This window comes from Salipiger sp. PrR007, from assembly GCF_010499845.1.
In the GTDB taxonomy this organism is placed as follows: domain Bacteria; phylum Pseudomonadota; class Alphaproteobacteria; order Rhodobacterales; family Rhodobacteraceae; genus Salipiger; species Salipiger pacificus_A.
In genome coordinates, this window is record NZ_JAAGOZ010000028.1 from 223,494 (window position 1) to 277,940 (window position 54,447).

Here is a 54,447-nt window from a genome sequence, read left to right on the forward strand (position 1 = left end):
CGACGCCGCCACCGATCAGCTCGTCCTTGTCGAGCAGCATCACGTCGTCGCTCTCGTCGGCAACCGGCACGAGGTAGCTCTTGTCCGCGAGCACCGCGTCCGCCTCGCCGTTGCGCACGGCGGCGACGGTCTCGTCGGGGGTGGCATATTCGACCAGCGTCGCGCCCATCTCGGCGACAAAGGCCGCCTGGATGGTGCCGGTCTGTGCGGCGATCACCGCGCCCGAGAGGTCGATGCCGTCGTTGCCCGACAGCACCAGGTACGCCGAGGGATCGGGCTGGGTGTAGTTCTGGGTGAAGCCGATGACTTCCTCACGGTCGGGGGTGATCGACATGCCGGCCATGATGGTGTCGTAGTTGCCCGACACGAGGTTGGGGATGATCGAGTCCCAGTCGTTGGTCACCCACTCGCAGGTCACCTCGGCGCGGGTGCAGAGCTCGTCGCCCAGTTCGCGCTCGAAACCGTCCACTTCACCGCTGTCGTTGATGAAGTTGTACGGAGGGTAGGCGCCCTCGGTGCCCATGCGCACGACGTCCTGGGCCAGCGCCATCGAGGCGGTCATGGCCAGCGCGGCGGTGCCGAGAAGGATGGATTTCATTGGAGTTGCTCCCTGGTTATATACATGTTCGGGGTGGTCTCTGCCGCCCGTCAGACGTGGCTGGTCGACCGCAGGAAGCCCTGCAGCCGTTCCGATTTCGGCGCGCCGAACAGCTCGGCCGGGGCGCCCTCTTCCTCGATGAGCCCCTTGTGCAGGAACACCACGTGATCGCTCACGTCATGGGCCATCTTCATGTCATGTGTCACGATGATCATGGTCCGCCCTTCGGCGGCGAGATCCTTGATCACCTTCACAACTTCCTGTTCCAGCTCGGGATCGAGCGCCGACGTCGGCTCGTCGAAAAGCAGCGCCTCGGGCTCCATGCAGAGCCCGCGCGCGATCGCCGCGCGCTGCTGCTGGCCGCCCGAAAGCTGCGCAGGCCAGGCGTCGGCCTTGTCGCCGATACCGACCTTGTCGAGATAGCGCCTTGCGGCGGCCTCGACCTCGTCGCGCGGGCGGCCAAGTACGGTGAGCGGCGCTTCCATGACGTTCTGCAGGATCGTCATATGGGCCCAGAGGTTGAACTGCTGGAACACCATCGACAAGTTCGTGCGAATGCGCAGCACCTGCTTTGGGTCGGCCGGACGACGGTGATGCCCGCTGCCGTGCCAGCGCACCGGCTCTCCCTTGAACATGATCTCGCCCTGCTGGCTGTCCTCGAGCAGGTTGCAGCAGCGCAGGAGCGTCGACTTGCCGGAGCCCGACGAGCCGATCAGGGAGACCACGTCACCACGCTTTGCGGTGATGCTGACCCCTTTGAGCACTTCAAGCTCGCCGTAGGCCTTGTGCAGATCGCGGATCTCGATGACTGGAGCTTGGGCTGGATCGGTCAAGCCAAACCTTCTTGGGCTGTTGCTGATATTGGCGGCGAGAATGGGCGCAAAATGGCCTGATTGTCCATGCGCAAAACGGCGGCTGTCTTGTGCTTTGCGCGGCGTAAATTGGCATATACCCGGATTTCAGCCGCTGCCGGTGGGCATCAGCCCGCGGCTTCCACCCGTTGCCGGGCCAACGCCGAATCCCTGTCGTTGATGCCGAGAAGGTTCGCGACCAGCCGCAGCACCGCGTCTTCCTCATCGTCGCGGCTGCCGTCGGCGAGCGCCACTTGCCACAGCGCCTCGATCACAGCGATGCGGTCCTCATAGGCCACGGCATCCTTTATGGCCCGGGTGAAGCGCACGGTGTCCGGGGCCTCGGCCTCCAGCGCTTCGGCGTCGCGGCGCAGCCGCGTGGCCTCGAAGGGCGAGAGCCCATATCGCGTGGCGGCGATCCGGTCGATCCGGTCCTGCTCGGATTGGTCGTAGGTCTCGTCGGCGCGCGCGACGCGCACCAGCAAAGCGCAGAGCGCCAGCCGCGCATCGGCGTCGGGCAGGCGGTCGGGGCCGGGATCGACCAGCCGTTTGAGGAAATCAGCGAACATGCGCAAGATATAGCCGCCTTGCGCCGCCGCGCCAACGCCCCGCGCGCGATCGTGTAAAGACGCGCGCCGACGGGCTTTCTTCGTGGCGAAAATGTCCCGGGGAGTGCGCGCAGCGGATGGGGACGGCGCCCCGGATGCCCTAACCCGTCCGGCTCGCGGAAAGATCGCAGGGCGCGACGAAGAGCAGGTGTTCGGCCAACCACAGTGCGGTCTGCCGGGTGCTCGGGGCAGGATCGCTGCCAGCCATCACGTCGCAGAGGCAATGCGCCAGCGCCAGCCGATCGCGGTAGCCCACGGCGCGGGCGAGCATGGCGGCAAAACAGGCGGTATCGGGGGCGGCGGCGGCGACAGCTTGGCACGTCAGCCGCATCTCGGCAGCCTCGCGCTGGGTCAGCTCATGGCGCCGCGCCAGCACCGCATCGACCAGCGCCACGCCGATCAATGGCGGCGCGCCCTGCGCCTCGGCGGCGGCGCGCAGCAGCAGCGCCCCGAGCGCCAGCGGCACGTCGCAGGGCTCCAGAGGCGTGGCCTCGGGGGCCGCCATCCAGAATTTCAGCCCGCGCGCCACGGCTGTCTCGGCTGGCGTGCGGGTGGGCGCTGCAGGAAGGAGGGGGCCATCTGTCTCCCGTTGGCATGTGTCAACGGCATTACTCTGCGTCAGCTTGCGGGGCTGGGCAATGGCAGAAAACGGTCAGCCGAGGGCGCCGGCAGCGCGCAGCCGATCGGTAAGTTCGGCACCGGCCTCGGCAAGACCCCAGGGCGGGTTCACGATGAACATGCCAGAGCCGATCATCCGGTGCCCCTCGCGCGCCGGCGGGAAGCGGATCTCGTGGCAGAGCGCGCCGGGGAAATCTTCGGAGAGCTGGGCGAGCATCGCCACATGCGCGGCGGAGCTGAGGATCGGGTACCAGAGCGCCAGCACGCCGACATTCCACTTCTTCGCGATCTGCCGGAACAGCTTGGGCAGCTCGACATAGTCCTGCTTGAGTTCGTAGGGCGGGTCGACGAGCATCACGCCGCGCCGCGGATCGGGCGGGCAGAGGCTCTGCGCAAGATCGAAACCGTCCTGCCGGTGGATCGCGATATTGGGTGCGCGCAGCGCCCGGGTCAGCGCCGCGTGCTCCTGCGGATGGAGCTCGGCGAGGTGGAGCTTGTCCTGCGATCGCAAGAGTTTGGCTGCGATCATCGGCGAGCCGGGATAGGCGCTCGGGCCGTGCTCGCGGCGCACCTCGGCGAGCGCCTGCAGATAGGGGTGCCCTTGGCGGAAGATGCCCTGATACGCCTCGATCCCCTGCGCCGCCTCGCCGGTCTTCACCGCCTCCGCCGAGGTCAGGTCGTAGAGACCGCGCCCGGCGTGGGTCTCGATGTAGCTGAGCGGCTTGTCCTTTTTCGTCATGTAGGAGAGCAACTCGGCCAACAGCGCATGCTTCTGCAGGTCGGCGAGGTTTCCGGCGTGGAAGGCGTGTTGGTAGGAAAGCATCGCAGTCTCGGCAGATGGGCAGATCAACGGGTGGGGCGGGGCAGGGGCCTCACACGCGGCCTGCACCTGCCGCCGCAGATAACGCCTGCCGGGCTCGAAGTCGAGCGCGGCTAGGATCGTTCGCCACCTGCGCGATTGCCCCGGTACGTGGCGCCTCTCTGGCGCGAGTGCACGGAGTTTGGCGCGACGGGAAGTTGAGGCTTGCCGAACGCCGATCCATGCGCGACCATCGTCCCTATTGTTTGAAGTGATATTCCATCTTGTTCGTGCAGGCCCAGCCAATGCGGGGGGTGCCCCCTTGTCCGAGCCCGGCTCTGTGCAGAGGAGTGACATAGTGACCATTGATGATTTGATGGCGGCCGCACGGGGCCGGCCAAGCGGATTTGATTACATGCGCCTGACCCTCTCCGTGCTGGTCCTGCTGATCCACAGCGTGCAGATCGCCTACGGGCAGAGGGTCTACATGGACGCCGTCTGGGCGCATTTCCCGATCGACGGCCTCGCGATGACCGTGCTGCCGATGTTCTTCACCCTGTCAGGTTTCCTGGTGGCGGGCAGCCTCTACCGCTGTCGCACGCTGCTGAGCTTCATGGGGCTGCGCTTCATCCGCATCTATCCGGCGCTGGCCGTCGAGGTGACGATCTCGGCGGTGCTGGTCGGCGGGCTGGTCACCAACCTGAGCTGGCCAGAGTATTTCACCAGCGACCAGTTCTTTCGCTACCTGTTGAACGTCACCGGCCATGTGAGCAATGCCTCGCTCTACCTGCCGGGCGTCTTCGAGACCAACCCCGAGCCGGGCATGGCCAATGGCCAGCTCTGGACCGTGCCCTACGAGCTGATTTGCTACATCGGGCTGGGCGTGCTTGCGCTGGCCGGAGCGCGCAAGGACCGGCGGGTGCTGCTGGCGGGTCTGACGATCTTCATCGCCTTCTCGGTCCTCAAGATGGGGCTGCGGACCGGCTGGCAGTTCGATCCCTGGGTGGGTCCGGTGACCGGCCGGGCGCTGGTGATTGCCTTCCTGCTCGGCATCTGCCTGCACGCCTACCGCGACCGGGTGCAGATCCACGGCTACCTCGTGACGATCGCCGCATTGGTGGGGGTCATCGGCTTCAGCGTGAGCGGGCTGGGGCAATACATCGGCCTTGTGGCCATGGCCTATGTCACGGTGGGGCTTGGGGTCATGGACCCGCCGCGGCTCGGGGTGCTGAAGAGCGCCGATCTGAGCTACGGCATCTTTCTCTATCATTTCATCATCCAGCAGCTGATCGCGCATCTGCTGCCCGGGATGCGCGAATGGTACTGGATCGCCGCCCTTTCCCTGCCGCTCACCATACTGGTCGCGCATCTGTCCTGGGTGGGAATCGAGCGGCCCGCCCTGAAGCTGCGCCAGCATGTCTTCGCGCGGGAGTGCAGGATCATGCGCAGCCTGCCGGGCATGTCGGCGTGGCACGCCTCGGCGGAGCGCTGAGCGCCGGGCGACCGCTCCCGGCAAACGAAAACGCCCCCGAGGGAGTCCTCGGGGGCGTTTCTCATGTCAGCTGAAGCGCGGGTTCAAACCAGCCGCGAGACCTCTTTCGCCGCGCGGACGAAATCCTTGAAGAGGGGATGCGGATCGAAGGGCTTCGACTTCAGCTCGGGGTGGAACTGCACGCCGATGAACCACGGGTGATCCGGCCATTCGACGATCTCGGGCAGGCGACCGTCGGGCGACATGCCCGAGAAGCACAGACCGCCCTTTTCCAGCGCCTCGCGGTACTTGATGTCGACCTCGTAGCGGTGGCGGTGGCGCTCGTCGATGGCGGTGGTGCCGTAGACCTCGGCGACCTTGGACCCTTCGGTCAGCACCGCGTCATAGGCACCGAGGCGCATGGTGCCGCCCTTGTCGTCGGCCACCGAGCGGTTGACCTTCTGGTTGCCCTGAACCCACTCCTTGAGGTGGTAGACCACCGGCTCGAAGCGCTTCTCGCCGGCCTCGTGGTCGAACTCCTCCGAGCCGGCCTTGGCCACGCCCGCGACATTGCGCGCCGCCTCGATGACCGCCATCTGCATGCCGAGGCAAATGCCGAGGTAGGGCACCTTGTGCTCGCGCGCGAACTGGGCCGCCTTGATCTTGCCTTCGGTGCCGCGCTCGCCGAAGCCGCCGGGCACGAGGATGGCGTCGTAGCCTTCGAGATAGGGGGCGGCATCCTCGCGCTCGAAGAGCTCGGCGTCGACCCAGCTTACGTTGACCTTGACCCGGTTCGCCATGCCGCCGTGGGTCAGCGCCTCGGCGATCGACTTATAGGCGTCCTCGAGCTGTGTGTACTTGCCGACGATGGCGACGTTCACCTCGCCCTCGGGGTTGTGGATGCGCTCGGAAACGTCTTCCCACTTCTCGAGGTTGGGGCGGGGGGCCGGGGTGATGCCGAAAGCATCGAGCACGGCCTGGTCGAGGCCTTCGCGGTGGTAGGCCAGCGGCGCGTCGTAGATCGACGGCAGATCCTGCGCCGCGATCACGCTGTCGGAGCGCACGTTGCAGAAGAGCGCGAGCTTCTCGCGTTCCTTCTGCGGGATCGGACCCTCGGAGCGGCAGACGAGAATGTCAGGGGCGAGACCGATCGAGCGCAGCTCCTTCACCGAGTGCTGCGTCGGCTTGGTCTTCAGCTCGCCCGAGGCCTTGATGTAGGGCAGCAGCGTCAGGTGCATGAAGACGCACTGGCCGCGCGGCTTGTCCTGGCTGAACTGGCGGATGGCCTCGAAGAAGGGCAGGCCCTCGATGTCGCCGACCGTGCCGCCGATCTCGCAGAGCATGAAGTCCACCTCGTCCTCGCCGATCGAGATGAAGTCCTTGATCTCGTTGGTGACGTGCGGAATGACCTGGATGGTCTTGCCGAGATAGTCGCCGCGGCGCTCCTTCTCGAGCACGTTGGTGTAGATGCGGCCCGACGAGATGGAATCGGTCTTGCGCGCCGGAACGCCGGTGAAGCGTTCGTAGTGGCCGAGATCGAGATCGGTCTCGGCGCCGTCATCGGTGACGAAGACCTCGCCGTGCTCGAAGGGGCTCATGGTCCCCGGATCGACGTTCAGATACGGATCGAGCTTGCGCAGACGAACCGAGAAGCCCCGCGCCTGAAGCAGCGAGCCGAGTGCCGCCGAGGCAAGACCCTTGCCCAGAGAAGAAACGACACCGCCGGTGATGAAGATGAAACGTGCCATTGGCAGCGCGACCCCGTGATTTGCGTCAAAAAAGGAGGACACCCACGGCCCATCGAGCCGCAGCATCACGGGAGTCCACGTATAAAGGATTCGGGCCGCACTGTCTAGCCAACCGCAAGATGCTGTTGCGGCTGACAGGCGGCCCTCAAGCTGTTGTTAGTCGGGCAGTTCTTAGTCGGCGCTCGGAACCATCGGCGCATCCGCGCCTGCGTCATTTCCGCCCGACGGAGGGGGCAGGAGGCCATCGGTGTCCAGCGGAGCCGGTGCCGAGGTGTTCGTGTCGGTTGCCGGAGCGGAGCCCGAGAGACGGTCCATGACCGACACGCCGCTGGCATCGCTCGCTGCGAGCACCGTCAGGGTGATCGAGGTGATGATGAAGGCGATGGCCAGGCCCCAGGTGATCTTGCCGAGCGCGGTGGCAGCCGCGCGCTGGCTCATGGCCCCGCCGCCGCCGCCCATGCCGAGACCGCCACCTTCGGAGCGCTGGAGCAGCACGACGCCGATCAGCGCGAGCGCGAGGAGGAGGTGCACGATAAGGATCACGTTTTCCATGGGGCGTCTCAGGCATTCCGGCTGTGTTGAACGGGCGCTATGTAGGCCAAGGAGGATGCACACGCAACCCGGCTCTTGGCTATGGGGGCAAAGGGCCGCGGCGCTGGGGCAGCCGCGCCGCGCCTGCTGCATGGCACCGGGGTCGTCGCAACCGCGAAAATGCCCGCGGTCATCGCCTTCGCGGCGGCGCGAGCCCGGCCGGGGGACGCTTCGAACGCGGAGCTGAGAATGCCTTGTGGGGTCGAGAGGGCGCGGATACGCTGCGCGTCATGGCTGGTGATCGTCCCCTTCTCGGTGTGCTCTTGATGCTTGGCTTTTGTGTCGTGGCGCCGATGGGCGACGCGACGGCCAAGCTGCTTGGCGACAAGGTCTCGATCGGCCAGCTGCTGCTGCTGCGCTTCGCCATTCAGGCGGCGGTGCTGATTCCTTTGATGATCGCGACGCGGGGCGTCTGTCGTCTGCGCGGCCGGGTGTTGGGGCTGACGGTGCTGCGCACGGTGATGCACATGCTTGGCATCGCGATGATGTTCGCCGCGCTGCGCTACCTGCCACTGGCTGACGCCATTGCGATTGCTTTCGTCATGCCCTTCTTCACGCTGCTGCTGGGGCATTACGTGCTTGGCGAAGAGGTCGGCTGGCGTCGCATGGCCGCGTGCGGGGTGGGCTTCATCGGAACGCTGCTCGTGGTTCAGCCCGCCTTTGCCGAAGTCGGCTGGCCGGCGCTGCTGCCGCTCGGTGTCGCGCTGAATTTCGCGCTTTTCATGCTGGTCACCCGGCAGATCGCCCGCGACGTCGATGCCATCTCGCTGCAGGCCGTCTCCGGCGTGATCGCGGTGGGGATCATGGCGCCGGTGCTGCTGCTTGTGCCGGGCGGCACGGTGCCCGGGCTCGCGCTGAGCCAGCCAAGCGCACCGGTCTGGGGGCTGATCGTCGCGATCGGGCTTCTGGGGACGCTCGCGCATCTGCTGATGACGTGGTCGCTGCGCTTTGCGCCGGGGGCCACGCTGGCGCCGATGCAGTACCTCGAGATTCCCGTCGCCACGATCATCGGCTTCGCGGTCTTCGCGGACCTGCCGAACGGGCTCGCGACGGTGGGCATCTGCGTCACCGTCGCCTCGGGGCTCTATATCCTCATGCGCGAGCGGGCCATCGCGAGGGCGCTTCGAGAAGCGCCCGTTCCAGCGCAGCCAGCGCCGTCACCGGCAGAATGACCAGCATCTTCGGCGCATCGAGGTGCAGCGTGACGCGCGGTGCATCGGTCTCGTTCGACGTGCCGGTGAGCAGGTCGGGGGTGAAGCGCAGCCCGTCGATCGGCCAGCGCAGGCCCTGGCTCGTTCCGCCGACCTCGGCCATCGGGTAGAGCGAGAAGCGGCTGCCGACCGGCAGATCGAGCGCTAGCTCGGGCGGGCAGAGAGCGACGACGTCCTCGCGCCCGACCAGCAGGCAGGGGCGGTCGGGGCGCCGCGCCAGCACCGTCATCGCCGCCAGCTGGTGGTCGAGCCGCGCGCCGAGAAACCCCGCCGCGTAGATCAGAGGTGCCTCGATACTGCGCAGGCACTTGTCGAAATCGGTGCTGTCCTGCTCGGCGATGCGGTGGATGCGCGCGGCGGGGATCCGGGCGCGGTGCTCTGAGGTCAGCGAGTCGAGATCGCCGATCACCGCGTCGGGGGTCACGTCTGCCGACAGCAGCGCCGCGGCCCCGCCATCCGCGGCGACCCGCGTTTTCGTCCGCGCCAGTAACGGCAGGAGCATGTCGGCCGGGCAGTCGCCTCCTCCGACCAGCAGGACGGGAGAGTGTGATCGGATCGGGTCGAAGTTCATGGCTTTTTAGTGGCTTTCCTCGAAAACGACCACAATTTGGTCATGAAATGATACTGTGAAAACCTCAGATTCGGTCAGCTTTGGTCTCCTAGTCGGTGGTAAACAATCTGTTGCAGATCGAGTGAAAAGTGAGCGGAACATGGTGAGTTCGAGCAAGATTCTGACGGTGTCCTACGGCACGTTCTCCTGCACGGCGGAAGGCTTCGAGGATCCCCTTGGCGTGGTCAAGGACACGACGCAATTCTTCCGGGGGGTGGTGCGCGAGGACCGCTTCTTTGGGGCGGAACCGCCGCAGTTCGATCCCGAGCTTGCCGCTCAGCTCCTTCAGGCGCAGCTGGATGCCGAGGCACAGGGCGGAAGGCTCGTGCTGCGCGGCCCGCTCGCCGATGTGGCCGCCCCGGTTTCGCAGTCCCCGGCACCCGCCTCCGCGCCCGATGTTTCCCGGCCCGCTCCAACCCGGCCCGCCGCCGAGGTGATCGGCCCGGACGCGGACCGTGGCATGGAAGCGGCGCTGGCCGAAACCGCGGCCCGCGCCGCCGCAGAGGCGCAAGCCGAAGCCGCAGAAACGCAAGCCACCGGATCCGAGATCGCCGACCCCGAGGCAGAGGTCGCCCTTTCGCGCAGGGATTCGCTTGCCGCCGAGGCCGCTTTCTTCGCCGCGGAGGCCGGGCAGGCCGCGGGCGACGAGTATGACTACGAGGACAGCACCTTCGAGGTCTCCGCCGCACCGGCGCCACGTGCCGCCCCGCACGAGGCGGCGCAGGACGAGGCCGCAGACAGCGTCGCCGCCAAGCTCCGCCGCATCCGCGCGGTGGTCTCGGGCGGGGCCGCCACCTCTGCCCTCGCCGCACAGGACGAGGCCGATCAGGACGACTCGGCGCAGCAGGATGGCGCAGATACGGTGGCCGCCGTCTCTGCCATGCTCGGCAGTCTCGCGTCCGAAGAGTCTGCCTCTGCCGCGCCTGACGCAGGGGTCGCGGAGGACGGTCTCGCCGCCCACCTGATCGACGAGGCCACGAGCCCCGGAGAAAACGACGTTATCGCCGAGCCCGCGCCGGCACCGCTGGCGCTGACCCCCGAGTTTGCCGCCAAGCCAGAGGCCCCGGTCGAGCGCCCTTCCGAGTCCCAGCCGGCCGAGCAGCGCCGCGGCCCGCGCCGCGTGCGCGTGGTGAAGGTGACCCGCGCCGCCTTTGACGCCGCTGTCGCCTCGGGGCAGCTCGAGCAGATGGACGAACCCAAGCCCTCGAGCAGCCTCAGCGCCGAGGACGAGGCGGAGCTGGCGCGCGAGTTGGAGGCTGTGAAGGCCGAGCTCGCCGCCGGGCTCGAGAGCGAATGGGACGAGGTCGAGGACCTCGAGACGCTCGCCGCTGCGCCGAGCGCCGAAATTCCGCTGGAGGCCAAGCAGGTGCTCGCCGATCTCGAGTCAGAGGCGGCCGAAAATGACGCGGAGGACTCCGCCTGGGGCGACGAAGACCGGGATGACGAAGAGCGGCAAGACGAAGTCCGGGATGACGAGAACTGGGACGACGAGGCCCTCGACGACACCGACTGGGACTTCGAGGCGGCCGAACCTGACGACCACGTCAAGGATACGGCCGGTGCCGACGTCGCAGAAGACGATGACGAGGATGAGGACGACCACGGCGCCGAGGACGCCGCGGCCTTTGCCGCCGCCTTCGACGAGGCCCCCGATGCGCAAGACGCAGGCCAGCAAGAGGACGCGCTCGAAGATGCCTTCGCGCGCATGGCCCATGAGGACGTGCGCAAGGCAGTGAAACTCTCGAGCCCGGCGCGGGTCATGCTCACCGAGCAGAGCGTCGAGGACAATGACACCTCGCGCATCCTCGACGAGACCAACACCCAGATGGAAGAGCCCGAGGGCAACCGTCGCCGCAGCGCCATCGCGCATCTGCGTGCCGCCGTGGCCGCGACACGCGCGGACCGGCTGCTGGGCCGCAAGAAGGATGCCGAGGCGCAGGCCCAGCCCTACCGCGAAGATCTCGCCGACGTGGTGCGCCCGCGTCGCCCTGCGGCCCCGAGCCGCGCCGAACGCCCCGATGCGCCGTCGGTCGAGACCGCCATCGAATCGCGCCCTGCGCCGCTCAAGCTGGTGGCCGAGCAGCGGGTGAATGTCGCCGCCGAGGCAGCCGCCACCCCATTGCGTCCGCGCCGCGTGACCTTGGCGGACATCGACACCGCAGATGCCAGCGGGGGCGATTTCGCCGATTATGCAGACAGCGTCGGCGCCCACGATCTGCCGGAGTTGCTCGAGGCGGCCGCGGCCTACCTGTCCTATGTCGAGGGCCACGCGCAGTTCTCGCGCCCGCAGCTGATGACCAAGGTACGGCAGGTCGAGGGGCAGGACTCGAGCCGCGAGGACCGGCTGCGCAGCTTCGGCCAGCTGCTGCGCGACGGTAAGATCGAGAAGACCGGCGGCGGGCGGTTCACCGTCTCCGAGCGGATCAGCTTCAAGCCCTCGACCCGCGCCGTCGGCTGAGCCGAAGTTCATCACGATCAAGAAAGGGCGGGGCGCGGCTTCCGCCCTTTTTCGTTGCCCTGAAGGGGGACTTGGTGCCGCTAGGGCAGCGCGGGCTCCGCGCCGCGCGGCCCTTGGGGGCCAAGCTTTCCCAGGATGTTTCTGCCCAGAAGACAAGACTTTTTCGGGTGCCGCGTGGCGTGCGGGCGGGCCGTGCCGCATCACGTAAGAGTTCTTTTTGCCTTCGTCTTGTCGTTGCGGTGGGGCGTGTCTACATCACGCGCATGCAAATCCCGATCCCCTTCGTGAAATCAAAGCCCCTCGTCTCGGTCGTCCGCCTGCAGGGCGCCATCGGCCCGCAGGGGCGCGGCGCGCTGAACGACGCGGCACTGGCGCCGGTGCTCGAACGGGCCTTTCGCCGCGGCAAGCCCAAGGCGGTGGCGCTCGAGATCAACTCGCCCGGCGGCTCGCCGGTGCAGAGCTCGCTGATCGGCGCGCGCATCCGCCGCCTGTCGGAAGAGACCAAGGTCCCGGTCTTCGCCTTCGTCGAGGATGTGGCGGCCTCGGGCGGCTACTGGATCGCCTCGGCAGCGGATGAGATCTTCGCTGACGAAAGCTCGATCCTCGGCTCGATCGGGGTGATCTCGGCAAGCTTCGGCGCGCAGGTCTTCCTCCACCGGCAGGGCATCGAGCGGCGGGTGCACACCGCCGGCAAATCCAAGAGCATGCTCGACCCGTTCCGCCCCGAGACCGAGGAAGATGTGGCACGGCTGAACCGCATTCTCGGACAGCTGCACGAAACCTTCATCGCGCAGGTCAAGGCGCGGCGCGGGGGCAAGCTGAAGAACGATCCCGAACTCTTCACGGGGGAGATCTGGATCGGCCGCTCGGCGGTCGAGGTCGGGCTCGCCGATGGCGTGGCGCATCTCGTGCCCGGGATGAAGGCACGCTACGGCGACAAGGTGAAATTCCGCCGCTACGGCATGAAAAAGCGGCTGATCCCGCGGCTCGGCCTGAGCCTCGCGGAAGAGACGCTGGGGCTGATCGAGGAACGCGCGGGCTACGCGCGTTTCGGGCTCTGACATGCTGGCAAAGGTCGTCGCCCTCTTTCTGGTGGTCATCGCGGTGCTGGGGATCTTCGGCAAGCTGCGCATGCCCGGGATCGGGCGGCTGAGCCGCCGCGAGGCGGGAAGGAAATGTCCGCGCTGCGGCCGGTACCGGATCGGCAAGGGGCCGTGCCCCTGCGGCGAACGAAAGGTCTGAAATGGTATTTCTCTACGCGGCCCTCGGCCTTGTGATCCTGCTTCTCGCGGGGGATGCGCTGGTCAAGGGGGCGGTGAACCTGTCCTTGCGCATGGGCATCCCGGCGCTGATCGTCAGTCTCACGATCGTTGCCTTCGGCACCTCGGCGCCCGAGCTGCTGATCTCGATCCAGGCCGCGCTGGACGGGGTGCCGGGGATCGCGCTGGGCAACGTCGTGGGCTCGAACACCGCCAACGTGCTGCTGGTGCTGGGCATCCCGGCGCTGATCACGGTGATCCATTCTTCGACACATGACACCCGCAAGAGCTATGCCATCATGCTCGGTGCCACGGGTCTTTTCATCGCGCTCGCCTTCCGCGGGGTCTTTGACTGGATCGCCGGGCTGATCATGCTGGCGGTGATGGCGGCGATCCTCTGGGATTCGGTGCGCGACGCGCTTTGCCATCGCAAGAATGGCAAGGAGGCGTCCTGCGAGCCGGACGAACTCGAAGAACCCGAAGGGGCGGACCCGGACATGCCGGGCTGGAAGATCGCGCTCTACCTGGTGCTGGGCCTTGTTGGCCTGCCGGTGGGGGCGAACCTGCTGATCGACAGCGCCACCGAGATCGCCGCCATGTTCGGCGTGCCCGACACGGTGATCGGCCTGACATTGGTGGCGCTCGGCACGTCGCTGCCCGAGCTTGCCACCACGGTCATGGCGGCGATCCGCAAGCAGGCGGATGTCGCGCTTGGAAACGTGATCGGCTCGAACGTCTTCAACCTGTTGGCGATCATCGGGGTGGCCTCGCTGATCAAGCCGATGCCGGTGGACCCGCAATTCCTCAGCTTCGATCTGTGGGTGATGCTCGGGGCCTCGCTGATCCTGGTGCCCTTCGTCTTCCTTGGCCGGGACATCGGCCGGGTCTGGGGGGTTATCCTCTCGGCGCTCTACGTCGGCTATGTGACGGTGGTTCTGATTTAAACGGTTTCGGGGGAGAAACGCATGGGACTCGAGAAACGTGCGCTGGTCACCGGCGCGGGCAAGCGGCTGGGCCGCGCAATGGCGCTTTACCTCGGTGAGCGTGGCTTCGACGTGGCGGTGCATTACGGCGGCTCTGCCGAGGCGGCTGACGAGGTGGCGCAGGCGCTCCGCGCCATGGGCCGCACCGCGGTCACCCTGCAGGCGGACCTGCTTGATGAGGCGCAGAGCGAGACGCTGGTGGCGCGCGCCGCCGAGGCGCTTGGCGGGCCGCTCGGGCTGCTGATCAACAACGCCTCGATCTTCGAGCACGACGACATGCAGACCGCGACCCGCGCCAGCTGGGACCGGGCGATGGAATCCAACCTGCGGGCGCCCTTCGTGCTGCTGCAGGGGTTTGCCGCCCAGGCACCGGAGGCCGAGACCGACGAGCGTGGCGAGCCGCGCGCGCGGGCGCTCTGCGTCAACATGCTCGACCAGCGGCTGCGCAAGCTGACGCCGGAGTTCCTCAGCTACACGCTGGCCAAGTCGGCGCTCTGGACGTTGACCCAGACCGGCGCGCGGGCGCTGGCGCCGAAGGTGCGGATCAACGCCATCGGGCCCGGGCCGACCCTGCAGGGCGCTGACCAGAGCGCCGAAGGATTCGCCCGGCAGCGCGCGGCGACGGTGCTGCAGCGTGGCTCCAACCCAGAGGACATCTGCGGTGCGCTGGGGTACTTCCTCGACGCTCCGGGGGTTACCGGGCAGTTCCTCTGCACCGATGGCGGGCAGCATCTCGCCTGGGAAACGCCGGACACCTGCGACCGGGAATAAGGTCGCGGTTTGACCAGCTTGGGGAGTCCTTGCGGCACCCTCCCATGGAGTCGCTGCGGCAAGTTGTGCACGTGTCACACTTGCTTCACGAAACCGTTGGGAAAGCGTCAAGCTTTCAAGGGTTTGAAGGTGGATATCGAAATCTTTTGCGCGATATCAGTGGGTTATAATTCCGCCTAATTATTGGGCAATTTAACGAAACCGTCCAAATACAAGGGAAAATCAGCGAAGCCGGGATTTGACCCTCAGGGTTATCCACAGGAATGGTGGATGCATTCCTCCTTGATCTCGGGGGTCCGGCATTGCAGCGAGGCGCAGAATCAAGGCATGCCGTGAACAGACCGGAAACGACGTGATGGACGACGAAGCAGACATCCAGAAAACGGCCCCGAAGCGCGGCTACGAGGTGATCCAGGGCTACCTGCGGACGCTGGATTCGAGCCCCGGTGTCTACCGCATGCTCGATGACCAGAGCCGCGTGCTCTATGTCGGCAAGGCGCGCAATCTCAAGGCGCGGGTGTCGAGCTATTCGCGGCCCTCGGCGCAGCATTCGCGGCGGATCACCCGGATGATCTCGGACACCGCTTCGATGATGTTCCTGACGACGCGCACCGAGACCGAGGCGCTGCTGCTCGAACAGAACTTGATCAAGCAGCTCAAGCCGAAGTTCAACGTGCTGCTGCGCGACGACAAGAGCTTCCCGAACATCCTTGTCACCACCGGGCACGATTACCCGCAGATCAAGAAGCACCGCGGCGCGAAGACCGAGAAGGGCGCCTACTACGGTCCCTTCGCCAGCGCCGGGGCGGTGAACCGCACGCTGACCCAGCTGCAGCGGGTGTTCCTGCTGCGCAACTGCACCGACTCGATGTTCGAGAGCCGCACGCGGCCCTGCCTGCTGTTTCAGATCCGTCGCTGCTCGGGGCCCTGCACCGGCGAGATCAGCCGCGACGACTACGCCGAATCCGTCGCCGATGCGCAGCGCTTCCTCTCGGGCAAATCGACCGAGATGCAGGCGCGGCTGGCGGACCAGATGATGGCGGCCTCCGAGGCGATGGAGTTCGAGCGCGCCGCGGCCCTGCGCGACCGCATCCGCGCGCTGACGCAGGTGCAGTCGGTGCAGGGGATCAACCCGCAGGGGGTGGAGGAGGCCGATGTCGTGGCGCTGCATCTCGAGCACGGGCAGGCCTGCGTGCAGGTCTTCTTCATCCGCTCGGGTCAGAACTGGGGCAACCGCGACTTCTACCCGCGCGTCGGCGAGGACGTGGAGGAGGCCGAGGTGCTCGAGGCCTTCCTCGGCCAGTTCTACGACAGCAAGGAGCCGCCGCGCCTGCTGCTGCTCAGCCACGAGATCGAAAACGCCGACCTGATGTCCGAGGCGCTCTCAGGCAAGCTGGGGCGCAAGGTCGAGATCGCCGTGCCGAAGCGCGGCGAGAAGGCCGAGCTGATCGAGGGCGCGGCGCGTAACGCCCGCGAGAGCCTCGCCCGGCGCATGGCCGAGACCGCGACGCAGGCCAAGCTGCTGCGCGGCGTGGCCGAGGCCTTCGGGCTCGACGGGCCACCGCAGCGCATCGAGGTTTACGACAACTCGCACATCATGGGCACCAATGCCGTCGGCGGGATGATCGTTGCCGGGCCCGACGGCTACATGAAAAACCAATACCGCAAGTACAACATCCGCGGCGAGGACCTCGTACCGGGCGACGACTTCGGCATGATGAAGGAGGTGCTGACGCGCCGCTTCACCCGGCTGCTGAAAGAGGACCCGGACCGCTCGAAGGGGCTCTGGCCCGACTTGCTGCTGATCGACGGCGGCGCAGGGCAGGTCTCGGCGGTTTGGGAGATCATGCAGGAATACGGCGTCGAGGACATCCCCATGGTGGGTGTCGCCAAGGGTGTCGACCGCGACCATGGCAAGGAAGAGTTCCACCGCATCGGCACGCGGCCCTTCGCGCTGCAGCGGAACGATCCGGTGCTCTACTTCATCCAGCGCCTGCGCGACGAGGCGCACCGCTGGGCCATCGGCACCCACCGCGCCAAGCGCGCCAAGGCGCAGATGGCCAACCCGCTCGACGAAGTGCCCGGCGTCGGCGCCTCCCGCAAGCGCGCACTCCTGCAGCACTTCGGCTCGGCCAAGGCAGTGGCGCGGGCGAATCTGGCGGACCTCAAGGCGGTGGATGGCGTCAGCGAGGCGCTGGCCGAGCGAATCTACGACTTCTTCCACGAGAAGGGGTAGGGGCGGGTCTCTTCGACGAAAGCTCCGAAAGCCTTCAAAGGCTTTTGCCCGGACCCGTGCGCGGGATAGTTTATCTGATGCGGTGCCTCTGCTATAGCGGCGCCACGTTTACCCAAGGAGAGAAGGCCATGGCCCACAAGGTGTTCATCGACGGCGAGGCTGGCACGACCGGCCTGCAGATCCGCGAGCGGCTGGAGCAGCGCGCGGACATCACGCTCGTTCAGGTGGACCCGGCTCGACGCAAGGACGCCGGCGCGCGCTCCGAGGCGCTGGCCGAGGCCGATGTGGCCATTCTCTGCCTGCCCGACGATGCGGCGCGCGAGACCGTGACGCTGGCCGAGCCGCATGGCACCAAGATCATCGACGCCTCGACCGCGCATCGCGTCGCCGAGGGCTGGGTCTTCGGCTTTGCCGAGATGGCCGAGGGCCAGCGCGAGGCCATTGCGGCGGCGCAGTATGTCTCGAACCCCGGCTGCTGGTCGACCTGCGCCATCGCGCTCATTCGCCCGCTCGTCGGCGCCGGCCTCATCGACCCGGCCTCGGCCCCGGCGATCTCGGGCGTTTCGGGCTACACCGGCGGCGGCAAGGGCATGATCGCCGAGTACGAGAGCGGCGAGACCTCTGGCTCGTTCCTCTATGGTGCGTCGCAGGGCCACAAGCACCTGCCGGAAATCGTCAAGCACGGTCTGCTGAGCGCGGTGCCGCTCTTCGTGCCCTCAGTCGGCGCCTACGCACAGGGCATGGCGGTCGCGGTGCAGCTGCCGGCGATGGGTACGGATGGGATGGAAGCGGCAGAAGCCGCGCTCAAGGCGGCCTATGCCGGCGAGCGCTTCGTGTCGGTGCTTGATGCCTCGGTGCACGCGCCGCGCGTCATGCCGCAGCGGCTGAACGGCACCAATACGCTGGAGCTGTCGGTGCACGGCAACCCGGCAACCGGCGCGGTGACGCTGATTGGCGTGCTCGACAATCTCGGCAAGGGCGCCTCGGGCGCGGCGGTGCAGAACCTCAACATCATGCTCGGCTGCGACGAGGCGGCGGGGCTGCAAGCCGGGACGGCCGCGGCGGCCTGATGGCGTAAGGAGGGGCGCTGCCCCTCTTGGCCTGCGGCCAATGCACCCGGCGTGTTTGGACATGGAAAGAGGGCGCGGACCACGGGGGCCGCGCCTTTTTTCGTTTGCGCAGAGGGGGCGTGAGGTGGCGCAGACCGCAAAAAAAGCGCGGCGCCCCTCGGGGAGCGCCGCGCCGGATGTCCGGAGATGCCGGAGCGGTCAGGTGTTGAACAGGAAGTGCAGCACGTCGCCATCCTTGACCACGTAGCTCTTGCCCTCGGCGCGCATCTTGCCCGCTTCCTTGGCGCCCTGTTCGCCCTTGGCGGCGACGTAGTCGTCATAGGCGATGGTCTCGGCGCGGATGAAGCCACGCTCGAAGTCGCCATGGATCACGCCGGCGGCCTGCGGCGCCGCGGTTCCGTGCTTGATCGTCCAGGCGCGGGCTTCCTTGGGGCCGACGGTGAAATAGGTCTCGAGGTGCAGCAGCTCGTAGCCGGCGCGGATCAGCCGGTCGAGCCCGGCCTCTTCGAGGCCCAGTTCCGACAGGAACATCTCGGCTTCCTCAGCGTCGAGCTGGCTGATCTCTTCCTCGATCTTGGCGGATATGACCACGTGGCTGTTGCCCTGCGCAGCGGCCATCTCGGCGACCTTTGCCGAGAGCGCGTTGCCGGTGGCGGCCTCGCTTTCGTCGACGTTGCAGACGTAGAGCACCGGCTTGGAGGTCAGCAGCTGCAGCATGCGCCACTGCTTGAGGTCCTCGGCATCGACCTCGACGAGGCGCGCTGGCTTGCCCTGCTCGAGCATCGCCATGGCGTCCTTCATCAGGCGCTCCTGCTGGACCGCCTCCTTGTCGCCGCCGCGCACCTTGCGCACGATGTTCTGCAGGCGCTTTTCCAGGCTCTCCATGTCGGCGATGATCAGCTCGGTCTCGATGGTCTCGGCATCGGCGACCGGATCGACGCGGCCGTCGACATGGGTGACGTCGTCATCCTCGAAGCAGCGCAGCACGTGGGCGATGGCGTCGGTCTCGCGGATGTTGGCGAGGAACTGGTTGCCGAGGCCCTCGCCTTTCGACGCACCCTTCACCAGCCCGGCGATGTCGACGAAGGTCATCCGGGTGGGGATGATCTGCTTCGAGCCGGCAATTTCAGCGAGCGTGTCGAGCCGCGGATCGGGCACGGCGACGTCGCCGACGTTGGGCTCGATCGTGCAGAAGGGGAAGTTGGCCGCCTGTGCGGCGGCGGTCTTGGTCAGGGCGTTGAACAGCGTCGATTTGCCCACGTTGGGCAGACCCACGATCCCCATGCGAAATCCCATGTCGTGCTCCTTGGCTCGGGCTTGGCGTATGATCGCGCCGCTTCTAGTCGCCGTCCGCGCCCCTTGCAAGCGCGAGGCCCGACAGATGCGGCACCTGGCGGTGCCAGAAGCGCCAGTAGAGCAGCGCCGAAGCCAGCCCGAGGCCGAAGCTCAGCCCCATCCAGACCCCGCCCGCGCCGAAACCGAGCGGGAAGCCCAGCACATAGGCTGCCGGCATGCCGACAATCCAGTAGGAGACGGCGGCGATCAGCATCGGTGCGCGGGTGTCCTTCATGCCGCGCAGCACGCCCAGCACGATCACCTGGACCGAGTCGACCAGTTGGAAGATCGCGGCCATGGCCAGCAGCAGCGAGCCGAGGCGCAGGATCTCATTGTGATGGGGGTCTTCGGCCGACAGGAAGAGGTTGATCAGCGTCTCGGGGATGCCGAGGAAGAGAATCACGGTGATTACCACGATCCCGAGAGACAGGATCTGTGCGGCGACCGTGCTGCGGGTGAGGAACGACAGATCGCTCCGGCCCATGGCCTGTCCGGCGCGCACGGTGGCGACGTTCGACAGCCCCAGGTGCACCATGAAGATCGCGCCCGAGAGCTGCATGGCGATGCCATGCGCGGCCAGCGGCACGGTGCCGAGCCAGCCGACCATCACCGCGGTGGCGGCGAAAAGGCCGACCTCGGCCAGCGTGGTCAGCCCGATCGGCCAGCCGAGGTGGAACACCTCGCGCAGCATCTCCATGTCGGGGCGCCAGAAATGGAACCAGATCTGGTGCTCGGGCAGTTGCAGCCGGGCGTAGATGACAACTCCGGCGAAGGCGGCGCCATGGGCGAAGAGCGAGGCGATGGCGGCGCCGGTGATCCCGAGTTCCGGCGCGCCCCAGTTGCCGAAGATCAGCGCGTAGTTGGCCAGCCCGTTGACCACCGCGGCGGCCACGGTGATCCAGAGCACCGCGCGGGTGTGCTCGAGCGCGGCGAGGTAGCTCTTGAAGACCATGACGCCGAGGGCCGGTAGCAGCCCGACGCCGGCGATGCGCAGGTAGGTCTGGGCGTTGGCGGCGACCAGCTCGGTCTGGCCGAGCAGCAGCAGAAGCGGCCTTGAGTACCAGAACAGCGGCAGCGCCAAGAGGAAGAAGGCAATCGACAGCCAGAGCGCCATGCGCGTGGTGCGGCGCACGTTCGGCTCGTCGCCGCGCGCGGCATATTGCGCGACCATCGGCATGACGGCGAAGGCAAAGCCCGATCCGAAGAGGAAGAGCACCGAGAAGACCGTCATCGAAAGGCTCAGCGCGGCAAGTTCGGGCACCCCGTAGCGGCCCATCATCACCATGTCGGTCAGGCCGATGGTGAGCTGCGCCAAATGGCCGCCGATCAGCGGCAGGCCCATCATCAGAACGGCGCGGATGTGGGCGGAATAGGGGAGAACTTGCGACATAATTGGGCTTTAGAAGGCGGTCGGGCTTCGCGCAACCTCAGAGTGAGCCGAGCAGCAGTTGCCCCGCCAGAAGTGTGACCAAAGCGCCCGCCGCGGTCTCGAGCAGGGCCAGCGCGCGGGGCATGCCAGGGCCGATGGCGTGGCGCGTGAGCGCGCCTTCGCGCAGCGTGACAGAGGCGAGGGCGACGACGAGCGTCACGCTCGCGGTGCCGAGCCCCATGGCAAAGGCGCCAAGGATGCCGGCGCCGGCGATGCCCATGCGCCAGGTGAGGATCAACAGGAAAAGCGCGCCGGTGCAGGGGCGAAGGGCGATGGCCCCGACCAGCAGCAGCGCGTCTCGGAGCGAGTGGACCTTCTGCGCCTGCTCGAGGCTCGGGCCATGGGCATGGCCGCAGCTCGGGCAGAGGTCGTCGTGGTCGTGGTTGTGATGAGCGTGCGGCCGGGGCACCGCCCGCAGCCTGCGCGCCCCACGCAGCAGCAGCCAGAGGCCGATTGCTGCGATCGCGGCGTAGCTGGCCGGGGCGAACCAGTCCTCGGCCGCCGCAGTCATCCGTTCGCGGCCCCAGCCCAGCAGGCCGACCCCGGCGTAGACCAGCAGCACTGCTGCGGCCGCCTGGGCAAGGCTCGATGTCACCGCCAGAACCGAGAGCCGCCAGAGCGCCACCCGCCGGCCGAGCCCGTAGCCGCCAATCAGCAGCTTGCCATGGCCGGGCCCCGCCGCGTGGAAGAAACCGTAGCCAAAACAGACCGTCATCAGCGCAAGAAGCGCACCCGGCTCGCCCGCGCGCAGCGCCCGCAGACCCCGCGCCATGGCGTTCTGCGCCTCGCGCTGGCCCTCGATGGCCACGAGCGCGATCCGCTCTGCGCCGCCGAAGCCCCAGAGCCAGATGGCCAGACCCAGCACCGCGAGCGCTGCGAGGGTCAGGAGCCGGCGCATGTCACCTCGATGCGATCGGCAAAATTCCGGCCGGGTTCGATTTCGAGGAACTGGTCTTCGGGGATCTGCGCCAGCTCGGCCTGCATCTTCTTCGCGGCCGCGTCGAGATCGGGCTTGCGCACCTCCGCGCGGCAGGGGGCGGGGAGGGTGATCGGCAGGCTGGCCTCGAAGGCGATATAGTAGGTCGGATCATAGGGCTCGATCACCAGCCCCTCGGCGGGGGCGGGGGTTACGCTGCGGCGGTGCACCGAGGTGATCCGCCCGTCGTCGATCGCCACGGAGACGAACTCGGGCGCGCCGAGCTCCAGCTTCGCGCCGCCGGAATACATATAGAGGTCACCCTCGAAACCCTCGTACCAATTGTCGAGATCGAAGCGTTCCAGCGCGGTCAGCTCGGCCGCGGTCAGCGCACCGTCGCCGTCGGGGTCGAGCCCCATGTCCTCGAGGATCAACAGCGAGAAGAAATCGTCGTAGCGCCACGTGACCTCCACCGAGGTGACCCGCCGGTCCGCACCGACGTCCAGCGCCAGCCCGACGTCGGCGAAAACATGCGGGTGCGCGAGTGCCTGTGCACCGATGCTGATCCCGGCCATGGCAATGCAGAGCATCGCGACTCGTCGCGGCCCGGCGGAGCGATGAAGTCTTAGTTTACCTAAGGGCATGCCATTTCCCGTGGTCATGTTAGGCTGGCCATATTTGAGACATGATTCCATTAGGAAGTTTTTTTATGGCTAGTTTGATTGATCTGACGGCGTTCGCGCCCCAGGCCCGGCGTTTTCTGACCGAACTCGAAGCAAACAACGATCGCGCGTGGTTCAGCGCCAACAAGCAGCGCTACGACAGCGAGGTCAAGCGCCCGGCGGAGCTTATGATCGCGCAGATCACCCCCGAGCTCGAAATCCTGAGCGGAGACCTGCCTAGACCGAAACTCTTCCGCCCGCAGCGCGACGTGCGCTACAGCGACGACAAGCAGCCCTTTCACACGCATCTGCACGCGCTCTGGTCCCTGCCGGACGGGCGGGCCTGGTATTTCGCGCTGTCGAAGGATTACGCCACCGCGGGCGCGGGTATCCTCGCTTTCGACGGCCGTAGGATGCTGGCTTGGCAGGCAGCGCTGATGGGGCCGGAGGGCGACGAGCTGGAGCGGATCATCGCGCGCAGCGGCGCGCGGATCGATCCGGCGCCCAGCCCGACCTCCGAGGTGCCGCCGGGGCCGCGGGCCAAGCTGATGCGCCGCCCGGGCTGCGTGCTTTGGATCGACGATATATATGAGGATCTGGCGCCCGACCCGGTGGCGACGCTGCTTCAGTGCTATACCCGGCTGCAGCCGTTGCAGGACTGGCTCGGCACACGTCTCTGAGCGTGCCGCTCAGGCGCCGTTGCCCGGCCCCGGCGTGGCGCCGAGGATATGGTCGGAGCGGTGAATGACGTGCCCCGCGCCGCCGACGATGAGCGGATCGGGCGGCGTGGCGATGCGGTGGTCCTTGCCGGGATAGTCCAGCGTCGACAGGAAGTGCCGCATGCAGTCGAGCCGGGCGCGTTTCTTGTCGTCGGATTTCACCACGGTCCAGGGCGCGTCGGCGGTGTCTGTGTAGAAGAACATCGCCTCCTTCGCCTCGGTGTAATCGTCCCACTTGTCGAGGCTCGCCTTGTCGATGGGCGAGAGCTTCCATTGCTTTAGCGGGTCGGTCTCGCGGCTCTGGAAACGGGCCTTCTGCTCGTCGCGGGTGACCGAGAACCAGTACTTGTAGAGCCGGATCCCCGAGCGCACGAGCATCCGTTCCAGTTCCGGGGTCTGGCGCATGAACTCGAGGTACTCGTTGGGCTCGCAGAACCCCATGACCCGCTCGACCCCGGCCCGGTTGTACCACGAGCGGTCGTAGAGCACGATTTCGCCTGCGGTGGGCAGGTGCTCGACATAGCGCTGGAAATACCATTGCCCGCGCTCCTGCTCGCTGGGCTTGTTCAGCGCAACGACGCGCGCGTGGCGGGGGTTGAGATGCTCGGTGAAGCGCTTGATCGTGCCGCCCTTGCCGGCGGCGTCGCGGCCCTCGAAGAGCAGCACGAACTTCTGCCCAGTCTGCAAGGCCCAGAGCTGCACCTTCAGCAACTCGGCTTGCAATCGCGCCTTTTGCACCTCGTAGCCGCGCCGGGCCATTTTCTTGGCGTAGGGGTATTCGCCGGTCTCGAAGGCGCGGCGGATCTCGTCCTGCGTGGGTCCGTGCCGATGGGCCGCGTGCAGCGGCGCCTGCCGTGGCATGGACCCGGACGGCAGGGCCGGCGCCGGTTGCGGGTCGGCGCCGGGCACGTCAGGCTCTTCGGGTCCAGAGGCTTTCGGCATCTCGGTCATGGCGGATCCCTTCGCTCGGGGGACGGTGTCAGCCTGCGCCCTGCCATGCGCCCTGTCAAACCCGGCGGGGCGATCAGCCTGCAAGCTCGCTGCGCCAGTCGTGCTTTGGCGAAAACCCGAGCATGCGCTTGGCCTTGGCATTGCTGTAGAAGGCCTGGCGCGGCTGCATCGGGCTCTTCACCGGCACCCCGTCATAGAACCGCGCGCGGATCTCTTCGTTGTCCTGCGGCACCGCCAGATCGTCGTTGGCTACGTTGAAGATCTGGAAGCCGAGCCCATCCACCTCGAGGCAGCGGCTGACCATCTGGGCCAGGTCGCGCACGTCGATGTACCCGAAGATGTTGCGCAGCCGCGGGGCGGGGTCGTCGGCATAGGCTGGAAAATTGCGGTGGTAGTCCTCGATCTCGCAGACGTTTGAGATGCGCAGCCCGTAGATGTCCTGCCCGCTGCGGCGCTGGATGCCGCGCGCGGTGACCTCGCCCGCGACCTTCGACAATGCGTAGGCGTCTTCGGGGATCACCGGGTGCTCCTCGTCGATGGGCAGATACTCGGGCTTGCGGTCGCCCCGCGCGAAGCAGACGCCATAGGCCGTTTCCGAGCTGGCGAAGACCACCTTGGGAATGCCGAGCGTCGCCGCCGCCTCCAGCACGTTGTAGGTCGAGAGCGTGTTGACCCGGTAGGTCTCGCAATCGGGCTTGATGAGGATGCGGGCGAGGGCGCCGAAATGCACCACGGCATCGAACTTGAGCGGGCCGGTGGTGTCGAGCTCGTCGAAGCCCGCAAGCGAGGTCATCGCGCCGAAGACCTGCCCGGGGTCGGTCAACTCGGTGATCAGGTCGTGCACGCCCGGATGGCCCAGCGGTGCGAGGTCCGCGTTGAGGATGCTGTGACCCTCTTCGGCAAGATGCCGTACCACGTGCCGCCCCGCCTTGCCGCTCCCGCCGGTGAACAGAATGCGCATGTCGTCCTCCCTCTTTCTCTGGCCACACCATCCCGAGCAAATCCGCGAAGGTCCAGAGGGGGGCGGTCGATTTTCACCCCATTGATTTTCCCGGACGTATCCGGCACAGGTTTCGCGACATTCCGGAGGTCGCCGCGCCTTTCGCCAGTGACCCGCCTCTGAAGGGAAGGACCGCCATGACCCGTATCGACGCCAAGTTCGCCGCGCTGAAGGCCGAGGGGAAGAAGGGCTTCGTTGCCTACGTGATGGCCGGGGACCCGGATTACGACAGCTCGCTCGAGCTTGTGCGCGGTCTGCCGGGTGCCGGCGTCGACGTGATCGAGCTGGGCTTGCCCTTCACCGATCCCATGGCCGATGGCGAGACCATCCAGCTCGCCGGCCAGCGCGCGCTCGAGGCGGGCATGACGCTGAACCGCACGTTGCAGCTCGTGCGCGACTTCCGCACTGGCGACGAAACCACCCCGATCGTGCTGATGGGGTATTACAACCCGATCTACAGCCACGGCGTCGACCGCTTCCTTGTCGAGGCGCGCGAGGCTGGCATCGACGGTCTGATCATCGTCGACCTGCCACCCGAAGAGGACGAGGAGCTCTGCATCCCGGCGCAAAAGGCAGGACTCAATTTCATCCGCCTTGCGACGCCCACCACCGACGACAAGCGCCTGCCCAAGGTGCTGCAGAACACCTCGGGCTTCGTCTACTACGTCTCGATCACCGGCATCACCGGCGCCGCCGCGGCGCAGGCGACCGACGTCGGCCCCGAGGTCGCGCGGATCAAGGCCGGCACCGACCTGCCGATCATCGTCGGCTTCGGCATCCGCACACCGGAAGCCGCCGAGAGCATCGCCTCCGTCGCCGACGGCTGCGTCGTCGGCTCGGCCATCGTCGGGGCCATGGCCGAGGGCAAGCCCGTCTCGGAGGTGCTGGCCTTTGTGAAGTCCCTCGCCGACGGGGCCCACCGCGCCTGAGCGCCGCACTGCGCCACCTGAAAGCCGCGCCGGTTGCCGTGCGCGGCTTTTGCATGTCTGCCGCCCCGTGCGACGTTAGGCCCCGGAATTTTCCACCACCCGGTGTGCCGCGCGAAATTGCGGGCAATAAATACTGGAATCCGGCATCAGGGTTCTATCAGGCCCTGACGCGGAAAAACTCTCGAAAGGGCTTTGCCTTGGTATTTGCGCGCGGTTTGAAGCGCTTTGCTAAAAGGTTGACGCAACCAGGAGTGGTGTCTTTCCAAGGGCAGTTCGCTCCAGGCTGAATAAATGCCCGTCGAACGTTCATGGTAGAGAGACTCGACCAGCGCCGCGTAGTCGGCGCTGGCAAAGGCGCTGACATGCCTGCGGACGAGATGAAGGTCGGCCACCGGGTAGACACCCTCGAGGTCGATCATCGAGGATTGCCCTTGCCACTCCAGCGTATGAGCCTGCCCGAACTGAACCGCGAAATACTGTGTCTCGACGGTGCGCCGCGCCACGAGGTCGAAGAAATCATTGTTCCTTTTCGTGGGCTTGACGCATTCGTCCATGACATAGCCCCGACAGAGCCCGTCCGAAACGATCAGGGCCCGCAGCGCTGGCACGGTCGAGGTGTCGTAAAAGCCGCTTTGAAGCGCGCCGAGCAGATTGTCCCGGCGAACGTGATTGCGGTTCCACACCTTGTAGAAGAGCCGATTGCCGGTCGCGGAGGCCCCGCGACGGGTCGAAAAGACCCAGCGGGAATGATCCTGTGTACCGTATTGCGCCCTGACGACCTTTTGCACGTCCAATGTTCGAAAATTAATTTGAGACAATTCAATGGTCTCAATCTGCATGTGCCACTCCGGTACACAAAAATAAAAAAATGCTACGTGGTCCATATTCCAGCTGTCAAGATATCCCGCGCGAGCCGTAAGGGAGACGCGCTAATATCCGGCGTTGCTGTCACGCAAAGGTTTGCGAGAGTGAAGGTCGCGCGTGTGGCGGAGCCCGCCGCGCGGAGGAACATCGCTCCTGCCGAAACCCCAACCCGAGGGTGCGCGGCTGACGCCCGCCGTTGCCGGGGAGCGGCCACACCGATTGACTCTCCCACGCGCAGACGTCATCCTCATTTGGTATACCATTTTGCGGGGGGAGCGCTTTGGCAGAGATCACGGTGATCGGGCTCGGCTCGATGGGCATGGGTATGGCGCAGTCGCTGCTGCGTGCCGGGCACGTTGTGCACGGGCTGGATATTTCAACCGAACGCACGGCGGCCTTCGAGGCCGAGGGCGGCGCGCCGGGCAGTCTCGCCGAGGCGCTGGGCGCGAGCTCGGTGCTGGTCTGCGTGGTGCTCAATGCGGCGCAAACGCGCGAGGTGCTCTTCGGTCCGGGCGGCGCGGCGGAACATCTGGCCGAGGGCGCGGCGATCATTTCCTGCGCCACCATCGCGCCAAGCCAGGCGCGCGAATTGGCCGAAATGGCCTCGGCGAAAGGCTTGCACTACCTCGACGCGCCGATCTCCGGCGGGGCGATCAAGGCGGCGCAGGGGCAGCTCTCGGTCATGGCCTCGGGCACGCCGGAGGCCTTTGAGGCCGCCGCGCCCGCGCTCGACGCCATGGCCGCCACCGTGCACCGGCTCGGCGACGCGGCCGGCGCGGGCAGCGCGATGAAGGCGGTGAACCAGCTTCTCGCGGGCGTGCATATCGCCGCCATGGGCGAGGCGATGGCGCTCGGCATCAGCCAGGGGCTCGACCCGGCGCGCATCGTCGAGGTGATCTCGGCCTCCGCCGGCACCAGCTGGATGTTCGAGAATCGCGGCCCGCATGTGGTCGAGGGCGATTACACGCCGCGCTCGGCGGTCAATATCTGGCCCAAGGATCTCGGCATCGTCGGCGGCATCGCGGGCGAGGCGCAGCTTCCCGTGCCGATGACCGAGGCCGCTCTGTCGCAGTTCAAATCCGCTGCCGAGGCGGGCGACGGGCTGATCGACGATGCCGCAGTGATCAAGGTCTACGCCCGCGCCGCAGGGCTCACCCTGCCGGGAGACGCGTGATGCTGCTGGGCTGTATCGGCGACGATTTCACCGGCTCGAGCGATCTTGGCAACACGCTGGTCAAGCAGGGCATGCGCACCGTCCAATACGTCGGCGTGCCGAAAACCGACGCCGCGCCGGATGTCGAGGCCGGGGTGGTGGCACTCAAGTCGCGCTCCATTCCGGCCGCCGAGGCGGTGAAACTGTCTCTGCAGGCGCTAGAGTGGCTGAAGGCGCAGGGCTGCGAGCAGTTCCTGTTCAAGTATTGCTCGACCTTCGACTCGACGGCCGAGGGCAACATCGGTCCGGTGGCCGAGGCGCTGGCCGATGCCCTGGGCACCCAGAGCGTGATCTTCTGTCCCGCCTTCCCGGCGACGGGGCGGACGATCTACCAGGGCCATCTCTTCGTGCAGGACCGCCTGCTGTCGGAGAGCGGCATGGAAAACCACCCGCTCACACCGATGAAAGACCCGGACCTGCGCCGCGTGCTCGCCGCGCAAGTGTCGCGGGGCGTCGGCCATGTGCCCGCCAGTACGGTGTGGCAGGGGGCCGAGGCGATCCGCGCGAAATTGACGTCCGAGACGGAGGCAGGCCGCGGCTTCGTCATCGCCGATGCTATCCGCGACGAGGATCTCCTGACCTGGGGCAAGGCGCTCGAGGGGACCAAGCTGCTCACCGGCGGCTCGGGCATCGCGCTCGGCCTGCCGGGCAACTTCGCGCTGTCCGGCAAGGCCGGCGCGTGGTCCGGGCAGGGCGGTCAGGTGGTCGCGTTGTCGGGCTCCTGCTCCAACGCCACGCGGGCGCAGGTGGCTGCCCACGGCGGGCCGAAGCGCGAGATCACCGCCGAGGAGGCGCTTGGCGGGCTCGAGGCTGACACTCTCGCCGACTGGGCGCTGGCGCAGGACGGGCTGCCGCTGATCTACTCCTCGGCTGAGCCTGCCACGGTCGCCGCCGCGCAGGAAAAGCATGGTCGCGAAAAGGTCGCCACCGCGCTCGAGGGGCTGTTCGCCCGGACCGCCGCCGTGCTGGCCGCAAGGGGCGTCAAGCGGATCATCAGCGCCGGGGGCGAGACCTCGGGCGCGGTGGTCGAGGCGCTGGCCCCCGAGGCGCTGGAAATCGGCCCCGAGATCGACCCCGGCGTGCCGGTCATGCGCGCCGGCGACATGGTGCTGGCGCTGAAATCCGGCAACTTCGGCGCCGAGGACTTTTTTGCCAAGGCCGCCCGAGTGATGGAGCAGGGGGCATGACCGAGAGCAAGCTGCGCGAGCAGATCTGCGAGATGGCCGCCTCGATGTTCGCGCGCGGACTGACCGGTGGCGCCTCGGGCAATATCTCGGCGCGCACCGAGGACGGCGGTCTGCTGGTCTCGCCCACCGGCTCGAGTTTCGGCAGTCTCGACCCGGCACGGCTCTCGCGTTTCGACGACAGGGGCCAGCTGATCGGCGGCGACCAACCGACCAAGGAAATGCCGCTGCACAGCGCCTTCTACGAGACGCGCGGCAAGACCGGGGCGGTGGTGCATCTGCATTCGACCCACGCCGTCGCTTGGTCGATGATGCCCGATATTGACCCGCAGAACCTGCTGCCGCCGCTCACCGCCTATGCGGTCATGCGGCTCGGCAAGGTACGTCTGCTGCCCTTCTTCGTGCCCGGCGATCCGGCCATGGGCGACGCGGTGCGTGGGCTCGCGGGCAAGCGCTCGGCGGTGGTGCTGGCGAATCACGGCCCCGTGGTGGCGGGCAAGGACCTCGAGGCCGCCGTCTACGCGATGGAAGAGCTCGAGGAGACCGCCAAGCTCGCCTTGCTGCTGAAGGGCCACCAACCGCGCATGCTCACCTCGGGGCAGGTGCAGAAGGTGGTCGACAAGTTTGACGTGGACTGGGACTGAGACATGAAGTTTTCCGCCAATATCGGCTTTCTCTACACCGAGCTGCCGCTGCCCGAGCGCATCCGCGCGGCGGGTCGCGACGGCTTCGACGCGGTGGAGTGCCATTTCCCCTATGACGTGCCGCCCGAGCAGGTGAAGGCCGCGCTCGACGAGACGGGCTTCGACATGCTCGGGCTCAACACCATTCCGGGCGACCCGGCGGCGGGTGATTTCGGCCTCGCCGCCCTGCCTGACCGCCGCGAGGACGCCGCGGCGGCAGTGCGGCAGGCGGTGGCCTATGGTGCGGCGATCGGGGCAAGGAACGTCCATGTGATGGCGGGGCGCACCGATGGCGGGGCCGAGGCCGAGGCGGCCTTCCGCGAGACTCTGAGCCTCGCCTGCGATCTCGCCGGCGCGGCGGGCATGGGGGTGCTGATCGAGCCGATCAACCATCGCGACGTGGCGGGATATCACCTCAGCCGTGTCGAGCATGCCGCCGAGATCATCGAGGCGCTCGGGCGAGACAACCTGCGCATCATGTTCGACTGCTACCACACGCAGATCATGCAGGGCGACCTGACGAAACGCTTCGCCGCGCACCTTCCGATGATCGGCCACGTGCAGATTGCCGCCGTGCCGGACCGCGGCGAGCCCGATGGCGGCGAGATTTGCTTCGAACGCCTGTTGGCCTCTTTCGCCGAGGCCGGGTGGGAGGCGCCGGTGGGCGCGGAATACAAGCCGCGCGGCGGGGATACCAAGGCGGGCCTCGGCTGGCTCGCCCCCCTGCGCGCGGCGCTGGCTTGAGTTGAAAGGGATCGAAGAGATGACGGATGTACTGGCAGTCGGCAAACCCGACCAGATGAGCCGCGCGCCGCTGGCCGAACTGGGCTGGACCCATGTGGAGAGCCTCGACGCCGCGCAGGCGCTGGACGAGGACACGCGCAAGGGCGTGAAGGCAATCGCGTTCTACGGACACAGCCCGTTTGCGGGCGCGCAGATGGACGCCTTCCCGAACCTCGGCCTCATCGCCAATTTCGGCGTCGGCTATGACGCGATCAATGTTCCCGACGCTTCGGCGCGCGGCATCAAGGTGACCAACACGCCCGACGTGCTGAACGACGACGTGGCGGACCTCGCCGTGGCCATGCTGCTCGATTTCTGCCGCGACATGCGCGGCGCCGAGGCACGGGTGCGCTCGGGGGCCTGGGGCAAGGACGGCGCGCATCCGCTGCAGCGCAAGATGAGCGGACAGAAGGCGGGCATCCTCGGCATGGGGCGGATCGGACGCGAGATCGCGGACCGGCTCGCGGCCTTCAAGATGGAGATGCACTACCATTCGCGCTCCGAGAAGGAGACGCCCGGCTGGACCTACCACGCCGATCCCGTCTCGCTGGCACGCGAGGTGGACTTTCTGGTGATCGCCCTCGTCGGCGGTCCGGCCACCGAGGGGTACGTGTCGAAGGAGGTGATCGAGGCGCTGGGACCGACCGGCGTGCTGATCAACATCTCGCGCGGCACGACCGTGGACGAGGAGGCCCTGATCGAGGCGCTGCAGAAGGGCACCATCGAGGGCGCGGGTCTCGACGTGTTCCTCAACGAGCCCAACCCCGACGCGCGCTTCCTGACTCTCGAGAACGCCGTGCTGCAGCCGCATCAGGCCTCGGCCACGCGCGAGACGCGCACCGCCATGGGTCAACTCCAGCGCGACAACATCGCGGCCTTTATCGCTGGCAAGGAACTGCTGACGCCGGTCAACTGAGGCGCAAACTTTCTTTGAAGAGATTTGGCCCCTGCGTGACGCGGGGGCCTTTTCGTTCAGGCCGCGCGGGTGCCGGTCGTGTCGACCCCGGCAAAGCCCGCATCAAGGCGCCGCCACGCCCAGGCGGTCAGCACGATCACGCCCGTAGCCGCCACGTAAAACGGCATCTGCAGCGCCAGGCTGCGCGGCATCACCGCTTCGGCGGCGCTGACCACAAGCCCGGAGGCCAACAGGCCGACCGGCATCATCCCCCAGGCGAAGAGCCGGTAGGTGGCATTGACGCGCCCGAGGATCTCGTCGGGCACGTGTCGCTGGCGGTAGGAGACCGAGACCGTGTTCCACACCAGCCCGCAGAACTCGAAGGCCGCGAGCACCGCCGCCACCGCCCAGCCGTTCGGCGCCAGCGGCAGCGCGGCGAAGGCCAGCGCCGAGGCGAGCGTCATCCACTGCGCCGAGGCGCCACTGCCCAGCCTGCGCACGATGCGCTCGGCGAAGAACCCGCCCAACACGCCGCCAAGCGCCCCCGCCGCCAGCACCAGACCATAGCCCGAGGCTCCGAGACCGAGGTTCTCCTGCACGTGCAGAACCAGCGCGATGACCACCATCTGGTGCAGCAGGTTCCACACGCCGGTGATCACCGCCAGCAGCCGCAGGAGCGCCGAGCCGCGTAGGAAGGCGAGCCCGTCACCAAGCTCCTTCTTCCAGTCGCGGGTCCCGGTCCGGCGGGGCGTGAATCGACCCTTGAGCGAGTGCATCAGCCCCACGGCAATCAGGAAGCACAGGGCGTTCAGCGCGAAGGGCAACCAGACCACCGAGGCGATGAGGAAGGCCCCGACCGCGGGGCCGAGCAGCGCATTGCCGACCATCTCGACGCTCCAGAGCCGGCCGTTGGCGCGTTCGAGCTTATCATGCGGCACAATGGCCGGCAGCATGGTCTGCGCGGCGCTGTCGCGAAACACCTCTGCGGTGCCCACGAGCAGCGCGCAGCCGAGGAGGGCGGCGAAGAGCGCGGGGTCGGCGGTGCCCGTGTCCGGGGCCGGCGCGAGCGGCAGGGCAAGCCAGATCGTGATCGCCGCCAGCGCAAAGGCGCAGGCGCGCACCACGTCCATGCAAAGGATCAGCCGCCGCCGGTCCACCCGGTCGGTGACCACCCCGGCGGGAAGGGCGAAGAGGAACCACGGCAGCCGCAGGGTGATCGGCATCAGCGTGACCAGCAAGGGATCGCGGGTCAGCAGCGTCGCCAGCCAGGCCCAGACCACCACGGCGACGCCATCGGCGAGATTGGTCATGCCACTGGCAAGTATGAAACGGTGCAGGGGGCTGGGAGGGGAAGGGGTCACGCGGTGTCCTTGGGAAGCTTCAGGTGAGTTGGGACGAGCCTAATTCCTCAAGCCCAGTTGAGGTCAACCCGAAGCCCGCGCGCCGGGACATCTCTTCCGCCTTGCTTCGCGGCAGGGCGGGTGTCCCCGCCCGTGGCGGGGCTCAGCCGAAGATCGCGGGCACCAGCGCACCGCGGGCCTGGATCACCTTGGCGGCAAGGCGCATGGCCTCGGCGGCGGCGTCCTGCGGTGCCATGCCCTGTGCCAGCCCGGCCAGCAGGCCGGCGGCAAAGCTGTCGCCCGCGGCGGTGGTGTCGACCACCTCGGCCACGGTTTCGGCGGCGATCTCGTGCCGCCCGGCCTCGCGCTGCCACAGGTGCAGCGCTGCGCCGCCCTGTTTCACCGCCACCATGTCCGCGCCGCCCTTGCGGTAGCGCTCGATGGTCTCGGAGGGGCTCGCGTCGCCGAAGAGCTCTTCTTCCTCGTCGAAGCTCGGCAGCACGATGTCGGCGGTGCGCGCGCCCATGGTCAGCCCGGCGCGCATCGCCTCAGGGCTTTCCCACAGCCGCGGCCGCAGGTTGGTGTCGAACGACACGATCGCCCCCTTTGAGCGCGCGCGCGCCAGCGCGCCGCAGAAGGCCTCGCGCTGCTTCGGCGGCAGGATCGCCAGCGTGATGCCCGAGAAGTGGATCATGTCGCGACCCTTGAGGATGCCGTCGAGCCAGCCGAGGTCATCGGCCATCAGCTTTGCCGCCGACTGACCGCGCCAGTAGGAAAAGCTGCGCTCGCCGTTCTCGAGCGAGATCATGTAGAGCCCGACGGTGCGGTCGGGAATGCGCCGGATGGTCGAGACATCCACGCCTTCGCCCGAGATGAACTGGAGCATCTCGCTGCTCACCGCATCCTCGCCCACGCAGGTGCCGTAGCTCACCGTCCACTCCTCCGGGAGCAGGCGGCGGGCATACCATGCGGTGTTGAACGTGTCGCCGGCAAAGCCGCGCTTGTAGAGGCCGTCTCCGGCCTGCGACAGTTCCACCATGCATTCTCCGAGGGCGAGGAAAGCGGTCACAGAAGATTTCTCCGGGCAAGGTTACGCATCAGCGCCCCGGTGCCGAAGGTCCATTCCGGGGCCTCGGTGGAGAGCCGGACTGTGTTCTGCAGCGCGCCGAGCGCGGGTTCGGAGATGCTTACAACGTCTCCGACGTGATGTGTAAACCCCTGACCGGGTGCGTCGCGGTCCTCGGTGGGGGCAAAGAGCGTGCCGAGGAACAACAGGAAGCCGTCCGGGTACTGGTGATGCCGCCCGATGGTCTGTGCCACGATGGAGGCCGGATCGCGGCTGATCTGGCTCATCGACGACGCGCCATTGAGGACGAATCCGTCCTCGCCCTTGACCGTCATCGTCAGTTCCGCCTTGCGCACGTCGTCGAGCGTGTAGCTCTCGTCGAAGAGGCGGATGAACGGGCCGATGGCGCAGGAGGCGTTGTTGTCCTTGGCCTTGCCGAGCAGCAGCGCCGAGCGGCCTTCGACGTCGCGCAGGTTGACATCATTGCCCAGCGTCGCGCCGAGGATGTCGCCGCGCGAGTTGATCGCCAGCACGATCTCGGGCTCGGGGTTGTTCCACTTGCTGATCGGATGCAGGCCCACCGTCGCGCCCCAGCCGACCGCCGCCATGGGCTGCGACTTGGTGAAGACCTCGGCGTCCGGACCGATGCCGACCTCGAGGTATTGCGACCACATGCCTTCCTGCTGCAGCACGCGCTTCACCTCCATCGCCTTCTCCGAGCCGGGCTCAATGCCCGAGAGCGAGTCGCCGATGATGGATTTGACCTTGGCGCGGATCGCCTCCGCGGCGTCGGGATCGCCCGCGGCCTGTTCCTCGATCACCCGCTCGACCATCGACTGCGCGAAGGTCACGCCCGAGGCTTTCACCGCCTGCAGATCGCAGGGGGCGAGCAGGTGCAGCACTTCATCGCCCGCGCCCTCGGTCGAGCCCGTCACGAGGTCGGCCAGCGTGCCGATCTCTTCGCCGGTGGCGGCGCGCAGGGTGGCGGCGGGGTTCTCGCTCTCCAGCAGGTCGCGCATGGTGGGAACGGTCTTGCTGGTGATGTCCACCAGCACCTCGCCGCGCAGGGCGACCAGCGCGGGGCCGACGCCGGGGCGCCAGACGCGGCCAACCAGAAGGGCATCGGGGGTGGGGTTGCTCTGTGGCAGCATGGGGGTCTCCTCCGTCTTCAGTCTTTTCTCATGGGTGCTCGGGCGCGGACGATCAGTCCGCGGGCGGCAGCAGCTTGCCCGGGTTCAGGATGCCCTGCGGATCGAAGGCGGTCTTGATCCGCCGCATCCAGTCCAGCGCCGGGCCGTGCTCGGCCTTCATGTATTTCTGCTTGCCGATGCCGATGCCGTGCTCGCCGGTCACCGTGCCGCCGAGCCGAAGCGCGGTGTCGTTGAGCTTGCCGGCAAAGGCGTGGACGGCCTCGACCTCGGCGGGGTCCTTGGGGTCGAAGCGCGCGGCACAGTGGAAGTTGCCGTCGCCGACATGGCCGACGATCGTGCTGACCAGACCTGCCGCGCGGGCATCGGCCTGCGCCTGCAGCACCGCCTCGGCCAGTTGCGAGATCGGCACGCAGACATCGGTCGCGAGCGTGCCGTACTGAGCGCCGGGGCGCAGCGCGGCAGAGGCGAAATGCGCGCCGTGACGCATTTTCCACAGCGCGTTGCGGGCCTCGGTGGTATTGGCCTCGGCCCAGGCCTCCATGCCGAAATCCTCGGCGATCTCGCGGAAGCTCTGCGCCTGCTCGGCGACGCCCGAGGGGCTGCCGTGGAACTCGACGAAGAGATGTGGCTGCTCCGGAAGGTCCGATCCGGCGTGGATGTTGAAGCCGCGCACCATCATCTCGTCCACCAGCTCGATCCGCGCCATCGGCAGGCCGGACTGAATGGTCAGGATCACGCAGTTCACCGCCTCCTCGACCGAGGGAAAGCGGCAGGTGGCCGAGGCGATGCCCTCGGGCAACCCGTGCAGCTTGAGCGTCAGCTCGGTGATGATGCCGAGCGTGCCCTCGCTGCCCACCAGCAGGTGCGTCAGGTCATAGCCGGCCGAGCTCTTGCGGGCCTTGGTGCCGGTGCGGATGATGCTGCCGTCGGACATCACCGCCTCGAGCGCCAGCACGTTCTCGCGCAGCGTGCCGTAGCGCACCGCCGTGGTGCCCGACGCACGGGTCGCCGCCATGCCGCCGAGCGAGGCGTCGGCGCCGGGATCGATCGGGAAGAAGAGACCGGTGGCGCGCAGCTCCTCGTTCAGCTCGGTGCGGGTGACGCCGGGCTGGACCACCACGTTCAGATCCTCGGCATTGATCTCCAGCACCTTCTTCATGCGCGAGAAGTCGAGGCTGATGCCGCCCTTCACCGCAAGGTGCTGGCCCTCGAGCGAGGTGCCGGTGCCGAAGGGGGTGATCGGCGTGCCGGTTTCGGCGCAGAAGCGGACGATGGCGGCGACTTCCTCGGTGGTCTCGGGGAAGGCCACGGCATCGGGCATGGCGAGGGGGAAATGCGCCTCGTTGCGCGCGTTCTGCTCGCGGATAGCGTCGCTGGTCGACAGGCGCTCGCCGAGGAGCTGTTCGAGGGGCGCGAAGAGGGTCATTTCCTGGGTCTCCAAGTTTGGGTGCCGGGCGCGGGTGCGCTCGGAGCAAGGCCGAAAGCCGCCGGGCAAGCGGTCGTTCATCATGGCGCCGTCGGTCTGAGCCCGATGCACGACCCTGTCCGGGCGGGCTGGCGCTCTGTCATCCTCGTGCAACGGACTGAGATCGCCCGGACTCGGCCGGGATAAAGTGCTGACCTCTATCGTCACGGCGCCATCCCACGGGCCGGTGCTCGCCCGGCTCCCATTGTGCCGTTTGGCGTGAGGGAGCCGGGGAGGGGGGTTACTTACCCCAGTTCAGCACGAGCGGATCGAGCGGCTTGATCAGCTCGATCAACATCGAAGCGGTGTCCGGATGCAAGGGGGCAATCGGGTGCCGGCAGAAGGCGGACTTGATCACGCCGCCCACCTGCATCGCGTGTTTGGCCGAGCGGAAGCCGCATTGCCGGTTCTCGTGGTTCACCGCCGGCAGGATGCGGGCGTAGCCGTCGAAGGCCGCCTGCCGATTGCCGGCAAGGAAATCCACCACGACCGGTCGGATCTGGTCGGGGATCATCGCCGAGGTCATGCAGCCCGTGGCGCCGGCGTCGAGGTCCGCGAGCAGGGTGATTGCCTCTTCACCGTCGAAAGGCGCCTCGATGGCCGCGCCGCCCTCGGCGATCAGGCTGCGCAGCTTGGCGGCGGCCTGCGGGCACTCGATCTTGAAGAGCTTCAGCATCTCGATCTCGTTGGCCATCTTGACCAGCAGCGGCACAGGCAGGTCGACACCCGAGAGCGGCGCATCCTGCAGCATGATCGGAATGCCGACCTCGCCCACCTGACGGAACTGCTCGAAGGTCTGCTCGGCGGTGCCCTTCAGCAGCGCGCCGTGGTAGGGCGGCATCATCATCACGATGTCGGCGCCAAGGTCCTTGGCGTATTGTGCCCGCTCCACGACGATCGGCGTCGCGTAGTGCGAGATCGTCACGATCACCGGCACCCGGCCCGCCACATGCTCGAGGCAGAGCTTGGTGAGGATGGCGCGCTCCTCGTCCGAGATCAGGAACTGTTCCGAGAAGTTGGCGAGGATGCAGATGCCGTCGACACCCATGTCGATGGTGCAGTCGAGAACGCGCTTCATGCCCTCGAGATCGAGCGTGCCGTCCTCGTGGAACGGCGTCGGCACCACGGGCCAGCATCCGGTGTATTTCGTCATGGGTCAGGTCCTCCCGAAAAGTCTGTGTGTCTGTGTCAGGTCGCGCCGAAGGCCGACACGAGGGCCAGCGCGACGACGCCCAGCATGGCGAGCGCCATGCCGTAATTGATCCACCGCTGGGTGCGGTAGCTGAGGTTGAGCCGGTGCAGGGTCACCCCTGCCTTGAGCCAGCCGAGGTGCACCGGGATCCAGATCGCGTTCATGATGAGGATCTTGGCGGCGGTCTCGAAGCCGAGGCTCTCGGGCGCAAAGGAAAACCCGGTGAACATGGCGGTGTTGACCGCATAGGCCTTGGGGTTGATCGCCTGCAGTAGCAGACCGGCGCGGATGCCCGGCGCGGACTTGGCCTCGATGAAGGCGATGCGGCTGCCCGCGAGCGCGATGCGTGCGGCAAGATAGAGCAGGTAGCACACCGACAACGCCATCAGCACCACCCGCACGGCGGGGGCCGACAGGATGATCGCCGCGAAGCCGGTGAGCACGAGGGTCATCACGAGGTTGGTGCCGATGAAGAGCCCCGTGCCGTAGCGCAGACCATCCCGCCAGCCGTAGGCCGAGCCGACCCCGGCGATCGACAGCACTCCCGGTCCGGGGGTGATGAACAGCAGGAACACGGCGGCGGCAAAGCTCAGCATGGGCCGCGCTTTCGGTCCAACAGGGCTGCGCCGGGTCTGCTCACCTCGTCTCGTCCTCCTCGCCGTGCCTCTCGCCGGGTTTGCGGTTTCGCACCGCGCCCGCTTGCATCCGGGGTCATTTGGTATACCATTTTCCTGAATACGGTCCCGCCCCGTTTTGTCAATGGTTGTTGCGGTTCTCCGCAGGACCAGGCCGCGCGGTGGGCGCATGGGAAGAGGAGCCATCATGTCCCTGTTTGATCTGACGGGCCGCACCGCGCTGGTGACCGGCTCGACCATGGGTATCGGCCACGCGCTGGCGCGCGGTCTCGCGCAGGCCGGCGCCAAGGTGCTACTGAACGGGCGCAATCCGCAGCGGCTGGAAGAGGCCGTCGCGACGCTGCGATCCGAGGGGCTGGAGGCCGATGCGCTCGGCTTCGACGTCACCGACCATGACAGCGTTCGCGCCGCCATCGACGGCTACGAGGCCGAGCACGGCCCCATCGACATCCTGATCAACAACGCCGGGATGCAGCACCGAGGCCCGCTGGAGGAATTCGAGCCCGAGGCCTTTGACCGGCTGATGCGCACCAATGTCTACTCGGCCTTCTACGTCGGGCAGGCCTGCGCGCGGCACATGATCGGGCGCGGGCAAGGGCGGATCGTCAACATCGCCTCGGTACAGAGCGCGCTGGCGCGACCGGGCATCGCGCCCTACACCGCCTCGAAGGGGGCGATCACCAACCTGACCAAGGGCATGGCGACGGACTGGGCGAAACACGGGCTCAACTGCAACGCCATCGCGCCGGGCTATTTCAAGACGCCACTCAACGCCGCGCTGGTTGCCGATCCCGAGTTCAGTTCCTGGCTGGAAAAGCGCACCCCGGCAGGCCGCTGGGGCGAGGTCGACGAGCTGGTCGGCGCCTGCGTCTTCCTCTGCGCGCCGGCGTCCAGCTTCGTGAACGGCCACACGCTCTTCGTCGACGGCGGCATCACCGCCTCGTTGTAAGACATCCTAGGGAGGAGAGAACATGAGTGACAAACCCGTAGTGGGCTTCATTGGCGTGGGCCTCATGGGCCATGGCATGGCCAAGAACATCCTCAAGGGCGGCTACCCGCTCTGGGTGAAGGGCAACCGCGACCGCGCGCCGGTCGAGGACCTGGTGGGGCAGGGGGCGCAGGAGGCGGCCTCGCCCAAGGCCATGGCCGAGGCTTGCGACATCATCCACCTGTGTTTGTCGAACTCGCCGCAGGTCGAGGCGGTGATGCGCGGCGAGGACGGCATCCTTGCCGGCGCGCGGCCGGGGTTGATCGTGGTCGACTGCTCTACCGCCGATCCCGCCTCGACCGAGGCGCTGGCCGCCGAGCTGGCCGAAAAGGGCGGGGCGATGGTCGACGCGCCGCTCGGGCGCACGCCGAAGGAGGCCGAGGAGGGCCAGCTCGATGCCATGGTCGGCGCCGATGACGAGAGCTTCGCCAAGGTGGAGCCGGTGATCCAGTGCTGGGCGGGCAACATCAACCGCGTCGGCGGGGTCGGGGCGGGCCACAAGATGAAGCTGGTGATGAACCTCATCTCGATGAGCTATGCCGCGCTTTATGCCGAGGCGACGGTGCTGGCAGCCAAGTCCGGCATCTCGCCGCAGACCGTGCGGCAGGTGATCGGCTCGAGCCGGCTCGGCAACGGCTTCTTCGACACCTTCATGCGCTATGCGGTGGACCGGGACATGGAGGCGCATAAGTTCAGCATCTTCAACGGCGGCAAGGACGTGCGCTATGCGGGCGCCATGGCCGCCAAGGTGGGCGCCCCTGCGCTGATCTCGAGCGCGACGCGGCACTATTTCGCCACCGCCGAGGCGACGGGGCATGGCGCGGACTACGTGCCGAGCCTGTCGGACCGCATCGCCGAGATGGGCGGGATCGATCTGGCCGAGGAGGTGAAGAAGGGCGAGGCCTAGAGCCCGCCACCGGTCTGCCGCGTCAGGTCGTGGCGCGGCGGACCAGGCTGAACCCCATGTCCTCGCGCAGGCCACGGGGAATGTCCCCGGCGAGGATCAGCTCGGCGGCACGGCGGCCAATGGCGGCGCCGTCGATGTGGATCGTGGTCAGCGCCAGCGCCGAGTCCTGCGCCATGTCGAAATCACCGAAGCCCGAGATCGCCAGCCGCCCGGGCACGTCGAGCCCGCGCCGCCGCGCCTCGCAGAGCGCGCCCATGGCCACCATGTCGCTGACACAGACCACCGCCTCGGTGTCGGGCCAGCGGCGCAGGACCTCGGCCAGGCCCTCGGCGCCGTAGTCCGGGCCCACAGCCCCGGGCCGGGCCTTCACCGCGACCACGCGCTCTCCGGCCAGGTGCCCGGCGCAGTCGCGGTAGCCCTCCATGCGCAGCCGGGCGCGTCGGTCGTGCTGCCGGTCCAGCCCGAGGAAGGCGACGCGGTGCCGCCCGGTCTCGACCATGTGGCGGGTCAGCGCGGCCCCGGCGGCGCGATTGGAAAAGCCCACCGCCGCATGCACCGGCTGCTTCGGCAATTCCCAGAGCTCGAGCACCGGCAGGCCGGACCGGGACAGCATCCGATGCGCTGGCTCGGTGTGATCGTCCGAGGTGAGCACCAGCGCCTCGGGGCGTCGGCCCATCATCGTCGGCAGCAGCGCCGCCTCGGCCTCGGGGTCGTATTGCGTGGTGGAGAGCATCAGCTGCAGCCCGCCCTTCGCCAGCCCCTCGGTGAGGCCGCGCACGGTTGCGGCAAACACGGCCTCTTCCAGCGTCGAGACCAGCGCCCCCACCACCCGCGAGCGCTGCGAGCTGAGCGCGCCCGCCGTCTCGTCGAGCACGTAGCCAAGCTCGTCGACCGCCGCCTGCACCTTGCGCAGCGTGGCGGGGCTGACCTTGGAAGGGGTGCGCAGGGCGCGGCTCACGGTGATCTTGCCGACTCCGGCGCGGGCGGCCACGTCGCCCATGTTCACCCATTTCCTGCCGTCTGCCATGATCTGCCTGCCTGCCCCTGTTGACGGCCTCTCATACCCGGTGGTATCGATACCATGAAGACGCGAAGCCGTATCGGAGAATCGCAGTTTCGTGAGCGTGCCGGTCTGGCTGCTCGTGAATCGGGCAGGATCACCGCGGCGCGTCATTCCTGAGCAGGTGCAGGTCAGGATATATTGCCGGGGCGCGTATCGTCTCCGCCCGGCAAAGCGCGAAGCCCGCCGCCCTCGCAGCCGGTGGTGTTTCGCAGAGGGTCGGTCTCGGAGGAGGGGACCGGCCCTCTCTCTTTTGCGCCGCAGGTCTTCGCACGGGGTTCAGATCAAAGCAGCGCCTGCATCAGGTAGAGCGTGCCCATCCCGGCCACCAGCGCGCCGGTCACCGACAGGCGCAGCGCCACGAGGAAGGTGACCAGCGCGGCGATGATCCGCGCCGGCTCGGTCTCGCCGCCCGAGGCTTGAGGCCAGAGCACCAGGGGTGTCACCATGGCGGGCAGCACCCCGACGCCGACGTACTTGAGGTGCAGCACGAACCAGTCCGGCAACTGCCGGCGTCCGAAGAAGCCGAGGAAGGAAAAGCGGATCAGGAACGTGCCGATGCCAAGCAGGATGGTCAGCGTCCAGAAGGTTGCATCGTCGATCATGCCCGTCCTCCCGAGGCGCGCCGCGCGGCCCTGCGGCGCAGCGCCAGCTCTGTTTGCGCGCCAACCAGCATCGCCACCAGCGCCGCCGCGATCAGCCCGAGCCCGGCCGGAAAGCCCGCAAAGAGAATCGCGCAGACCACCGAGACCGCGGCGGCCAGCATGTGCGGCAGCGTCCGCAGCAGCGGCGCTGTGATGGCGATGAAGCAGACGGGAGCGGCGAAATCGAGGTGCAGCGAAGCCGGAATCGCTGTGCCGATCACTGCGCCGAGCAGCGTGCAACCGTACCAGAAGGGGCAAATCAGGGCCATCACGCCGAAGTAGTAGGCGACCCGCTCCTCGCGGCTCATGCCAGGCTTTTCCTCGTAGGTTTTCACCGCCACGGCATAGGCCTGGTCGACCATCAGATAGGCCATCAACGCCCGCACCCCGAGCGGCGCGTGGCCCACGTGCGGCACCAGCGCCGCCGAGTAGAGCGCCATGCGCAGGTTGACGGCCAAGGCGGCGGTGAGCGCGACGAAGACCGGCGCATGCTCTTGCAGCAGCGCCAGAGCGGTGAACTGCGAGGCGCCGGCGATCACCAGTACCGACATGGTCATGACCTGCAGGATGTCGAGCCCGGCGTCGCGGGCGACGACTCCGAAGAGCAGCGAAAAGGGAACGACCACGGTGACGAAGGGCGCGCAGTCGCGATAGCCCTGCCAAAAGGCGGCGCGGGTCATGCGGTGCGGCTCGTTCGGCACGTCTTTGCGCGCCTTAATGTGCTGCGAATAAAGGGTAATGTTCCGTTGCTCGGCGGCTCGGCACGCATTGGCAACCGCTCCTCCCATGATTGCTCTTGCATTTGGTATACCAAATTGGGAAGCTGCTGCAAGAACGAGCGCGTCACGCGGCGCGCCTAGGCAAGGCGCGCGGGGAGGCGCGTCAAGGAGAGGAAGCTACCCGTGTCCGACACACGCGCCAACAAACGATTCCGCTCGCAGGAGTGGTTCGACAACCCCAACAATCCCGGCATGACCGCGCTCTATGTCGAGCGCTATCAGAACCAGGAATACACCCGCGAAGAACTGCAGGGCGAGAAGCCGGTCATCGGCATCGCCAACAGCGGCTCGGACATCGCGCCCTGCAACAAGATCCACGTCTTCCTGATGGACCGGATCAAGGCGGGCATCCGCGAGGCGGGCGGTATTCCAATGGAATTCCCTGTCCACCCGATCCAGGAGACCGGCAAGCGGCCCACCGCGGCGCTCGACCGGAACCTGTCGTATCTCGGCCTCGTCGAGGTGCTGCACGGCTACCCGATCGACGGCGTGGTGCTGACCACCGGCTGCGACAAGACCACCCCCGCCATGCTGATGGGCGCGGCGACGGTCGACATCCCGGCGATTGCCCTTAACGGCGGCCCGATGCTCGACGGCTGGTGGAAGGGCAAGCGCGCCGGCTCCGGCACTATCGTCTGGGAATCGCGCCGGCTGCTGTCCGAGGGCAAGATCGACTACGAAGAGTTCATGTCGCGGGTCTGCTCCTCGGCGCCTTCGCTGGGGCATTGCAACACCATGGGCACCGCCTCGACGATGAACGCCATGGCCGAGGCGCTCGGCATGTCGCTCACCGGCAACTCGGCCATTCCCGCGCCGTTCCGCGAGCGCATGGCGATGGCCTACCAGACCGGCAAGCGCATCGTGGAAATGGTCTACGAGGATCTCAAACCCTCCGACATCCTGACCCGCGAGGCCTTCGAGAACGCGATCGTCGTCAACGGCGCCATCGGCGGCTCGACCAACGCCCCGCCGCACCTGCAGGCCGTCGCCCGTCACGCCGGGGTCGATCTGAACGTCAAGGACTGGGAGACCATCGGCTTCGACGTGCCGCTGCTGGTCAACATGCAGCCGGCCGGTGAATATCTCGGCGAGAGCTTCTTCCGTGCCGGCGGCGTGCCCGCGGTGATGGAAGAGCTGCGCAAGGCAGGGCGCATCCACGAGGGCGCGATGACCGCCACCGGCAAAACCATGGGTGAGAACGTCACCGGACTGGGCAGCCAGGACACCGACGTGATCAAGACCTACGACGCGCCGATGCGGGCCAATGCCGGCTTCAAGGTGCTCTCGGGCAACCTCTTCGATTCGGCGCTGATGAAGACTTCGGTGATCTCCGCCGACTTCCAGAAGCGCTTCCTGTCGGAGCCGGGCAAGGAGGGCATCCTCGAGGCCCGCGCCATCGTCTTCGAGGGGCCGGAGGATTACCACGACCGGATCAACGATCCCGATCTGAAGATCGACGAGCATTGCATCCTCTTCATCCGCAACGTTGGCTGCGTCGGCTATCCCGGCTCGGCCGAGGTGGTGAACATGCAGCCGCCGGATGCGCTGATCCGGCAGGGCATCAACCACATGCCGACGGTCGGCGACGGGCGCCAGTCGGGCACCTCGGAGAGCCCCTCGATCCTCAACGCCTCGCCCGAGGCGGTGGTTGGCGGCGGGCTCGCCTACCTGCAGACCGGCGACATGGTCCGTCTTGATCTCAACGCCAGCACGATGAACGCGCTGGTCGAGGACGCCGAGTGGGAGAAGCGCAAGGCCGACTGGACCCCGCCGGAGATCGTCAACCAGACGCCCTGGCAGGAGATCTACCGCAAGAACGTGGGCCAGCTTTCCGACGGCGGCTGCCTCGAGCTGGCGACGGCCTACCAGAAGGTCGCCCGCAGCCTGCCCCGCGACAACCACTGACGACACAGAGTTCCGGCGCGGGCGTGACACACGCCCGCGCCGTTTCCTTGGCAAATCTCCCGGGAGGAGTTTCATGCAGAGCATCATCATCACCGGTGCGGGCAGCGGCATCGGCCGGCTGACCGCGAAGGCCTTTCTAGACGCGGGCTGGAAGGTCGGGCTTGTCGGCCGCCGCGAGGCGCCGCTGGAAGAGACCGCGGGGGGCAACCCCAATGCGCTGGTCCTGCCCTTCGACGTCGCCGATCCCGAGGCTGTCGAGGCCGGTTTCGACAAGGCGATGGCCGAGTGGGGCCGGATCGACGCGCTCTTCAACAACGCCGGTGTCGGCCTCAAGGGCGCGATGATCGACGAGATCCCGGCCGAGGAGTGGATCAAGCTCAGCTCGATCAACATAACGGGCATGTTCCTCTGCGCCCGTGCCGCCTTTGGCCGGATGCGCCGCCAGGACCCGCAGGGTGGCCGGATCATCAACAACGGTTCGGTCTCGGCGCATGTGCCGCGCTGGGGTTCGGCGCCCTACACGACCTCCAAGCACGCGGTGACGGGGCTCACCCGGTCGCTGTCGCTGGACGGGCGCGCCTTCAACATCGCCTGCGGCCAGATCGACATCGGCAACGCGTTGACCGACATGGCGCAGGCGATGACCCAGGGCGTGCCGCAGGCCGACGGATCGATCGCCGTGGAGCCGGTGATGGACGCGGCGCATGTGGCCAGCACGGTCCTTCACATGGCGACGCTTCCGCTTGAGGCGAATGTGCAGTTCGTCACCGTCATGGCGCCCGGAATGCCCTATATCGGCCGCGGCTGAGCGCCGCGGCGGACCCCGGCGATTTACAATCGGCGGGGTCTGGCCTATCGGGGGCGCGACGACAGAATGAGGCGGCCCCTGATGCCCAAGACGCTCGTGACCGGCGCAGCCGGTTTCATCGGTTTCCATCTTTGCAAACGCCTGCTTGCCGAGGGCCACGAGGTCGTCGGCCTCGACGCCGTGACGGATTACTACGACACGGCGCTGAAACGGGCGCGGGTGGCGTTGCTCGAGGGCGAGGGTTTCAGTTTTGTGGAGGGGCGGGTCGAAACCGGCGGGCTGCTGCTGGGCCTCTTCGAAAATCACCGTTTCGACTACGTCTACCACCTCGCGGCGCAGGCCGGGGTGCGCCATTCGATCGAGAAGCCGCGCGAGTATCTCGACAGCAACATCACCGGCACCTTCGAGCTGCTCGAGGCGGCGCGGGCCTATCCGCCGAGGCACATGCTGATCGCCTCGACCTCCTCGGCCTACGGGTCGAACACGGAGATGCCCTATCTCGAGACGATGAAGACCGACCACCAGATGTCCTTCTACGCGGCGACGAAGAAGGCGACGGAGAGCATGGCGCACAGCTATGCGCATCTTTACGATCTGCCGACCACCATGTTCCGCTTCTTCACCGTCTACGGCCCCTGGGGCCGGCCGGACATGGCGCTTTTCAAGTTCACCAAGGCCATCCTCGAACGCGCGCCGATCGACGTCTACAACCACGGCGACATGATGCGCGACTTCACCTTCGTCGACGACCTGGTCGCGGCACTGCACCGGCTCGCCCCGGTTGCCCCGCAGCGCGGCGCGCCCGCCGGACCGGAGGACAGCCTCTCGCCGGTCGCGCCCTGGCGGGTGGTGAACATCGGCAACGGCAGCCCGGTGAAGCTCGGCGAGTTCATCGAGGCGATCGAGGCGGCCACCGGCCTTCCGGCCAAGCGCAACCTCTTGCCGATGCAGCCCGGCGACGTGCCGGCGACCTGGGCGGGAACCACGCTTCTGGCGCGGCTCGCGGGCGAGTCGCAGTACACGCCGGTTGGCGAAGGCGTGCGCCGCTTCGTCGAGTGGTACCGCGGCTACTACGGAGTCTGAGCCGCATCGGCGGGCATTTCTTCAGGCAGAATTGTCCTGAGGAGCGCCAGATAGTCGGGAGCCGCGCCTCCCGTTGCGCCGCGCTCAGAGCCGCGGCGGGATTTTCGAATGCGGCACGCCGCGCTGGCGTTCGCGGTGCCAGATATAAAGCCCCGCGCCGATGATGATCATCGCGCCGACCAGCGTCCAGACCGTCGGCCAGGTGCCGAAGACCAGCAACCCCGCCGCTGCCGCACTCATCAGCTGCAGGTAGACCATGGGCGCCAGCACCGAGGCACCCGCATAGCGGTGCGCCGCGGTGGCCAGCAGGTGCGCCACCGCCCCGAAGACGCCGATCACCGCCAGCATCGCGCCGGTGCCGGCGCTCTCGGGCGCCTGCCAGTCCGGCAGCACGACGGGCGCCAGCAGCAGCGTCGGCAGCGCGCCGCCCCAGACCTGCGAGGTGGCGTTGCTTTCGACGCCGGCGAGCTGCCGGGTGAGGATGAAATAGACCGCCGCGCAGCACAGCGCGCCCATCGACAGCAGCATGGCGGGGTGGAAGTCCGCCCCCCAGGGCTGCATCACCACCAGCACCCCCAGGAAACCCACGCAGACGGCGCCGATCCGATGCGGGCCGACCTTTTCGCCCAGCAGGGGGATCGCCAGCAGGGTGACCACGATCGGCCCGGCGAACATGATCGTCGTGGTCACGGTGATCGGCAGGTAGGCAAGTGCAAGGAAGTTGAGCATCGTGCTGCCGAAGAGACCGGCGGCGCGGAAGGTCTGCTTCCAGGGGTGCGCGGTGCGCAGCAGCGCGGTCCCCTCGCGCGGCAGGAAGGTCATCAGCACCAGCACCAGGTGCCCGGCATAGCGGCACCAGACCACCTGCAGCGCCGGGATGCCGTGCTGCAGCAACCATTTCGCCGATGTGTCGATGCAGGTGAACCCGATGACGGCCAGCGCCATCAGCATCAGGCCGAAACCCGTCCGGTCTTCGCGGGGGGCAATCGCCATGGCTCAGCGCGTCCGCGCCGGAAAGAGGGACATGAGCGGGGCCTTTCAGATGCGTGCAGTGGGGGAGGTCATTCGCGGCACCCTGTGCGCGGGCGTGCCGAAGCGCAAGGCAGCGGCCGCCGATTTGTGTGCACAGCCGGGCCTGCGGGATCGCACGCCCGGCGGGCGCCCCCATGCGTGGCTGAGGGGCGCGCGCCGGGGAGAGCAATGGCTCACGCCGTGCTCTTCCGGGCCTGGGCGGGCGCGCCGAGGGATCACATCACCGCGCCGACCTGCCAGGGGACAAACTCGTAGTCGCCCAGCCCCAGCGCCTCGGATTTGCTCTGCTCGCCAGAGGCCATTCGGAGCCACATCTCGTAGATTTCGCGGCCCACTTCCTCGATCGTCGCGCCCTCGGTGAGGATGCGCCCGGCGTTGACGTCCATGTCCTCGGTCTGGCGCTGGAAGAGCTCGTTGTTCGAGGCGACCTTCATCGAGGGCGAGGGCTTTGCGCCGAAGGCCGAGCCGCGCCCGGTGGTGAAGCACACGAGGTTGCAGCCCGAGGCGATCTGGCCGGTGACCGACGCCGGGTCGTAGCCGGGGCTGTCCATGAAGGTGAAGCCCTTCGCGGTGACCTGCTCGGCATATTTGTAGACGCCGTTCAGCGGCGTGGTGCCGCCCTTGGCCGCTGCGCCGAGGGACTTCTCGAGGATTGTCGTCAGGCCGCCCTTCTTGTTGCCGGGCGAGGGGTTGTTGTCCATCGAGCCGTGGTTGCGCGCGGTGTAGTCCTCCCACCAGTGGATCAGGTCGATCAGCTTGTGGCCCACCTCGGGGGTGGCGGCGCGGGCGGTCAGTAGGTGCTCGGCGCCGTAGATCTCGGGGGTCTCGGCAAGCACGCCGGTGCCGCCCTGCGCGACCAGAAGGTCGCAGGCGTAGCCGACGGCCGGGTTGGCGGTGATGCCGGACCAGGCGTCCGAGCCGCCGCATTGCAGGGCGACCATCAGTTCGGAGACGGGGCAGGGGGTGCGGGTGGCCTTGTTGACCTCGGGCAGCATCTTCTCCACCTGCGCGATGCCATGCTCGACGGTCTTGCGCAGCCCGCCCTCGTCCTGGATGTTCATCTTCTGGAACAGCGGACCGGGCTCGAGCCCGTAGGCTTGCACGAGCCAGTCGATCTGCATGACCTCGCATCCAAGGCCCGCCATCAGCACGCCGCCGACATTGGGGTTGCGCGCATAGCCCCAGAGCACCCGCTGCAGGAATTCAAAGCCGGTGCCGTCGCCACCCATGGCGCAGCCGGTGCCATGCACGAAGGCGACAACGCCGTCGACGTTGGGATAGGCGGCGAGCTTCTCGGGGGTGAAATGCTGGGCAATCATCCGCGCGGCGGTGGCCGAGCAGTTCACCGAGGTGAGGATCGCGAGGTAGTTGCGGGTGCCGACGCGGCCGGTGGCGCGGCGGTAGCCCATGAAGCTGTCCTGCGTCTCGGCAGGCGGCACGGGGCGCAGGTTGGTGCCGAACTCGTAGTCGGCCTCGACGTTGCGGAACTCGAGGTTGTGGGTGTGGATATGCGCGCCTGCCGGGATGTCCTCGGCGGCATAGCCGATGATCTGGGCGTATTTGCGCACGGCCGCGCCCTTGGGGATGTCGCCGATCGCCATCTTGTGGCCGCGCGGGATCAGCGTGGTTGCGCCCTCGTCGCCCACTTCCAGCGGGACGACTGCGGTGACGACGTTGTCATGTTCGGAGAGGCGGACGGTTTTCATATTGGTTGTAGCTCCATGGAGCGGCTGGTGAGGTCTCCGGCAGAGGCGCGGCGCGCAGAGGGCCAGCGTCGCTCGGGCGGGGATCGGTGGGGAAACTCTCTGCCCTCCGCGTGGGAGGGTCAAGGCGAGGGGGCGGCGCGGGCCGCCCCCTCGGGATCACGCTACAGGAACAGCGTGACGATCGGCGGCCAAGCCAGCAGCACCAGCAGCGCCAGCAGCTGCAGACCGATGAAGGGCAGGAAACCGCGGAAGATGTCGGTCAGCGAGATATGCGCCGGGGCGACGGACTTCAGGTAGAAGGCCGCGGGGCCGAAGGGCGGCGACAGGAAGCTGACCTGCATGTTCATGCAGAAGACCACGCCGAACCAGATGCCGACATAGCTGCTGTCGACATGGCCGAGCCAGCCGATCTCTTCGGCGGGCAGGCGCATCACGATGGGCAGGAACACCGGCATGATCAGCAGCACGATGCCGACCCAGTCCATGAACATCCCCATGATGAGGAAGATGAACATCATCACCAGGATGATGCCCATGGTGGGCAGGTCCGAGCCGACGATCATGTTGGCCACATAGGTCGGGCCGCCCGCCAGCGTATAGGCCGCCGCGAGGGCTGCCGCGCCGATGGTCACCCAGATGATCGTGCCGGTCGACTTGAGCGTGCGCATGACCGCATCCCACACCACCTCGAAGTTCATCTCGCGGCGAATGAGGCCGATGACGAAGACCGCCACCACGCCCATGCCCGCGGCCTCGGTGATGCCGGTGATGCCGCCGTAGATCGAGCCGAGAACGACGCCGATCACCACGGTGGGGGCAATCAGCCCCTTGCCCATCTGCCAGCCGATGGCGGTGCGCTCGCGGCCGACGATGAAGAAGACCACGATGGCGAAGACCACCAGCGCGCCGACCAGCCACGGGATGTCCGACACCATGCCGAGCGGGATCGGGTCCACGCCCTCGGTCACCGTGTTGGCGCCGGTCACGGTGAAGAACAGCGCGCGCAGGGTGAGCGCGGCCACGATCCACATGCCGAAGCGCGACAGGAAGCCGAGGAACATGAGGGCCTTCTCGCCGCCCGCCGGGGCGTCGGGGTCTGCCGGGGGCAGGGGGGCCTCTTCAGGATTCATCCGGGTGCGGATGAAGATGTAGATCATGAAGAACGAGGCCAGCATGAAGCCCGGCAGGAAGGATGCGGTGAAAAGCGCCTTGATCGAGGTCTCGGTGACCAGCCCGTAGAAGATCAGCACGATCGACGGCGGGATCATCGTGCCGAGCGAGCCAGACGCGCAGATCGTGCCGATGGCGAGGTTCTGGTTGTAGCCGAGCCGCAGCATCTGCGGCAGGGCGATGAGGCCCAGAAGTACGACCTCGCCACCGATGATCCCCGACATGGCGGCCATGATGACGGCCATGATCGAGGTCACGAAGGCGATACCGCCGCGGGTGCGCGACAGCCACACGTTGAGCGAGCTGTACATGTCCCGCGCGATGCCCGAGCGTTCGAGTAGCGAGGCCATGAATATGAACAGTGGCACCGATATGAGAACGTAGTTCACCATCTGGCGGTAGACTGCTTGGCCGAGCACCGCGAAGGGCCCCATGCCGAAGCGCCCGAACAGCAGGTCGGGGCCGAATTTCATCACGAGCGTCGCGACCGCCAGGAAGGCGGAGGCGAAGCCCAGCGGCATCCCGATCGCCAGCAGGGCAAACATGCCCAGCAACAGGATCAGGCTGAGTGTGCCGATATCCACCATGTAAGTCAGTCCTCCAGCGTGCGGCGGATATTCTCGATCTCGACTTCGTCGATCTCGTCCGCAGGCGAATGGTGTTCGGGGGCCTTGTTCCAGTCGGCGATGAGGTTGGACAGCGCCTGCAGGGCCACGAGGCCGATGATGATGATGAGCCCGATCTTGAGCGTTGCCGGCAGGGGCGGATCCCAGGCGGTGCCGAAGGTCTCCATGCGGCCGAGCTTTTGCATGGCCTCGTTGTAGCCACCCCAGAACAGGCACAGGAAGAAGACCCAGATCAGCGAGACCGAGATCACGTCGGCCAGCTTCTGCAGCCAGCGCGGGAACATGTCGTAGATGATGTAGATACGGATGTGGCTGCGCTGCTGCATGGCGTAGAGACCGGCGAGCAGGAACAGGAAGGACGCGATCCAGAGCGACAGCTCGTTGGCCCAGAGCGTGGGCTTTTCGAAGACGTAGCGAGCCACGACCTCGTAGAACATCACCAGCACCACCGCGATGATGCCGATCATCGACAGGCGCGAGAGCACCAGCGACAGGATGTCGAGCGGCCCGGTGGGCGCGATCTCGATCGAGCCGCGCCGGTCGGACAGGTAGAGCGAGCTGAAGATCAGGGCGGCGAAGAGCGACCAGAGCATCACCGACACCAGCGGCCGGCCCTCGGGGCGGAGCATTTCGTACATGCCGATCGGTTCTGCCGAGGTGAACTGGCCGAGCACGAGCCAGGCGAAGACGGCCAGCGCCAGCCCGGTGCTGACCATCGCCAGCAGGCGGACCGGTCCGCGCAGCGCGCCGAGCCAGAGGCTTTCATGGGACATTGGGTAACCCTTTCGGAGGAGTAACAGGGTTCGTGAGACAGGAACGGCGGGCCCGTAGCTGGGCCCGCCGCATGGCCTTTTCAGGTCAGGCGCGGGCGCGCCTTATTCCGACGACAGCAGGCCGAGCTGGCCGAGATAGGCCTTGTGGCTCTCGACGAGCGCCTTGGCTTCCGGCGACTTCTCGGCCCAGACGTCCCAAGCGGACTGAGCCGCCTTGCGGAAGGTGGCGCGATCCTCGGCCGACCAGTCGTGCAGGGTGACGCCGGCTTCGGTCAGGCGGGCAGCCGCCTCACTGTTGGCCTTCTCGAAGTAGAGCGACGAGCGCAGCGCCAGCTTTTCCATCGCGGTCTCGATGATGCGCTGGTTCTGCTCCGACAGGCCGTCCCAGACGGTCTTGTTGCAGGCAAGGTGGTCCGACGGCATCGAGTGGAAGCCGGGGTAGGAGGCGTGCTTGGCAAGATCGAACAGGCCAATGGATTCGTCGTTGGCCAGTCCCGAGTAGTCGGTGCCTTCGATGATGCCGGTTTCCATCGCGGTGAAGACCTCGGTGAAGTCCATCACGATCGGCGAGGCGCCGAGGTTCGCGAAAATCTCGGTTTCCATGCCCGGGGGCGAACGGAATTTCCAGTCCTTCAGGTCGTCGGGGCCGGCGATCGGGGTCGAGGAGACCAGCGATTCCTGACCGTAGACCCACCAGCCGATCAGCTGCATCCCGAACTCGTTGTAGAGCTCCTGCGCCTGCTCGAGACCGCCGCCGTAATAGAGCCACGACAGCTGCTGGTAGGGGGTGTCATAGCCACCCATGATGTCGCCGACGAACTGGAAGCCGGCGTTCTTGCCGGTCTGGTAGGCACCGCCGGTCATGTCGCAGTCGAGAATGCCGTTGGCCGCCGCGTCGAAGGTTTCCACCGTGGCCACCACGGAGGAGGCATAGAACATCTCGATGTCGATGGCACCGCCGGACATGGTCTCGACGTCCTCGACGAATTCCGCCGCCAGTTTGCCCGAGGTCTGCTCGGGGTTGTAATGCGTCTGGATGCGCAGGGTCACGTCCTGTGCCAGCGCCGGGCCGGCAAGGACCGTGGCCGCGGTCGCAGCCTTCAGCAGGGTTTTGATTTTCATGTCTTCCTCCCAGAAGCTTGGGGTTTTCCCCCGGTTGCGGCACTCCCTCACAGCGCCGGATGGTATACCATCTGGAATCGAGGCTACCCCAACGTGGGATCGACAATCAACAATTTTTGGTATACCAAATGAGAAATAGGCGGCCGCCTTCCCCTCAGGGGTGGCCTTGGTCTATAGACCGGACCGCTCCGCGACGCGGGGCGCATGACAAGATCCGTACGGGCTGACGACGCGCCGTACGGGCTGACACTGAGAGGCCACCCATGTCCGAGAGCACCGCCGAGACTTCCTTGGCCGAGCAGATCGCCGACCAGCTCCGGCGCGATATCCTGCGCGGCAAGCTGCCGCCGGACACCGCGATCAAGGAACGCGACAATGCCGCCGAACTGGGGGTGAGCCGCACGCCCATGCGTGAGGCCATCCGCATCCTCGCGCAGGAAGGCCTCGTGGTGCTGCGCCCCTCACGCAGCCCGATCGTCGCCCGCCCCACGGTCAAGGAAGTGCATGACCAGGTGGTGGTGCTGCTGGCGCTGGAGAAGCTCTCGGCGCAGATCGCCTGCGAACGCGCCACGGAGGAAGACCTGTCACGCCTCGCCGAGCTCAACGAGAAGATCGCCGATGCCTATGACCATGTGGATGCGCTCGATCTCTTCGAGATGGACATGGCCTTTCACCGGCTGATCGCCGAGGCAGCCCACAACGAGGCGCTGGCCGAGACCCACCACGCCTATCTCGCCCGGCTGTGGCGTGCGCGCTTCCTCTCGGCCACCATGCGCCGCAACCGGGAGCGGGTGGTCTCGCACCACGGCGCGATCATGGAGGGGCTGCGCGCCCGCGACCCCGGGGCGGTCGACGCGGCGCTGGACCAGCACCTGTCGAACCTCGCGGAGGATATCTCTGCCGCGATCGAGGCGGAAAACGCCGCAGCCGGCAGGGCAGGGGGGTAGCGCGCGCTGAGCTCGGCGCTCGCCTTACAGGTACGGAACACAGGCGGCCGCGGAAGCGGCCGCTTTTTTGGTTTCCGGGGGATGCGCCTTGGCTGCTGCATGGTCTGTGCGTCGGATGTGCAGGATCGGTGCCCGCGGGTGCGAGGTGACTCGGGAGTGACTCGGGGGGGCGACTCGGGCCGACTCCGGGGCTGAGTGTGGACACGCTTGTTGATAACTCTGTGGGCGTCGCAAGATGTGGGTTTCGGGGCGTTTCGCGGACCCTGCGGAAGCCGCGCCGTTGGGTTGGGATGCGCAGAAAAATAGAAACATATCTTATTGTTATTTCTCAGTTATTCAGGACACTCGCAAAAACTTCCGTCTCTTCGGAAAAATCCGCTTGCAGGCCCCGGGGGGTATCCGTAAAAGGCCCCTCACCGGCGGCGCTGAGGCGCACGACGGGACGCCAGACGGGGCGGCGGCGAGCGGAAACGCGGGGCTGGCGCAGACGAGGTGGACAGGAAATTCGAGAGACGGGCAGGCGGGCGCGCCGGAAGTTAGGGCGCACTGGTCTGGTTTTGTCTCTCACGCTCTTTGACATCGCAGATATCTGAAGAGATATGC

At 67.2% G+C, this 54,447-nt stretch carries 51 protein-coding genes (1 of these 51 cut by a window edge); 22 read left to right on the forward strand and 29 right to left on the reverse strand.

Annotated elements, in window-relative coordinates; genetic code table 11:
* From G0Q01_RS13830 to G0Q01_RS13850, 5 genes are all read right to left on the reverse strand, one after another.
* Positions 1 to 598, reverse strand: the 5' portion of a protein-coding gene (locus G0Q01_RS13830) for a transporter substrate-binding domain-containing protein (RefSeq protein ID WP_164188720.1). It extends 125 nt beyond the left edge of the window; only the first 598 of its 723 coding nucleotides appear in the window; its start codon is at positions 596 to 598; its stop codon lies off the left edge, out of view.
* Positions 599 to 648: 50 nt separating this feature from the next.
* Positions 649 to 1,431 (reverse strand): ABC transporter ATP-binding protein, encoded by a 783-nt coding sequence (locus tag G0Q01_RS13835; RefSeq protein WP_164188722.1) that lies wholly within the window; start codon positions 1,429 to 1,431, stop codon positions 649 to 651.
* Between the two features lie 146 nt (positions 1,432 to 1,577).
* Positions 1,578 to 2,018: a TerB family tellurite resistance protein gene (locus G0Q01_RS13840; RefSeq protein ID WP_108964701.1), complete on the reverse strand. Its 441-nt coding sequence runs from the start codon at positions 2,016 to 2,018 to the stop codon at positions 1,578 to 1,580.
* Between the two features lie 139 nt (positions 2,019 to 2,157).
* Positions 2,158 to 2,586, reverse strand: coding sequence for a hypothetical protein (locus G0Q01_RS13845; protein ID WP_164188723.1), 429 nt, complete (start codon positions 2,584 to 2,586; stop codon positions 2,158 to 2,160).
* Between the two features lie 123 nt (positions 2,587 to 2,709).
* Positions 2,710 to 3,498, reverse strand: a complete 789-nt coding sequence (locus tag G0Q01_RS13850; RefSeq protein WP_164188725.1) for a 23S rRNA (adenine(2030)-N(6))-methyltransferase RlmJ — start codon at positions 3,496 to 3,498, stop codon at positions 2,710 to 2,712.
* 391 nt (positions 3,499 to 3,889) lie between these two features.
* On the opposite strand from G0Q01_RS13850, the gene G0Q01_RS13855 reads away from it, so the two are divergent.
* On the forward strand, positions 3,890 to 4,966 hold the full coding sequence (locus tag G0Q01_RS13855) for an acyltransferase (RefSeq protein ID WP_164188727.1): 1,077 nt from the start codon (positions 3,890 to 3,892) through the stop codon (positions 4,964 to 4,966).
* A gap of 83 nt (positions 4,967 to 5,049) precedes the next feature.
* Here the strand turns inward: G0Q01_RS13855 and G0Q01_RS13860 are convergent, their stop codons facing one another.
* Positions 5,050 to 6,693: a CTP synthase gene (locus G0Q01_RS13860; protein ID WP_108967518.1), complete on the reverse strand. Its 1,644-nt coding sequence runs from the start codon at positions 6,691 to 6,693 to the stop codon at positions 5,050 to 5,052.
* Positions 6,694 to 6,864: 171 nt separating this feature from the next.
* Positions 6,865 to 7,245 carry a preprotein translocase subunit SecG gene (gene secG / locus G0Q01_RS13865; RefSeq protein WP_108964705.1) on the reverse strand — a complete coding sequence of 127 codons (381 nt, stop codon included), beginning with the start codon at positions 7,243 to 7,245 and terminating at the stop codon, positions 6,865 to 6,867.
* A gap of 269 nt (positions 7,246 to 7,514) precedes the next feature.
* Here secG and G0Q01_RS13870 point away from each other — a divergent pair, with 269 nt between their 5' ends.
* A complete protein-coding gene (locus tag G0Q01_RS13870; RefSeq protein ID WP_164188729.1) occupies positions 7,515 to 8,456 on the forward strand; it encodes a DMT family transporter in 942 nt (313 codons plus the stop codon).
* Here G0Q01_RS13870 and G0Q01_RS13875 read toward each other — a convergent pair.
* Positions 8,377 to 9,066 carry a thiamine diphosphokinase gene (locus tag G0Q01_RS13875; RefSeq protein ID WP_164188731.1) on the reverse strand — a complete coding sequence of 230 codons (690 nt, stop codon included), beginning with the start codon at positions 9,064 to 9,066 and terminating at the stop codon, positions 8,377 to 8,379. The two genes, G0Q01_RS13870 and G0Q01_RS13875, sit on opposite strands and share 80 nt — an antisense overlap.
* 139 nt (positions 9,067 to 9,205) lie before the next feature.
* Between G0Q01_RS13875 and G0Q01_RS13880 the strand changes: the two genes are divergently transcribed.
* The 7 genes from G0Q01_RS13880 (at position 9,206) to argC (ending at position 17,882) form a co-directional block, all read left to right on the forward strand.
* Complete coding sequence (locus G0Q01_RS13880; RefSeq protein ID WP_164188733.1) at positions 9,206 to 11,563, forward strand: hypothetical protein; 2,358 nt, start codon at positions 9,206 to 9,208, stop codon at positions 11,561 to 11,563.
* Between the two features lie 263 nt (positions 11,564 to 11,826).
* On the forward strand, positions 11,827 to 12,624 hold the full coding sequence (locus tag G0Q01_RS13885) for a S49 family peptidase (protein WP_164188735.1): 798 nt from the start codon (positions 11,827 to 11,829) through the stop codon (positions 12,622 to 12,624).
* A gap of 1 nt (position 12,625) precedes the next feature.
* Positions 12,626 to 12,805 (forward strand): hypothetical protein, encoded by a 180-nt coding sequence (locus tag G0Q01_RS13890; RefSeq protein ID WP_095881157.1) that lies wholly within the window; start codon positions 12,626 to 12,628, stop codon positions 12,803 to 12,805.
* 1 nt (position 12,806) lies between these two features.
* Positions 12,807 to 13,766, forward strand: a complete 960-nt coding sequence (locus G0Q01_RS13895) for a calcium/sodium antiporter (protein ID WP_164188737.1) — start codon at positions 12,807 to 12,809, stop codon at positions 13,764 to 13,766.
* Between the two features lie 21 nt (positions 13,767 to 13,787).
* A complete protein-coding gene (locus G0Q01_RS13900; protein WP_164188739.1) occupies positions 13,788 to 14,576 on the forward strand; it encodes an SDR family oxidoreductase in 789 nt (262 codons plus the stop codon).
* Positions 14,577 to 14,931: 355 nt separating this feature from the next.
* Positions 14,932 to 16,812, forward strand: a complete 1,881-nt coding sequence (gene uvrC, locus G0Q01_RS13905) for an excinuclease ABC subunit UvrC (protein ID WP_164188741.1) — start codon at positions 14,932 to 14,934, stop codon at positions 16,810 to 16,812.
* 128 nt (positions 16,813 to 16,940) lie between these two features.
* A complete protein-coding gene (gene argC, locus G0Q01_RS13910; protein WP_164213534.1) occupies positions 16,941 to 17,882 on the forward strand; it encodes an N-acetyl-gamma-glutamyl-phosphate reductase in 942 nt (313 codons plus the stop codon).
* 198 nt (positions 17,883 to 18,080) lie between these two features.
* On the opposite strand, the gene ychF is transcribed toward argC, so the two are convergent.
* From ychF to G0Q01_RS13930, 4 genes are read right to left on the reverse strand one after another with little or no spacing between them, the layout of a single operon-like run.
* Entirely contained in the window at positions 18,081 to 19,178 is a 1,098-nt protein-coding gene (gene ychF, locus G0Q01_RS13915; RefSeq protein ID WP_108964714.1) for a redox-regulated ATPase YchF, read from the reverse strand.
* A 43-nt stretch (positions 19,179 to 19,221) separates the two neighbouring features.
* Positions 19,222 to 20,607, reverse strand: a complete 1,386-nt coding sequence (locus G0Q01_RS13920) for an MATE family efflux transporter (protein ID WP_164188743.1) — start codon at positions 20,605 to 20,607, stop codon at positions 19,222 to 19,224.
* 37 nt (positions 20,608 to 20,644) lie between these two features.
* Positions 20,645 to 21,544, reverse strand: a complete 900-nt coding sequence (locus tag G0Q01_RS13925) for a nickel/cobalt transporter (RefSeq protein ID WP_164188745.1) — start codon at positions 21,542 to 21,544, stop codon at positions 20,645 to 20,647.
* Positions 21,529 to 22,152 carry a DUF1007 family protein gene (locus tag G0Q01_RS13930; protein ID WP_164188747.1) on the reverse strand — a complete coding sequence of 208 codons (624 nt, stop codon included), beginning with the start codon at positions 22,150 to 22,152 and terminating at the stop codon, positions 21,529 to 21,531. Before G0Q01_RS13930 ends, G0Q01_RS13925 begins: the two co-directional genes overlap by 16 nt.
* 119 nt (positions 22,153 to 22,271) lie before the next feature.
* Between G0Q01_RS13930 and G0Q01_RS13935 the strand changes: the two genes are divergently transcribed.
* A complete protein-coding gene (locus G0Q01_RS13935; RefSeq protein ID WP_164188749.1) occupies positions 22,272 to 22,904 on the forward strand; it encodes a DUF2461 family protein in 633 nt (210 codons plus the stop codon).
* 9 nt (positions 22,905 to 22,913) lie between these two features.
* Here G0Q01_RS13935 and ppk2 read toward each other — a convergent pair whose 3' ends face one another.
* Positions 22,914 to 23,894 (reverse strand): polyphosphate kinase 2, encoded by a 981-nt coding sequence (gene ppk2 / locus G0Q01_RS13940; RefSeq protein WP_164188751.1) that lies wholly within the window; start codon positions 23,892 to 23,894, stop codon positions 22,914 to 22,916.
* 73 nt (positions 23,895 to 23,967) lie between these two features.
* Entirely contained in the window at positions 23,968 to 24,855 is an 888-nt protein-coding gene (locus G0Q01_RS13945; RefSeq protein WP_164188752.1) for an NAD(P)-dependent oxidoreductase, read from the reverse strand.
* Between the two features lie 176 nt (positions 24,856 to 25,031).
* Here G0Q01_RS13945 and trpA point away from each other — a divergent pair, with 176 nt between their 5' ends.
* Positions 25,032 to 25,823, forward strand: coding sequence for a tryptophan synthase subunit alpha (trpA, locus tag G0Q01_RS13950; RefSeq protein ID WP_164188753.1), 792 nt, complete (start codon positions 25,032 to 25,034; stop codon positions 25,821 to 25,823).
* A gap of 146 nt (positions 25,824 to 25,969) precedes the next feature.
* On the opposite strand, the gene G0Q01_RS13955 is transcribed toward trpA, so the two are convergent.
* Positions 25,970 to 26,662, reverse strand: coding sequence for a hypothetical protein (locus tag G0Q01_RS13955; protein ID WP_164188754.1), 693 nt, complete (start codon positions 26,660 to 26,662; stop codon positions 25,970 to 25,972).
* A 305-nt stretch (positions 26,663 to 26,967) separates the two neighbouring features.
* On the opposite strand from G0Q01_RS13955, the gene ltnD reads away from it, so the two are divergent.
* The 5 genes from ltnD to G0Q01_RS13980 are packed head-to-tail and all read left to right on the forward strand — an operon-like array spanning position 26,968 to position 31,466.
* The gene (ltnD, locus tag G0Q01_RS13960; protein ID WP_108964723.1) at positions 26,968 to 27,861 is read left to right on the forward strand and encodes an L-threonate dehydrogenase; all 894 of its coding nucleotides are present in this window, start codon (positions 26,968 to 26,970) and stop codon (positions 27,859 to 27,861) included.
* Entirely contained in the window at positions 27,861 to 29,087 is a 1,227-nt protein-coding gene (gene otnK, locus G0Q01_RS13965; protein ID WP_164188755.1) for a 3-oxo-tetronate kinase, read from the forward strand. Before ltnD ends, otnK begins: the two co-directional genes overlap by 1 nt.
* The gene (gene otnC / locus G0Q01_RS13970; protein ID WP_164188756.1) at positions 29,084 to 29,728 is read left to right on the forward strand and encodes a 3-oxo-tetronate 4-phosphate decarboxylase; all 645 of its coding nucleotides are present in this window, start codon (positions 29,084 to 29,086) and stop codon (positions 29,726 to 29,728) included. The genes otnK and otnC overlap by 4 nt, the downstream gene beginning before the upstream one ends.
* A gap of 3 nt (positions 29,729 to 29,731) precedes the next feature.
* The gene (locus G0Q01_RS13975) at positions 29,732 to 30,511 is read left to right on the forward strand and encodes a hydroxypyruvate isomerase family protein (RefSeq protein WP_164188757.1); all 780 of its coding nucleotides are present in this window, start codon (positions 29,732 to 29,734) and stop codon (positions 30,509 to 30,511) included.
* Between the two features lie 19 nt (positions 30,512 to 30,530).
* Positions 30,531 to 31,466, forward strand: coding sequence for a 2-hydroxyacid dehydrogenase (locus tag G0Q01_RS13980; protein WP_164188758.1), 936 nt, complete (start codon positions 30,531 to 30,533; stop codon positions 31,464 to 31,466).
* A gap of 56 nt (positions 31,467 to 31,522) precedes the next feature.
* Here the strand turns inward: G0Q01_RS13980 and G0Q01_RS13985 are convergent, their stop codons facing one another.
* From G0Q01_RS13985 to G0Q01_RS14010, 6 genes are all read right to left on the reverse strand, one after another.
* Positions 31,523 to 32,806 carry an MFS transporter gene (locus G0Q01_RS13985; protein ID WP_370526735.1) on the reverse strand — a complete coding sequence of 428 codons (1,284 nt, stop codon included), beginning with the start codon at positions 32,804 to 32,806 and terminating at the stop codon, positions 31,523 to 31,525.
* A gap of 142 nt (positions 32,807 to 32,948) precedes the next feature.
* Positions 32,949 to 33,854: a sugar kinase gene (locus G0Q01_RS13990; protein ID WP_164188759.1), complete on the reverse strand. Its 906-nt coding sequence runs from the start codon at positions 33,852 to 33,854 to the stop codon at positions 32,949 to 32,951.
* Positions 33,851 to 35,002 (reverse strand): fumarylacetoacetate hydrolase family protein, encoded by a 1,152-nt coding sequence (locus G0Q01_RS13995; protein WP_164188760.1) that lies wholly within the window; start codon positions 35,000 to 35,002, stop codon positions 33,851 to 33,853. The genes G0Q01_RS13990 and G0Q01_RS13995 overlap by 4 nt, the downstream gene beginning before the upstream one ends.
* Positions 35,003 to 35,054: 52 nt before the next feature.
* Complete coding sequence (locus G0Q01_RS14000) at positions 35,055 to 36,428, reverse strand: FAD-binding oxidoreductase (RefSeq protein WP_164188761.1); 1,374 nt, start codon at positions 36,426 to 36,428, stop codon at positions 35,055 to 35,057.
* Between the two features lie 280 nt (positions 36,429 to 36,708).
* Positions 36,709 to 37,620 (reverse strand): dihydrodipicolinate synthase family protein, encoded by a 912-nt coding sequence (locus tag G0Q01_RS14005; RefSeq protein WP_108964732.1) that lies wholly within the window; start codon positions 37,618 to 37,620, stop codon positions 36,709 to 36,711.
* A 35-nt stretch (positions 37,621 to 37,655) separates the two neighbouring features.
* Positions 37,656 to 38,255, reverse strand: a complete 600-nt coding sequence (locus tag G0Q01_RS14010; RefSeq protein ID WP_164188762.1) for a LysE family translocator — start codon at positions 38,253 to 38,255, stop codon at positions 37,656 to 37,658.
* 226 nt (positions 38,256 to 38,481) lie between these two features.
* Here G0Q01_RS14010 and G0Q01_RS14015 point away from each other — a divergent pair, with 226 nt between their 5' ends.
* Complete coding sequence (locus G0Q01_RS14015) at positions 38,482 to 39,243, forward strand: SDR family oxidoreductase (RefSeq protein WP_164188763.1); 762 nt, start codon at positions 38,482 to 38,484, stop codon at positions 39,241 to 39,243.
* Positions 39,244 to 39,265: 22 nt separating this feature from the next.
* Complete coding sequence (locus G0Q01_RS14020; protein WP_164188764.1) at positions 39,266 to 40,189, forward strand: NAD(P)-dependent oxidoreductase; 924 nt, start codon at positions 39,266 to 39,268, stop codon at positions 40,187 to 40,189.
* Positions 40,190 to 40,211: 22 nt separating this feature from the next.
* Here the strand turns inward: G0Q01_RS14020 and G0Q01_RS14025 are convergent, their stop codons facing one another.
* The 3 genes from G0Q01_RS14025 to G0Q01_RS14035 form a co-directional block, all read right to left on the reverse strand.
* Positions 40,212 to 41,216, reverse strand: coding sequence for a LacI family DNA-binding transcriptional regulator (locus tag G0Q01_RS14025; RefSeq protein ID WP_164188765.1), 1,005 nt, complete (start codon positions 41,214 to 41,216; stop codon positions 40,212 to 40,214).
* 317 nt (positions 41,217 to 41,533) lie between these two features.
* Positions 41,534 to 41,854, reverse strand: coding sequence for an AzlD domain-containing protein (locus G0Q01_RS14030; protein WP_108964737.1), 321 nt, complete (start codon positions 41,852 to 41,854; stop codon positions 41,534 to 41,536).
* Positions 41,851 to 42,573, reverse strand: a complete 723-nt coding sequence (locus G0Q01_RS14035; protein WP_164188782.1) for an AzlC family ABC transporter permease — start codon at positions 42,571 to 42,573, stop codon at positions 41,851 to 41,853. Before G0Q01_RS14035 ends, G0Q01_RS14030 begins: the two co-directional genes overlap by 4 nt.
* 222 nt (positions 42,574 to 42,795) lie before the next feature.
* Between G0Q01_RS14035 and G0Q01_RS14040 the strand changes: the two genes are divergently transcribed.
* From G0Q01_RS14040 to G0Q01_RS14050, 3 genes are all read left to right on the forward strand, one after another.
* Entirely contained in the window at positions 42,796 to 44,577 is a 1,782-nt protein-coding gene (locus G0Q01_RS14040) for an IlvD/Edd family dehydratase (RefSeq protein ID WP_108964739.1), read from the forward strand.
* A 73-nt stretch (positions 44,578 to 44,650) separates the two neighbouring features.
* Positions 44,651 to 45,385: an SDR family oxidoreductase gene (locus tag G0Q01_RS14045; RefSeq protein WP_108964740.1), complete on the forward strand. Its 735-nt coding sequence runs from the start codon at positions 44,651 to 44,653 to the stop codon at positions 45,383 to 45,385.
* A gap of 81 nt (positions 45,386 to 45,466) precedes the next feature.
* Complete coding sequence (locus G0Q01_RS14050; protein ID WP_164188766.1) at positions 45,467 to 46,468, forward strand: SDR family NAD(P)-dependent oxidoreductase; 1,002 nt, start codon at positions 45,467 to 45,469, stop codon at positions 46,466 to 46,468.
* An 84-nt stretch (positions 46,469 to 46,552) separates the two neighbouring features.
* Here the strand turns inward: G0Q01_RS14050 and G0Q01_RS14055 are convergent, their stop codons facing one another.
* The 5 genes from G0Q01_RS14055 to G0Q01_RS14075 all read right to left on the reverse strand — a co-directional run bounded on the left by G0Q01_RS14055 (position 46,553) and on the right by G0Q01_RS14075 (position 52,897).
* Positions 46,553 to 47,461 (reverse strand): DMT family transporter, encoded by a 909-nt coding sequence (locus G0Q01_RS14055; RefSeq protein WP_164188767.1) that lies wholly within the window; start codon positions 47,459 to 47,461, stop codon positions 46,553 to 46,555.
* 254 nt (positions 47,462 to 47,715) lie between these two features.
* Positions 47,716 to 49,206, reverse strand: a complete 1,491-nt coding sequence (locus G0Q01_RS14060) for a UxaA family hydrolase (protein WP_164188769.1) — start codon at positions 49,204 to 49,206, stop codon at positions 47,716 to 47,718.
* 161 nt (positions 49,207 to 49,367) lie between these two features.
* Complete coding sequence (locus G0Q01_RS14065; protein WP_193989053.1) at positions 49,368 to 50,963, reverse strand: TRAP transporter large permease subunit; 1,596 nt, start codon at positions 50,961 to 50,963, stop codon at positions 49,368 to 49,370.
* A gap of 5 nt (positions 50,964 to 50,968) precedes the next feature.
* Entirely contained in the window at positions 50,969 to 51,775 is an 807-nt protein-coding gene (locus G0Q01_RS14070; protein ID WP_108964744.1) for a TRAP transporter small permease subunit, read from the reverse strand.
* A 102-nt stretch (positions 51,776 to 51,877) separates the two neighbouring features.
* A complete protein-coding gene (locus G0Q01_RS14075) occupies positions 51,878 to 52,897 on the reverse strand; it encodes a TRAP transporter substrate-binding protein (protein ID WP_108964745.1) in 1,020 nt (339 codons plus the stop codon).
* A 263-nt stretch (positions 52,898 to 53,160) separates the two neighbouring features.
* On the opposite strand from G0Q01_RS14075, the gene G0Q01_RS14080 reads away from it, so the two are divergent.
* Positions 53,161 to 53,844, forward strand: coding sequence for a GntR family transcriptional regulator (locus G0Q01_RS14080; RefSeq protein WP_164188771.1), 684 nt, complete (start codon positions 53,161 to 53,163; stop codon positions 53,842 to 53,844).
* The last annotated feature ends 603 nt before the right edge of the window (positions 53,845 to 54,447 follow it).

Coding starts and splice junctions, on each gene's coding strand:
- G0Q01_RS13840 (WP_108964701.1), bottom strand. CDS start 2,018: ATGTTCGCTGATTTCCTCAAACGGCTGGTCGATCCCGGCCCCGACCGC.
- G0Q01_RS13850 (WP_164188725.1), bottom strand. CDS start 3,498: ATGCTTTCCTACCAACACGCCTTCCACGCCGGAAACCTCGCCGACCTG.
- G0Q01_RS13855 (WP_164188727.1), top strand. CDS start 3,890: ATGCGCCTGACCCTCTCCGTGCTGGTCCTGCTGATCCACAGCGTGCAG.
- G0Q01_RS13860 (WP_108967518.1), bottom strand. CDS start 6,693: ATGGCACGTTTCATCTTCATCACCGGCGGTGTCGTTTCTTCTCTGGGC.
- secG (WP_108964705.1), bottom strand. CDS start 7,245: ATGGAAAACGTGATCCTTATCGTGCACCTCCTCCTCGCGCTCGCGCTG.
- G0Q01_RS13870 (WP_164188729.1), top strand. CDS start 7,515: ATGGCTGGTGATCGTCCCCTTCTCGGTGTGCTCTTGATGCTTGGCTTT.
- G0Q01_RS13875 (WP_164188731.1), bottom strand. CDS start 9,066: ATGAACTTCGACCCGATCCGATCACACTCTCCCGTCCTGCTGGTCGGA.
- G0Q01_RS13880 (WP_164188733.1), top strand. CDS start 9,206: ATGGTGAGTTCGAGCAAGATTCTGACGGTGTCCTACGGCACGTTCTCC.
- G0Q01_RS13885 (WP_164188735.1), top strand. CDS start 11,827: ATGCAAATCCCGATCCCCTTCGTGAAATCAAAGCCCCTCGTCTCGGTC.
- G0Q01_RS13890 (WP_095881157.1), top strand. CDS start 12,626: ATGCTGGCAAAGGTCGTCGCCCTCTTTCTGGTGGTCATCGCGGTGCTG.
- G0Q01_RS13895 (WP_164188737.1), top strand. CDS start 12,807: ATGGTATTTCTCTACGCGGCCCTCGGCCTTGTGATCCTGCTTCTCGCG.
- G0Q01_RS13900 (WP_164188739.1), top strand. CDS start 13,788: ATGGGACTCGAGAAACGTGCGCTGGTCACCGGCGCGGGCAAGCGGCTG.
- uvrC (WP_164188741.1), top strand. CDS start 14,932: ATGGACGACGAAGCAGACATCCAGAAAACGGCCCCGAAGCGCGGCTAC.
- argC (WP_164213534.1), top strand. CDS start 16,941: ATGGCCCACAAGGTGTTCATCGACGGCGAGGCTGGCACGACCGGCCTG.
- ychF (WP_108964714.1), bottom strand. CDS start 19,178: ATGGGATTTCGCATGGGGATCGTGGGTCTGCCCAACGTGGGCAAATCG.
- G0Q01_RS13920 (WP_164188743.1), bottom strand. CDS start 20,607: ATGTCGCAAGTTCTCCCCTATTCCGCCCACATCCGCGCCGTTCTGATG.
- G0Q01_RS13925 (WP_164188745.1), bottom strand. CDS start 21,544: ATGCGCCGGCTCCTGACCCTCGCAGCGCTCGCGGTGCTGGGTCTGGCC.
- G0Q01_RS13930 (WP_164188747.1), bottom strand. CDS start 22,152: ATGCTCTGCATTGCCATGGCCGGGATCAGCATCGGTGCACAGGCACTC.
- G0Q01_RS13935 (WP_164188749.1), top strand. CDS start 22,272: ATGGCTAGTTTGATTGATCTGACGGCGTTCGCGCCCCAGGCCCGGCGT.
- ppk2 (WP_164188751.1), bottom strand. CDS start 23,894: ATGACCGAGATGCCGAAAGCCTCTGGACCCGAAGAGCCTGACGTGCCC.
- G0Q01_RS13945 (WP_164188752.1), bottom strand. CDS start 24,855: ATGCGCATTCTGTTCACCGGCGGGAGCGGCAAGGCGGGGCGGCACGTG.
- trpA (WP_164188753.1), top strand. CDS start 25,032: ATGACCCGTATCGACGCCAAGTTCGCCGCGCTGAAGGCCGAGGGGAAG.
- G0Q01_RS13955 (WP_164188754.1), bottom strand. CDS start 26,662: ATGCAGATTGAGACCATTGAATTGTCTCAAATTAATTTTCGAACATTG.
- otnK (WP_164188755.1), top strand. CDS start 27,861: ATGCTGCTGGGCTGTATCGGCGACGATTTCACCGGCTCGAGCGATCTT.
- otnC (WP_164188756.1), top strand. CDS start 29,084: ATGACCGAGAGCAAGCTGCGCGAGCAGATCTGCGAGATGGCCGCCTCG.
- G0Q01_RS13975 (WP_164188757.1), top strand. CDS start 29,732: ATGAAGTTTTCCGCCAATATCGGCTTTCTCTACACCGAGCTGCCGCTG.
- G0Q01_RS13980 (WP_164188758.1), top strand. CDS start 30,531: ATGACGGATGTACTGGCAGTCGGCAAACCCGACCAGATGAGCCGCGCG.
- G0Q01_RS13995 (WP_164188760.1), bottom strand. CDS start 35,002: ATGCTGCCACAGAGCAACCCCACCCCCGATGCCCTTCTGGTTGGCCGC.
- G0Q01_RS14000 (WP_164188761.1), bottom strand. CDS start 36,428: ATGACCCTCTTCGCGCCCCTCGAACAGCTCCTCGGCGAGCGCCTGTCG.
- G0Q01_RS14005 (WP_108964732.1), bottom strand. CDS start 37,620: ATGACGAAATACACCGGATGCTGGCCCGTGGTGCCGACGCCGTTCCAC.
- G0Q01_RS14010 (WP_164188762.1), bottom strand. CDS start 38,255: ATGCTGAGCTTTGCCGCCGCCGTGTTCCTGCTGTTCATCACCCCCGGA.
- G0Q01_RS14015 (WP_164188763.1), top strand. CDS start 38,482: ATGTCCCTGTTTGATCTGACGGGCCGCACCGCGCTGGTGACCGGCTCG.
- G0Q01_RS14020 (WP_164188764.1), top strand. CDS start 39,266: ATGAGTGACAAACCCGTAGTGGGCTTCATTGGCGTGGGCCTCATGGGC.
- G0Q01_RS14025 (WP_164188765.1), bottom strand. CDS start 41,216: ATGGCAGACGGCAGGAAATGGGTGAACATGGGCGACGTGGCCGCCCGC.
- G0Q01_RS14030 (WP_108964737.1), bottom strand. CDS start 41,854: ATGATCGACGATGCAACCTTCTGGACGCTGACCATCCTGCTTGGCATC.
- G0Q01_RS14035 (WP_164188782.1), bottom strand. CDS start 42,573: ATGACCCGCGCCGCCTTTTGGCAGGGCTATCGCGACTGCGCGCCCTTC.
- G0Q01_RS14045 (WP_108964740.1), top strand. CDS start 44,651: ATGCAGAGCATCATCATCACCGGTGCGGGCAGCGGCATCGGCCGGCTG.
- G0Q01_RS14050 (WP_164188766.1), top strand. CDS start 45,467: ATGCCCAAGACGCTCGTGACCGGCGCAGCCGGTTTCATCGGTTTCCAT.
- G0Q01_RS14055 (WP_164188767.1), bottom strand. CDS start 47,461: ATGGCGATTGCCCCCCGCGAAGACCGGACGGGTTTCGGCCTGATGCTG.
- G0Q01_RS14060 (WP_164188769.1), bottom strand. CDS start 49,206: ATGAAAACCGTCCGCCTCTCCGAACATGACAACGTCGTCACCGCAGTC.
- G0Q01_RS14065 (WP_193989053.1), bottom strand. CDS start 50,963: ATGGTGGATATCGGCACACTCAGCCTGATCCTGTTGCTGGGCATGTTT.
- G0Q01_RS14070 (WP_108964744.1), bottom strand. CDS start 51,775: ATGTCCCATGAAAGCCTCTGGCTCGGCGCGCTGCGCGGACCGGTCCGC.
- G0Q01_RS14075 (WP_108964745.1), bottom strand. CDS start 52,897: ATGAAAATCAAAACCCTGCTGAAGGCTGCGACCGCGGCCACGGTCCTT.
- G0Q01_RS14080 (WP_164188771.1), top strand. CDS start 53,161: ATGTCCGAGAGCACCGCCGAGACTTCCTTGGCCGAGCAGATCGCCGAC.